Consider the following 54,382-nt stretch of genomic DNA (forward strand, 5'->3'; position numbering starts at 1 on the left):
GGAAGATGCAAGGATTAAATTATCCAGACTTTATCCGACTCTTGAGAGCTGACGTGACACTAGATACTAACGCTAATCTATGTTTAAAAACAGTTAAGTTTAAATGGCTAACTTATGAATTGGGAATCACCTATATAAATTAAAATTATTGAGAGATGATATATTTTAAGTAGAAAGAAGAATGATATTAAATGGGAGTGATTACAACTATGGCAAGAAATACAGCGGTGATAGGAATCTATTCCAATAAATCTGGAGTTGAAACCGCGGTTGATGCTCTAAAAGCCGCGGGTTTTCGGGGGACGGATATCTCGGTACTCATGCCTGAAGAGGTAGGTACAAGGGAATTCGCATATGAGAAACATACTAAAGCTCCTGAGGGCGCGGCGACAGGTGCCGGTGCTGGAGCGGTTGTCGGCGGTGTACTGGGATGGCTTGTAGGGATTGGATTACTGGCTATTCCAGGTGCGGGTCCATTTCTAGCCGCAGGTCCTATTGTATCAACATTAGCAGGCGTAGGTGCGGGCGGTGCAGTCGGTGGAATCGCAGGAGCTCTTGTCGGTATGGGAGTACCAGAATACGAGGCAAAGAGATATGAAGAGCGTGTTAAAGGAGGCGAAATCCTGCTCTCTGCCCACTCAGATGATCCTGAAATGATAAGGCGCGCCAGGGATATCTTAGAGACAACTGGCGCCAGGGACATCTCAACAGCCGAGGAGGTCAGGGCAGGTTATGCCGGAAGAGAGAGACCTGTGCCTGGTGCTGCTGAAGAGGCTTACGAGCGCTAGTATTAAAATTTTTAGTACAAGAGCTAAATAATGATAATGAGGGGTCAGGTATGGCCTCTCTTATCGTCAACGCAAAGCGTAGCAGCAAATTCCTTTGCGAACTTTGCGGTGAGTTTACGATATGCCGCATAAATACCCCTTTATACCATCACTAATATAAAGTAATGGCGGATGTATGATAAGAATAATAGATATTCCGCAGCTCATAAGGAAATAACATCAGCAGCAAGGCTTTCTATATACTCAAATACTTTTTTGCTCTCCCTTAAACTCATAACAGGCTTTTTCATGGGCTCAATTAGTGTGCTCTCTGAAGCGTTTCATTCAGGTATCGATCTTCTGGCTGCAGTTATTGCCAATTATTCTGTCGGAAAAGCAGGAAAACCTGCTGACGATATACATACATTCGGGCATGGCAAGTTTGAGAATATATCCGGCACTGTCGAGGCCCTGCTGGTCTTTGTGGTATCATTCATAATACTCTTCACGGCCTTTAAAGATTTATTAAAAGGAGGAAGTGTTGAATTCATTGGCGCGGGTCTTGCTATAATGGGCATATCAGCGGTTGTGAACTTTTTTATATCGAGAAAAATCATGAAAGTCGCAAAGAGAACTGAATCTATTGCCCTTGAAGCAGATGCTTACCACCTCTCTACAGATGTGTACACATCAGCAGGTGTCTTTATCGGCCTTGCTCTCATCCAGATAACAGAGAATCCGATCTTTGACCCCATACTGGCAATCATAGTAGCACTCATCATTCTCAGGGCAGCATATAACCTGACAAAGCGCTCTGTTTCTGGATTGATGGATGTAAAACTCTCAGATAGAGAAGAGAATATTATTAAATCCATAATTGATGATCATTACTCCCAGTATGCAGAATACCATGATCTTCGCACCAGAATGTCAGGGGCAGAGCGATTCGTGGATCTACATCTTGTTGTGCCTAAGAACCAGCATGTAGCGGATGCGCATGAGTTCTGCGACCATCTTGAAAAAGATATCCGGGAGAGAATACCCAATCTCTCAATGCTGATACATATAGAACCCTGCGAGATAGACTGCGAAATATGCAGAAAGCTGGATATCTGCAGGATTCGGGATTAGAACATCCTCATCAGTGCCTCTCTAGCAGTCATCCCTATTGTTATGCCAAGTTTCACGGCAGCCCTAGAGACATCAACAGCTCTTGCGTCCAGAACATCCTCAATATTCCTTACACCTGTGACCCTGACAGCAACGTCCCCGAGTTTATCAGCTACTTCCATATTGAGGTACCCGCACATGACAAAGCCTTTATCTGCTCTTATAACAAGTAGCGGGGCATGTTCCATATCCAGCTTAAAACCGAGTGCACTGCCGTTATCAAGCTTAATCTGTTCAACAAGCATGAGTTCTACTAGCTTTACCGATAGAAATATTTTATCAAGGCACAAATCAATTAAATATCAACAGGAAAGATAAACATGGGAGACGTCCAGAAGAACTTAAAAATTGCAATAGCCCTCACATCAACTATCTTCTTCCTGGAGTTTTTTGGGGGGATTATATCCAATAGCCTTGCCCTTCTCTCAGATTCAGCCCATGTCCTTATGGACGTGATAGCACTGCTTCTTGCTTACGGTGCAATAAGAATATCAGCCCGCCCTTCCAGGAGAGACATAACGTTTGGCTACCACAGGTTTGAGATTTTTGCTGCCTTGATTAACGGATTAACGATTATTGTAATTGCGTTCTTCATCTTTTCTGAGGCTTATGAAAGGATACTGGAACCGCCTCAGGTAAGAGGTGCTGAGGTGCTAATAGTCGCTACTATTGGCATGACTGTCAATGTCTGGGCAGCTTTAAAATTGCACGGGCATCATGATATCAATATCAGAGGGGCATACCTGCATGTAATTGGCGATGCGCTCTCATCTGTAGCAGTAATAATCGGAGCTATAATTATCATTCTTACCGGACAGTATATCGTTGACCCGTTACTCAGTGTTTTAATCGGTATGGTACTTATCTACGGCGGGGTAAAACTCATATTCGGCTCTGCTCGCATCCTCCTTGAATTTGCGCCACATCATGTTGATGCCGATAAGCTGGAGGAGATAATGATGCAGGTAGAGGGTGTTAGAGGGGTGCATGATATACATGTATGGAGCATATGCTCGAATATACATGCTATGAGCGCACATGTTCTTGTTGATAGAATCCATGTCCAGCAGACAGATGACCTGATAAGGAAGATCAGCAGGATACTGAGGAGGGAATACCTGATATTGCACACGACACTACAGTTTGAATGCGCTGAATGTGAGCCTGCGGAGATCGTGCATGAGAGCCATCATTGATATTTATCCAGGATAGTTTTTTATAATTATACACACAATAACCATTATAATAATTAAATTTTAACTGATAGATAAATTTAAATAGAGAAAAGAACTAAATTGCTATTAGAAAAATCAAAGCCTGAAACGATCTATTGAGATTATTCAGGCTGTAGAATCAATAATGAGGTGTTACATATGGGAGTATGGGAATGGGTTCAACCTGTAGGCAGAATCTGGAAAGTTGTATCAGATCGCAAGAATGGAAAAATATGTGTGTATAATGAAAAAAACGATTTAATCTTTGAGCAGGAAGGACTTAGCAAAGAAACTGTCTCTCTTATCGAGAGAAATTTTCTCGGGATAGTAGCAACCAGCTTATCAGAGGAAAAACCAGGAGCTCTTCAGAGTGTAGCTAATAAAAAGCAGATCCCTGCGTATGATTATATGTATGCATGAGTGCCATGATAAAATGATATGCTTAAGATATAGTATTTTGCGCAAGTAATTAGATAATATAAGAACTCCAATCACCATACTATATTAACCGCAGATTATATAAAGTTTAAAAGTAATAGTATGCTCCTATTTTTAAATCTGTGCGCCTAATTCTCAGCATTTCAGAAGTTGTTTGGATACCATCGCTTTATGGAAATCGGTAGTGTCCTAAATTTCATGGCCTATATAAAAACAATCGCCACTGAGGCGCAAAGACACAGAGAAATATATCAAAAAGCTCTCCGTGCCTCAGCGTCTCCGTGGCTTCATAAAAAAACTGCCACTAATATCCCGTCTAATTGTTGGATGGGTTCGGTCAATATCCCTCCTTTTCAAAGGAGGGGGATTAGAAGACCTGATTTATCTTAATATCTCTTTGGTCTGTGGTTCTGGTAGCACTCTCTGCAGTATACCGGCCTATCGCCGGATGGCTGAAAAGGTACCTCGGTCTCCTGACCACAGTCCGCACAAGTTGCTTTGTGCATCTCTCTCGGACCGCTCGACCTGAAACCGCCGAAACCGCCTCTTCCACCACGGAAGCCGCCTTTTCTATTATCGCCCATATATTTATCTCCTTGGTATTAATCTCTTGGTGTTAATTCCCTTCTTCAAGGGATGCAATTGCGAATTTTCGCATGACTCGCTCAATCTTGATCTTAACCTGGTCTCCGATTTTTGTACCGGGCACGAATATCACAAAGCCCCGGATACGTGCAATTCCATCTCCTTCTCTGGCAATGCCCTCGATTGTGACATCGTGAACAGCGCCGGCTGAGACAGGAGCGTCCTTATCTTGTTCTGTAAACAATCATATCCCTCTATTTAATTAATCAATCAACCTAAAAGAAGCACACACAGACTGGTTAATCCCTAGCTCTATAAGTTACTCAATAAGCCAACTGATCTAGTAATAAATACAACCTGTAGATATATAAATTCTCTGTCCAGGCCAGGGCTTACTATAAAAATTTAATCTAAAAATAAACAAAGAAATATTCTATTTCCTTGCCAGGTCACAGTAATATTTCAATTTACAGCTATGCTCTATCTGTGTTGTTATGATATAAGCTTCCTCCAGTATTTTTCCAATAGCAAACGTGCCATGGCTGAAAACAATAGCACCCCTGTGGTCGCGCAGGGCATCAGCCGTGTTTTTCGCAAGCTCTGTTGTCCCGATGCCTCCCCTCACAACAGGAATCTCATGCAAAAAGTACTGCCCTTCACTGTCAACAGGAACGATCATATCCCTGTCCGCCAGCAGCGATTCAACAACAGCGAAAGGGGAATGGGCATGAATTATTGCCAGTGCCGAAGTATTCTTATATATCGCCCTGTGTACAATGCTCTCCGATGATGCGATTATATCAAGGCTTGAGGGTTTATCAATATCTACCTCAACAACGCTGTTCTCATCGATCTCATCAAGAGCGAATCCTGTTCTGGTTATAAGCATCCTGCTACCGATGCGGATACTGATGTTACCGAAATGAGATTCTACAAGCCCGTGATCCACGAGTTTTTTTCCGAATTTAGCCATATCCTGCCACATGATCATTTCCTTCTATGGTTTCCTCTTAAAGAGGAGCCAGGAATCCTTTCCTTTGAATTTTGTCTTTATTAAGGCATATCTTCCGATTAATTTTCTCCCTTTAAGGAGAAAGAGCAATCGATCCTCCTTTTCCTCCTCAAGACTGAACTCTCCTTTATCCCATATGCGCACAGCTCCTGCTCCATACATCCCTTCAGGTATCGTACCCTCAAAATCAGCATACTCAAGGGGATGGTCCTCTGTCTGGATAGCCAGGCGCTTGACGCCCTCTTTCTCAGGCGGCTCTTTGGGAACAGCCCATGACCGCAGCACTCCGCCCATCTCTAACCGCAGATCATAGTGTAGATGCGTGGCATGATGCTCATGCACTACGAATATACTGCCAGCACTTTTTTTAGTACTACCTTTTGGTTCAGGTGATTTTGTGAAATCCCTCAATCTCTGGTATTCATCAAGCGACATATCTCACCCGAAAGTAAATGCAGAAGGGCAGAGTTTGTTCAATATGCAGTCATGGCAGCGCGGTTTTTTTGCTGTGCAGATCTCTCTTCCATGCCTTATGAGCAGTAATGTAAAGACCCCCCAGTCTTTATTGGGAACAAGCTTCATCAGGTCTTTCTCTATTTTATCGGGATTGGTATTATCTGTCATGCCAAGCCTTGCAGAAACCCTTTTCACATGGGTATCAACTGCTATTCCCTCGTTCTTCCCAAAAGCATTTGATAGTACGACGTTTGCCGTCTTTCTTGCCACTCCAGGCAGAGTGATAAGATCCTCCATGTTATCAGGAACCTCTCCACTGAAGTTCTCAACCAGGATCTCACACAATCTCTTAATGTTCTTTGCCTTGTTCTTATAGAAACCTGTTGAGTATATATTCTTCTCAAGTTCCTCCTGCGGGACTCTTATGTAATCCGACGGCGTTCTGTATTTTTTGAAGAGATCTTTTGTGACCTCATTTACCTGCCTGTCAGTGCACTGGGCTGAGAGTATGGTGGCGATTAGCAGCTCCAGGGGATTAGAATAATTAAGCGCTATCTTTACGTCAGGGTACTCTTTTTTTAAAATTTCAATGATTTTATTAACTCTTTCATCTGCCATGATTTCTAATATCAATGGTCATCCACATTTATACATTTTGACATGTCGTTAGTCCTTTCCTGCTCTGTTCGACTGCGCTCTGCTGACGTTTCGCCGGGATTTTATGGAAAATCGGTAGCAGGGGTATTTACTTATACCACAGCACCATGCGGAGCTCCCCCATATATCCGAGGTTTCGCTGTTTGTCGATGTGCAGGATTTTATTTACAGTTACAGCTTCATCTGTGGGATAGCCGTTGATTACTGGATTGAATTTGCGGCAATTGAGGAACAGGGGATCATCAGGATTGGACGTACTGACGGAGTTGCCGGTGGGGCTAATTAAATAAAGGTTGTAATTCACATACTGGGGCACGAAGCGGCGCATGTAATCGCTCAACTGCGTGCCGTTGAAACCCGCGCATGAGACGTCTTCGATTAGAAGATCGTTTCTGTCGATGGGCAGTACACGTATAAGTATGGTATTGGTAAATGCTGCTGCTGCTGGGTCGCTTGGTCCCTGACCAACATTCCCATAAAATATATAATAATCTCCTGATGTATTTGCTGTCAAAATTACTTTTAAATCTTGTGCGAATGGTTCGGATATAGATATTTTATTAGGATCGTAATTATTATATTTATCTTGATTTATATTAAACTTGTTAATATCAGTAAACTTTTTTGTTGATCCTCCAGGAATCAATGTTATAGTTACTGAATCTCCTTCATAAATAATATATTTATTAGCATAGATTAATGCATCATTAGAATATACTATTCTATGTTTATTTGAAATATTACCATAAGAATCATTTGCTTGTATATAATACGTTCCAGTACTCCCTCCACCTGAAATAGGCCAGATGAACGAAAATTTTCCAGCACCCGCGATCAAATTATCAAATAAATAATCCTCATTGGCAGTAATATTTGATACTATTATCTTGATTGTATTTATATCAGGCATCGCTGTGATGGCACCTTCAAGTTCAGGGTAGTTAGGATGACAGCATAAGTTTTCGATATCTGTTAGATTGGTCAATTTAAAATTTATTTTATTCCATCCCTTATTATTTACACTAATATTCTCCCAGATAAATTCATTTAAATTGTTTGAGTTATTTGATAATACTATCTTAATTTTTCTTTCATCCGATGTTGGTGAATAAAAGTCAAATGATAGAATATCATAATAGTCCAAGTTATATCCTGTGCTGTTAGTCCTTTGAATCCAAAAACTCGATGTTCCGTTTACAGACAGTGATTTTAACCCTTGCGTAAAATTAGTGGTATTTGATCCTTTATTTGCTCCAGGATCCGAATCCCAATCAGTGGCATTTTCAAAGCCTTCTATAATTCTTCCAGATGTTGTAATAGCATAGGGGGGACAGGAGGAATTTGGATAACAATCAAAATCATATTCTAAAATTTCTATTTCTAAATCAGGAATGCCAAGTCCACTTGAATTATATACCACTCCCTCAACGATTTTTGAACTATTCTCAGAAATTCCACCTACATCGGTATCGAGATAATAATGACCAACATTTATCGTAACATAATTTGACCAGTTATTTTTCGGATTCCCTTTGTTATCAAGTTCATCAACGGCCCTTATATTAAATTCACCTGTTGAAGAAAAATTCGTTGTATTTGTACCATTTATAGTTCCTATACCTACCTCATTACTCAAGCCCAAAGTTGATCGTGTTAGAGTGAGATTTTGATAAAATATCTCAGTCAACCCCAGTCTATAAACAGTAAAAGTAACATTTTCCCCAGGCGCCACGAATTTCTTATCCGCTACCAGCGTATAATTCCTGTATACTATGCCCTCCCAGTAATCTGGGAACACATCACTGATTCGCGTAACTTCTATCATGTCAAGAGTATCCCTTCCTATATTCATCAACTGCACCTTTGAATGCTCCCCTGTTTTCTGCGCTGTGTACGGCATGCCGCCTGTCACGAATACTAAGGTTCCGATGATGAGAAACACGCCGATGATGGCCTCTAACGTATATGTAAAGCCGTGTTCATCCCCGGTGAATTTCTTAAATGGCATTATATAATCCCTTCCCGTTATTTTTTACTCTATTTTTTCTTCTATCTTTATATCTTTATCTAAGTAGATAATTGTGGCATTTGTACCGTCGCGTATGAAATCCACACTGTAACCGTGCAGAAGAGCAAACTCTTTTAGCTCTTTTTCGAAAACAGTTAGATTTCTGGTGTTGTTAATATCTAAATAATTAGATTTCTTGTAGATGTCGGTATATCTCTCCCTGATGTTCTTGTAATAATAGAATGAATCCATGTTCTCGCGGTTGATGGACTTCTCGCCAGTACCTAGAGTTGAATACTCATATACAGCAATCAGTACAATAGCAAGCACTACAGATACACATGCTATCAGTATCAACTGCCCGCTGTCGTTGTTAAATAATTTCTTCATGCTACCATACCCACAGGTTCAGTCTGTAATGAACCGCTTCATTATCAAATTCGAGATAATTTCCCGTAGAATCTTTAATATAAACATACCTGTCCACCACTGAGACAGTATTTAAGTTTATATTCCCCAGAGATTTGCTGATATTTGTCTCAAGAGGTGTTGAATTAAATAAAGCAGGATTCAATCCCACAGGGTGCAACTGCATGTAGAAATTGTATCCTGTGAGCCCGAGCGCCCTTGTGGCATTCTCCCGCTCTGCCGGTGAAGTATCAGGAGCTGAAGAGTTCGGGAATTCCCACCATGTTGTTTTGGTTACATTATCCTCGTAGCCCTGTCCCATCAGAGCCTCCACCTTTGCTATGCTGAGTACCTTCTGCATCGCGCCATCAGAGCCTACGTATATAAAGCCTATCTTCGTAACATTTGAGTAATTTCCCTCTGTCCGGTTCCAGTTCGTCTCCCACGCTCCCCCATCGTCCTGCACAAGATTGTCTGTCGCCCTCGTGGCGGTCATGTACTGTTTGATGCGCCAGTCCCTGTCCTCATGGGACAACGTCGGCATGATCAGAATTGATATTATAACGGCAGCTATGATCAGCGTTAATGCAACCATAAGATCCAGGCCGATCATTGCGCTTTCATCTGTGCTTATTTTATCCACAACCATACCTCTGTGCCGTTCTCTGTACTGTTTTTTACCATACCTATGCTTATCTCTCCCGAACCGCTGTACACGATCCTGCTTGAACTGCTTATGTTGATGTTGGAGTTGAAGTCGATGGAGTTGAGCTTGGTGATGATCTCATACCCTGAAAGGCCAGCCTCTCTAATACCGACAAATGCAACATCCGTCTCAGTTGCATTATTGAGCATGATCCGGTAGCCTTTTCCACCCAGTGTGAGGGGTATATCACGCCTGATGGTGATGTTGATATTCTGCGATTGTGCTGATGTTATGTACATGTTGGTGATATCTCTGGCTATCTGGCTCCCGAGGTCGGTATAGCTGATACGCGCGGCCTGTTCGGATGATGAATCCACGTACAGGTAAAATGCACCTGCGATACCTCCTGTGATAATCATCAGCACAATTAAATTTAGGATATGGCCTGTTACGATGTTCACGGCGTTCTCATCGCGAATTAATGACCGAAGAGCCATACCTACCTTACTCCTATATCAAGCCTCGATTCGTATACAGAGAGGAAAATATCTTTGGCTCCGGTGCTCTCTTTTCCACATATCTGCACTTCCAGTTTACTGTCGGTTCTATTTATATAGTAGCGGTTTTGTGTTGATGATGTGCACGGCTGATTAATATCATTGAGTCCTGCCTCACTCAGTTTTTTATCAAAGAACTTCTTCCACGCCTCGGGATACTTGCTGTATATCGTGATATTCGTAATATTTGAATTCGGAGAGATAGGGTTCGGGATAGTCTGGTTGTAATATTTTGGTCTGGTCTCTACCCATGCCTTCCCATCCCCTCCGGTTGAGGAGAGAGTTCCGTTTATACTTATGACATGGATCGAGATTGTTATATTTTTACCGTCCCCTGTATCGTATATGCTTATCAGCGGATCTGATACCATAAGCGGCGCGCCGGATTCATACTTTCGTATGACCGCCCCGTTCTCGTATACGATCTCCTCCTGGTCCGACGTGTATGTTATGTTGCTGGGAGGGATTATTATCGTAAAGTTGCTCGCGTTCTCAGAGCAGTTTGAGGGTATACATGTGATGTTCGTTGTGTTCGGCAGTACGCTGAGCGTACCTCCCATCAATTCAAACTCCGTTTCCCTGGATGGCCCAAGCTTTACGTTCGTACTTTTGGGATCCCTCACCCATATCGGCCCCCGCACCACTTCCTCTATGTCGTTCTGGAGCGACAGGAACGAGTTCATGGCCACATCCATTTTAGCTCTGCTCTTGGCGGATTCGATCGCCGGCACTCCCACAATCATGATCGATCCTATGACTATTATCATAATAGATAAGACCATTACCATGCCGAGGACCTCGGATACAGCTTTTTCTGATCTTATCATAGCTACACCACTAATCTAAATATGGCATATGCAGCCAGCATCATTATGACAGAGTGCTTGAAACCCAGGCGCGGGTTCCCTCCGCCCAGGACACCTGCCATCATGCCTGAGAAGAATGCCTGTATCAGTGCTGTGTGGTAGAAATATACCTTTGTGAAATCCATATTAAAGTTCCTGATAAATCCCCCGCCTCCTGCCTCGCTGGCTTTTGCCATCTCCGGGAGGAAGGTCGTCGCAAGTGTATATACGATATACAGGAATACGAAGAATGCGATATAGATGATGATCACATAGATCAGCATGTTCGTGAACTTGTCCTTCTTAAGCTGCAGATTGACATTTGCATCATCAGCCGCAAGATCAAGAACCTCACGGATATCTCCGCTTGATTCGCTTGCCTTTGTGACAAGCGCCACCACACGCGAGAGCGTATTTATCCTTATTTTATTTGCAAAGCGTATGAAAGCCTCAGTAGTGCTTGCACCCCACTTGATATCAGTATACATTCTCTCAATATGCGCTCGAAGCGCCCCTTTCTCGGTACGCAGCATGATCCGCAGCGATTCTGAAAGTGAGAGGCCGGTTTCGTTTATGATCGACAGGTGCCTCAGGAACTGTGGTATCGCGTTCTCTATCTTCCATACCTTCCTATAGCGGGATTCAAAGAACACGATGTAAGGCACAAGTGCTATCATGATGCTCAGCAGGATATAGTCGGTAAGGTACTCAGATGCTTCGACATACCCTCCGTAAAGCGGCTGTGGATTTGAGAATATGGGGATCGCAAGTACTATGATCGCAGCAGGAACACTTATATAAAAGCTGAGGGCTGGCTCTTCAAAGAAGGCGCGCAGGGGATTCTTGAGTATATTCTTGATACGTATCAATTTTTTTGATCTCTCGTATTCCTCAAAAAGTTTCTGCTCATGTTCCACCGGCGTCTTTATCCTTCTTAACCCCACAAACTCCCTGACTCTGCGCAGGTTCAGGTTCCCTATGATCTGCTCATCCTTGGGCAGCATGGTATCGATCAGGAATAAGAATCCGATCGAGCCAAACGGTAGAACAACATAGGTCATGCCCATAAGCAGCCATGCCATCGAGGATTTCATTGCGCCCAGCGTCACACCCACGATGATTAAAAAGAGAGGGCCGGCCACAAAGCCTGTGACATAAGCTTCAGCGATCATACCGAGCATGTCAAGGAAGAGAGTATGTTCTGATTTTGTCTTTACCCTGTTATTCTCTATCTGCATTGAGAAGAAATCCGTTATATCACCCCCATTATCGATAAGTGTAATTAGATTACCGAGGAACTGGCTGAAATTTTCAGACGGCGTCTCCTTCTGTATATTCCGAAGTGCGGTCATAAAATCCATCCCCAGAAGTTCCATATCCCGCAGTATCATAGAGAACTCATTTGAGATCTCGCCGTAGACGTTTGGTAACTCCGCGACAGAGCGGATTATTTCTGCAATATTCGTTTCTCCCCGGCTCAGCGCATGCATATACATGATAGCATGTGGAAGCTGTGTATCGATCTTGATTTTTCTAATGCTGGCTTGAAAAGAAGGAATGATCATAAATATTGAGTACACCAGACTCCCAAGGATGATAAAAAATAACCCTCCGACTATCGCAGTCATGGTGTATTTCTTATAAGGTGTAAAGGTACTGAGGAAATCCGCAACATTTGGGTCATATACCATCAGCGACGGTAGAGATACCCTGGTTGAGACCACGAACCCGATTAGAAGACCTATGATCAGGCCTGAGATAGCGACAGTAAGTGATGTCGCAATCGCTGAAGAAACGTACTCCTCATACGGCCTGAAGATATGAGCGCTTCTGAGTTTTCTTCTCATTTCGAGGTATCTATCATGCCGTTTTACAAAGTTCCCGAACACTGAGTATGCGTGATGGTTGAAGCTCATCCTGTGGGCTCCTCGAGATTTAATTTTCTCATAAGTCCTTCCTGGTTGATCTGGAACTCTTTGATGATATTGACGACTGAATTATAGTCCCTTATATTATGATCTACCATGTACTGAAGAACCCGCCTTCGCCTGTTTAATGCCTGTTCCAGTTGTCTCTTGCTCCATCCCCGCTTCTCTCTTATAGCTTCCATGACCTGGGAATCCCTGAGACTGTTATAACTATCGTTGATCGGGTTCCATGTGAACGCTTCAAGTGTGTTAAGACCCCTGGTCTCAGGATCAAGATCTAAAACCTCGATGACGTTAAGTATGCGCCGGATTCTTTTCCCTTTGATATAGATAGCCCCCTGCACACAGAGGATGTCAAGTGCTGTGATCATGACCCTTGGTACATTGATGGGTTCATTCTCAAGCCTGTTAATAGCTGCCTGCACGCTGCCTGCATGCATCGTTGAATAAGTTGTATGCCCTGTGCTCATCGCCTGGAATAGAGTGAGCGCCTCCTTACCCCTCACCTCTCCTACGATAAGGTACTCAGGACGCTGTCTCAGTCCCTGGCGCAGCAGTTCATACATATCGACCGCACCTTTTCCCCCGGCCGTGAACGGTTCCCTGGTTAAGCCAGCAATCCAGTTCTCATGGAAGAGCTGTATCTCCCGTGTATCCTCAAGCGTGACTATCTTTGATTTAAGCGGGATAAAGAGAGAGAACGAATTCAGTGAGGTTGTCTTTCCTGATGCCGTACCACCTGCCATGATGAGACTTTTGTTGTTCTCAATGGCAAGCCACATATATGCCATCATCTCAACATTGAGCGTTCCCCATTTCATGAGATCTACCGGGGTTATAGGCGTTTCCTTGAACTTCCTGATTGTAAATGAGCTTCCGCGTGTAGTGATCTCTCTTCCCAGTGTCTCCTGGAGACGGGAGCCGTCCGAGAGTGTGGAGTCCAAATAAGGTTTTGCAATCGAGATATTCTTCCCGCTTCGCTGTGCCAGAAGAAAAACGAACGAGTTTAGCTCCTCCTCTTCAAAGATGATATTGGTTTTGATGTTCTCGTAGCTTCTATGGTAGAGATAAACAGGAGTACCTGGCCCACTGCATGAGATATCCTCTATATCCGCATCCTTCATTAGAGGATCAATGCGGCCGAACCCAATATTATTCCGTGTTACATAATAAACAATTTTATGAAAAGATCTGATATCAAAATCTTTGATATATGTATCTATTATTTCCTTTATCTTTCTTGTCAGGATATCTCTTCTGTCAACTCCATCGAGCAGATCTTTATACGATAGTAGATCGCGAGATCTCTCGTAGACATCACTTAAAAGTGTAGCCTCAAATGGCGTCAGTTCCGGCTCGACTACATAATATATGTAATCATTGCTGAGCTCATTGAACTGTATCGATATGAAAGAGAAGGGTTCATTTACCCAATAGCGTTCCACTTCCACATATCCAGGAATCCCACCGAAATTCACAATGTTACCATAAACACCTGCGTCGTATGGTGGGATTTCAGTATCCTTTTTTTTATCGATCAGAGAATAGCTGTTTTTAAGATTCTCAAAAAAATCATATTTTTTAAGATGCAGTTGAGGAAATTTAATATTCCCCAGCATGTTTTTAATATTTTCATACATATACTATACCCCTTTTTAATTACTATTACCATCACTTATTGTATATATTCCTTACTGTCATAATTGTAATAATGAGGTTTACCGTGATGATGACTTTTCCAGTTTCTAAGATCAACCCTGCCTGCTTATATAAGAATTTGTGAAAAAAAGTGTGAAAATTGGTTTAATTAATATCTATGAGCATTACTAATAATACCCTTCCCATCCTCGTGATAGACCACGTCGGTCGAATATACGATTATTCCACTTTCGGTTATCTCATAAGGCCTATATAACCGATCATGCATGGCCCTTCTCATTTTTATGATCCGCATTATCAATTTTATATTCTTTGCAATCTCATTTTGCTGTAAAAACAGTATACCATCGGCAGAATACTCGATTATCCCGTCTTTTGAGTGAATATGATCTCCCGTACTTATCTCGGAGGTATATAGAGCTGTGATCCCCGCCTTTTTGATGGTCTTATTTAAATCAACCAATCGTATGCGCCTCTCTATAGGATCATCGAACATCATGCTGAAAAGTGTGATCGAGTCTATCACAAGCCGATTTGCTCCGAATGATTTTATAAGCTCGGGCAGGTCTATTTTCATCCGTCTGGCTGTGGTTTTTATATCAGACAGGTCAAGCTTTAAAATTTCAAGCTTTCTGTCCTCTATGGATTTCTTCAGGTCATAGCCATAGGAAGCGGCAGTGGATATTATTGATTCTCTCTCTTCTTCAATGCTAATATAAATACATGATTCTCCCCTGCACAGCCCATCATGGATATACTGGATCGCAAGAGTGGTCTTTCCTGTACCAGCATCTCCGATAACAACAACAATGTGCCCCGGTGGAATACCACCGCCGAGCATTTCATCAAGCCCGGTTATGCCAGAAGATACACGCTTGTTTAAACTCATTTTATACAATTTTCCTTATATTTGAAACTTCAAATCCATCATAGTATGTTATCTTTGTCTCAAATTTCTCAATATTATTCTGCTCAAGCCGCGGCAGGAGCCCCCTGAATTTTGTTATATAGAGGCTACGCTGAAGCTTTACCGATTTCCTGTCTGACCATTCAAATGTGAGTACGCCATCAACCAGATCGGTAATGGTCTCCTGTATTTGCTTATCAAGGATATTAGCGCTTAGAATAAGGTATATTATGCCATTCCACATTTTAGAGACCCTGACCATGCCTTTTAAAAACATTATGATATCGTTCTTGCTCAGGTAATCTCCCTCATACATTATAAGCTCTGTTATTGAATCAAGAATCACCATGTTGTTTGCAGCATGCTTATCGAGGAACTCAGATATTTCCTCCAGGATATTTTTATCAGAGCCATGATTGTAGTCCATATTCCTCTTTTTATCCGAAACCCAGAAGTTCTGTACTATACTCTGGCGGAAATAGATATCAGAGAGTTCTTTAAAGATTAACCCGCCTTTTATAGTATTATAAAAATCCTTGTGGAAAGCATATGCATTCTCATTTAAGATATCTTCCTTGGATTTTGAAACAGAGATATAGCATACCTCATTTGGAAGCATGAGTGTTGTCATAATCTCATCTGCCTTGCTTAAGTCGTTATGCTTCTTATTCATAAGGTCGAAATCATAGTGATTGGTCTTTAGATCGATGAGATTAAAAGCAGATGTGTATATGAACTCCCGTGCTCCAGCACCTACATCCTCGAGCAGGAGTATCACAGAACCTGCTGGAAAACCATCATCGATATTCGCATCAAACGTTTTTATGCCGGTGGGTACCTTTCTGAATGCCATGCTGACCGATCCCTAATTACCTGTAGTATGGTAATTCCATATCGCCATTAGTTTTCTCCTCTGGTTGCACATATAACTATACATGCAAGTATATATATTTCTGCTAGCAGGTATATGGATATTGCTTCATGCTTTAAAATTCCTATAACCTCATCTTATTTAACGGCAGGATTTCAGCCAGTTCCTTCAATCTTCTCAACAGATCCTTTCCTTTTTCTGTAAGTACATAGCTTCTTTCTTCTGTATTATGCATTGCTATAAAATCTTCCTCTACCAGCAGGTCAAAATATTTATTGAAGCTTTTACAATTAAGATATGTCCTCCGCATGATCCGTGTCTTTTTTGGTTTCTTCTCCTCCAGTGTCACGCTCAACATATCGCAGATTATTTCACCACTACTTCTTTCTTTTCTCAACCCAACACTTCCTCATTTACCCTCAACAAGGTAATCTTCAGCATCACCAAGCTTCCTATCTTATGCATTTCGGAAACTATAGGCTTTTTCATGCAACCTCAGCAAACTCTATATTCTTTTAATGATATATTCTTTACCTATCCCCTGAATGCGACCTCAGCAATCGTTTTTTGGGGATAGGTATTATGATCGCAAGGGGGTAATATGAGAATAGTTAATGAATCATTAATAATAGGGTTTATTGTATGGCTGGCATTCAGCACAGGTGCTGGAGCTGCTGATAATCCTACAGATATATCAACAGTACCAGATAGTATCGGACTTGAGTTGAAGGCCGAAGGCTTCACAGCGCCGCTGGCTCTTGTCTCTCCTGGGGATGGGACCGGGCGACTGTTCATCGTAGATCAGACCGGCGTTATCATGATCCTGATGGCTGATGGAGAGGTGCTGGGCGAGCCTTTCCTGGATATTCGAGATAAAATCGTGGCACTAAATACAATATTCGACGAGCGAGGGCTTCTTGGCCTGGCGTTTCATCCTGATTTTAAGAATAACGGGCGCTTTTTCGTATATTACAGCGCGCCATTGCGGGAAGATGCGCCAGATGGCTGGGACCATACCAGTCACATATCCGAGTTCAAAGTTGCACAGGATAACCCGGACAAAGCTGATCGCAACTCTGAGTGGATATTACTGCAGGTTGATCAGCCCCAGTCCACCCATAATGCCGGCCAGATTACCTTCGGTCCTGATGGATACCTCTACATTCCACTGGGCGACGGCGGTGGAGCCCACGATGTCGGAACTGGTCACCCGCCCCTTGGCAACGGACAGGACACTTCAACACTTCTGGGAAGTATCCTCCGTATCGATGTGGACAGCGATGATCTCTACAGCATTCCTCAGGATAACCCCTTTGTAGGAGAGGAAGGGCTTGATGAGATCTTCGCTTATGGATTCCGAAATCCCTTCAACATAGCCTTTGATGCTGGCGGGGACCGCTCTCTGTTTGCCAGTGATGCAGGACAGTATCTCTGGGAGGAGGTTAATATTGTTACTAAGGGCAGCAATTATGGGTGGAATATCAAGGAAGGCACACACTGCTTTGATCCCAACAACCCTACTGAACCCCCTGCAGAGTGCCCTGATACTGGTGCCAGAGGTGAGCCCTTGATTGATCCGATTATTGAGTTTGCAAATCTAGTACAGCCTGGCGGCCTCTCACAGGTGGTCATAGGCGGATTCGTCTACCGGGGCAGCGCGCTGCCTGAGTTTAATGGATCTTACATATTTGGAGGTTTTACCTCAAGTCCAGGCCGACCTGATGGCAGTGTGTTCGTGGCCACACCTCCACCGCACGGGGAAAAGATGTGGCCAATGAAAGAACTGCGGATCGCTACGAGAGAGAATGGGCGCATCGGTACTTTCGTACGTTCCTTTGGACAGGATGCTGATAATGAACTGTATATTCTGACCTCGGAAACCCTGGGGCCAGAGGGTAACACAGGCAGGGTCTTTAAGATTGTACCAGCTCAAGCAGATACATCGAACCTAATGGTTACTCCAACACCAACACCTACTCTAGATTTTCCTACGATCGTTCTTCCTATAGCAGTTGTAATAGGTCTGCTGCTCTATAGAAGCAGGGACAAATAGGTAATCCTGTCCTACTTCTTGATTTTTCGAGTGGTTTTCCTTTCCATATAAATAAGATCATCAACAATTTATAAGATAAAAGCTAAGTACATATCAAACATTGTTATTCAGAATGCTCGCACTAACATTAACAGGATTAAAACTCAGGAATCCGCTGATGCTTGCCGCAGGTATCATGGGTACCACAGGTGGCTCATTAAAAAGAGTAGCAGAGGGTGGAGCAGGTGCTGTCGTCACAAAATCCATTGGAAAAGAGCCAAGAAGAGGCCACAGTAATCCAAGTATGATAGAAGTGGATAGTGGTTACTTGAATGCAATGGGTCTTCCCAATCCCTCTTATAGAGATTTCCAGGGCGAGATAGAGAGAGCAAGAGAAGCGGGAGTGCCTGTGATTGCAAGTATTTTTGGTGGGTCTACGGAAGAGTTCCTGGAGATCGCAGGCGCACTTCGTGCCGATGCTTTTGAGCTAAACCTTAGCTGTCCGCATGCCTGCGGCTACGGTGCAGAGATTGGAACCCGGCCCGATCTTGTGGAAGAGATTGCACGTGCTGTCAAAAGCACCGCTCGTTCACCGGTCTGGGTAAAGCTCACACCCAATGTTACGGATATAAAGAGCATCGGACTGGCGGCTCAACGGGGCGGGGCTGATGCCGTTGTGGCAATCAATACTGTAAGGGGCATGGCTATTGATATCGAAAGTGGCTATCCGATACTGGGTAATAGATTCGGGGGTCTCTCAGGCCGTGCTATTAAACCTGTGGCAATAAGATGTGTCTACGACCTCTATGAAGCCCTTGATATACCTGTTATCGGTGTGGGCGGTATCTCAGACTGGAGGGATGCTATCGAGTTTATAATGGCAGGTGCCAGAGCTGTAGAGATCGGCTCTGCTGTGGGTAACAATATTAACATTTTCAGCGATATCTCCTCATGTATGAGGGAGTTCTTAGTTGAGAAGGAATGGACACTGAACGACATATACGGAATGGCGCATGAGCTATGAGACCTGTTAATGCAATTATAACAAAGGTAGTGGATGAGACCCCTACCATCAGGACTTTTTTCCTTGATACCTCCTTTGAATTAATCCCGGGACAATTCGTGATGGTCTGGGTCCGCGGGGTGGATGAGATCCCGATGGCGCTTTCATATGATAATGCAATAACCGTCCAGAAAGTGGGGCCTGCTACATCGGCTTTATTTGAACTTGATGTATGCGATTCTGTCGGCATCCGCGGGCCTTTTGGTAACGGGTTTGATATTAAGAAAGGGTACATTCTATTGGTCGCAGGCGGGGTCGGGGCTGCTCCCCTGGCGCCTCTGGCTGAGAGGGCAGACTCAATGGGTATCAGGGTCGTAACGCTGCTGGGCGCAAGAACAAAAGATGAACTATTATTCAGGGAGCGTTTTGAAGCTGCAGGAGAAGTGCGGATCGCAACAGACGACGGCTCGGCAGGTAAACACGGGTATGTGACCCAAATGTTAGATAATCCTGAGAGCTTTGATCAGATCTACTGCTGCGGGCCTGAGATCATGATGAAAAGAGTCCTCGATACGGTTGCTCCCTCAAAAGCCCAGTTCAGCCTGCACCGCTATATCAAATGCGGCATAGGGATATGCGGCGCATGCTGTGTTGATGGGCTGCGCGTGTGCAGGGACGGGCCCGTGTTCCCGGGAGAGGTTTTGAAGAAGACGGAGTTCGGGGTTTACGGAAGGAATGAGTGCGGGGAGAGAGTTAAGATTTGAAGAACCGCATATAAATGCAGATTTAATTCATCTGCAGTTAATTGGTGGAGTTAGGGTTTGATTCTCTTTATCTGCGTCTACCTGTATTCATCCCGGTTAATATACTCTTAGAAAAAATCATCTCCCCTTTCTCAGCTTCCTCACCGCAAAATCTGCAGCTTTGTTCAGCACATCATAACTTTCAGCAAGCATAGGGCAGTAAGCAGTCTCCGTCTGGCTGAGAGAATAAACATCCATGCCATTTCTTACTGCAAGGGATATCATATTGATACGCGCTGCTGCGCCCTCTCCTATTGCCTGGCCCCCGAGGACTCTTCCAGTTCTTGCATCGGCTATTACTTTAATAATGATATCTTTAGCCCCTGGATAGTATGCGGGTTTATTTTTCCCCTGGGCTTTACCTGATATTGTTTCAAACCCGGCAGATTCTGCAAAGTACTCGCTTAAACCCGCAGATGCAACCTCAAGTTTTCCGATAAGCGAAACATAGGTGGAGAGCGCCCCTTCATACATATCATACCCGCCTGCTGCATTTGTACCTGCCACTGTTCCCTGCCTGAAAGCCGCTGATGCCAGTTGCATGGTAGTGGGTCTGTGGGTGATCAGGCTTACGGTCTCAATGCAATCCCCCACGGCATAGATACCTTTAATATTGGTCTCCATACTTGCATTTGTTTTAATGCCCCATCTCCCGACCTCAATTCCTGCATTCTTTGCTATATCAACATTTGCTCTCACACCCGCAGCGAGAATAACCATATCGGTTCTGATAATTTCGTTATCTATTGAAACAGATTCAACAGGAGTACCGTTTATACTGCCCACCGTTTTGTTTAAGAGTAATCTTATCTGTCTTTCCTCAAGTGACCGCTCGACCACTTTTGCCATATCCCTGTCTAACGCCCGCGGCAGGGCAGAGGAGAGCATTTCAACAACGAAAACATCAAGCCCCTTTTCTTTCAGGGCTACTGCAATCTCAAGCCCGATCGGCCCGGCTCCAACCACGATAGCTCTTTTTGAGCTTTTAGCATTCTCTATAATATCTTGCGCGCTCTCAATATCATGCAGGACAAAAACACCTCTGCCAATACTCTCTTTTGCGCCTTTTACAGGAGGGATGAAGGGCTGTGCACCGAGGGCAATAATAAGAGAATCATAGGGAATAGATACAATCTCCCCGGTTCTCAGGTTCTTTACCACTACATTTCTCTCAGCAGGGTTTATAGCCTGGGCTTCATGTTCAAGTAATTTTGTTAGATGCTCATCAGGAGGCAGTGAAAATTTGAGGTCATCAAGACTTACGATGCCTTCTATAGCAAAAGGCATACCGCACGGAGAGAACATATCGTATGTCCTTTTCTCTATGATTGTAACAGAGGCTTCAGGATCGTTCCTCCGTATAGCCAGTGAAGCTGCAAAACCCCCGCTTCCAAGACCTAAAATTATTATTTTTGCCATACTTATTCATTTTGCATCAAACTTATTATAACCTTTCGATGCCAGAAGATTATAAAAGGTTATAGGCCAATGTAGTATAAGGGTTAATGCGTAATTTTAATGGGGGATAAATTTAATTGAGGATCGCTCAACTGGCTCCTGTATGGGAGCGTGTGCCTCCGGAAAAGTATGGCGGCACTGAGGTTGTTGTTTCCCTTCTTACAGAGGAGCTTATAAGAAGAGGGCATGAGGTTACCTTATTTGCTACGGGTGATTCAATTACTGATGCTAATCTGGTATCCTGTTATGATACATCACCACCGCGAAGTATGCTGGCACAGGGTAATCCGATACCTGATTTGATTCATACTGGCCATGCCCTCAGGTTTGCTGAGCAGTTCGATATCATCCATGATCATACTGGATATATCGGAGTTGCTATGGGAAGTCTGGTTAATAAGCCAGTTCTAAATACACTGCATGGAATATTCGCGGAAGATAACCTTCCCTTTTATGAGAAGTACAAGGATGCGATTTTTTATAACTCTATAAGTCTGGAGCAGCGCAGATCAGGGCCTGATTTAAAATATGTAGGTAATGTTTACAACGCAATCGATGTAGACAGCTACCAGTTCAGCCAGGATAAGGAGGATTATTTTGTTTATATAAGCAGGATATGCCAGGATAAGGGTACTGATATAGCAATAGATGTTTCCCTGAGGGCTAATGTAAAGCTTATAATAGCAGGCAAAGTTAATCCAGGAAAGGATACTCTTTTCTACGAGGAAAAGATCGTCCCCAGGATTGATGGCAAGCAAATTATTTATAAGGGCGAGGTCCCTGAGGATGAGAAGAGAAGTTTGTTAAGGGATGCTAAAGGTTTTATCTTTCCGCTACAATGGGCTGAACCTTTCGGTCTGGTTATGGTTGAGGCAATGGCATCTGGTACTCCTGTTATTGCCTTTCCCTATGGATCGGTTCCCGAAATCGTGAAGAATGGCCAAACAGGCTTTGTTGTCGATAATATTGAGCAAATGGTGGAGGCGGTTAATAGTATAGAGCGCATAGATCCATCTGATTGCCGCAGGTGGGTTCTGGAGAAATTCACAGTCAGTAGAATGGTTGATGAATATGAGGAGATCTATAAAAGGATTATTGAATTAAAGGCTGATGAAAAAGTGGCTAAGATAGACATCAGCAAGCCTCATGCATTGCATCCTTTAGAGATTCCAGATAGTTCCCCAGGTACAGAGACCATTTCAGTTGACACCGGGTACATACGTTTATAATCCTCCAGCAGAATTAACCTGCTCTTATGAGGCTCATTGCATTTGTAGGAATGCCAGCATCCGGGAAGTCAGAAGCATCAGCAGTAGCACATAGATTGAACATACCTGTTGTCAGCATGGGTGATATTGTAAGGGAGGAAACTGCAAAGCGTGGCCTATCTCCTACAGATGAGAATATTGGCGGCATGGGAACAAAGCTTCGCAGGGAGGAAGGCATGGATGCTATCGCAAGGCGCTGTACTTCCAAAATCCGTTCACTTGATTCCCCTGTTGTGGTTATTGACGGCACGAGGAATATAGAAGAGGTGGATTATTTCAAAAGACAGTTCGGAAGTGATTTTAAACTTATAGCAATCAAAACACCGTTTGACATCAGGTTTGCGCGGATGAAAAAACGTTGCCGCTCTGATGATATGTGTAACAGCGGGGAATTAGAAAGACGGGATGAGCGTGAAAGGGGCTGGGGAGTGGATAAAGCAATGGAAATGGCAGATATAACCATCGAGAATACAGGATCTATTGAGAAATTTCATAAAGAAATAGAAAAAATACTTCAAGATCTATGAACATAACCGTAAGAATCTCTGCACTCATCTATCCTACCGAGGTCGAGGAGAGAGTCAGAACCGCTATCACAAACCTATTCCCGATTGAACTGCATCTCCAGGATTTTGGCGTCCCGCGGCTATATAGTGAGGGGAATCTTGAGAGCCTGAGAAAGCTGCATATGCTCTTAAGAGAAGTGCGTATCCTTGATACTGCGCGCAGTGTACTCTTAGCCGGGATCAGGGGGAGCACGACTCAATTTAGTTTAAATAAACAGGTCGCATTCATAGGAGGAGTGAATTTTCCTGCTGTAGAAGAGAGTCTGGGTTCTATATATGTTGATATCTCTGCTGAGAGTAAAGAGGATCTCCTCAAAATCATCGACTGGCTTGCACCGCAAACTATAGATGGCAAGCCGATTGAGGAGATAGAGCTATAGTCTGAGCTGAGAGGGGGCATCTGCAGTATATAACATAATACTATAAATATCTGAATAGATAATTATTATTCCTATGCAGAATACTCTGGAATTCGGGACAAAGAGTGTTAAGCCTGGTATTAGAATGCTATTTGATATGAAGGAGGTCATTTACGATCAAGAATGGTTGCTCAGCGCAACTGATCTTGAACTGTATTATATGTACCGTGATCTATCGCTCAGCAGAAATGATGCCCTTACCATTAAAGAACATGGCTTAAGATATGATGTTACTGTCATCCCGCCACGTATGCTGGGGTGTGAGTTCGTGAAGACAGCAGGACACTACCATCCCATGGTACCAGGAACTGATATTACATATCCTGAGATATACGAGGTCTTAAGCGGTGAGGCGCACTACATCATGCAGAAATCAGATAATGATAAGATACAAGATACAATACTGGTAAAGGCTGAGCAGGGGGACAAGGTGATAATTCCCCCGGGATACGGGCATATCACTATTAATGTATCTAATAAGGTACTTAAAATGGCGAACTGGGTAGCACGGGACTTTGAATCTGTATATGCACCAATAAAGGAAAAGGGAGGAGGCGCCTATTTTATTCTGGATAATGGGATTGTGAAAAACCCGGGTTATGGTTATATACCAGAGATAAGAATACTTGATCCAGCCAGTATCAGGGGACTGCAGAAAAACAGGGAGATGTATGGGCTGGTGAGGGATATCAGAAAACTGGAGTTTTTGACAAGACCACAAGAGTATGGATGGTTATTCGAAGAGATTTTTGTATAAACCACTGTAGTATGAAAAGCTATATTACGCCTCATGACTACATGAAGCCACTAGACCATAGGCGAAGTGACGATAATGAAATTGATAATACCGCATCCAGGCCATTCTTTAGCACTGGAAGAGATATGTAAAGAGGCAACAGAGGAAGTAGATGAGATTTATATGGCAGGTACGCCAGAGGTACTTGGAAGCGGAAGAGTTACCTTACATGCGCCATTGCTGGATGAAATTACAGAGCAGACACAGTACATCCACGATAAAAAGTTTAAAATAGGCATAGTCATGAATCCTTCCTGCATGGGAGGTCAGCATCTGACTTCGCAGGGTTATAATATGTTCAGGTGGTATTTTGGCAAGCTAAGCGAGATAGGGGTGGATTCTGTAACTGTTGCAGAACCTTATCTGGTGGAGATGCTTACAAAAGAATTTCCTGATATTAAGGTGGTAGTATCTGTCATATCGCATGTGGATTCACCTGAAAGAGCAAGGTTTTTTGAGGAACTTGGTGCAGATGCCATAACGCTGGATACTAATATAAATAGAGACTTCGAAATTCTGGAGGGTATAAGAGAAGTCGTTGATTGCGAGCTCAGGCTGCTGGCGAATGAGGCATGTCTATATAAATGCCCGTTCAGGTACTCTCACTTCAATCTGTTCTCTCATATGACCGCGCTTGGAAACAGGCCCAATATTTTCAGTGACTATTATTATGAAAAATGCATTTCATTCAGGGTAAGGTATCCAGAATTAATCATTAAATCTCCCTGGATAAGACCGGAGGATCTTGGGGCATACGAAGCTCTAGGTATAGATTGTTTTAAAACATCCGGTCGTGCTAACACCATACGCTGGATAACAGATTGCATGAGGGCTTATTCAGATCGATCGTATGATGGAAACCTGATGGATATACTGGATTGCCCGAGTGAATTGCGCGATATGTTCTATATTCCGAACAAGGAGTTAGACGGAGTTATAAAACAGTGGATGACTTGCAAAAAGTTCTGTCATAAATGCGGATTCTGTAAGGCCACTGCACAAAGAATTATCAGGATTTTTGAATTTACGGACATGCAAAGAAAGACTCTGCCTTTAAGAGAGGTTCAGGTGGTCTGATGCGCGATCTCCTGGATAAAATCCCACAGAGCCGTGGAAAGCTTGAGAGCACTATAAGGAAATTCAAGGGAGCACCTGTTTATATAATAGAATTAAAAGTGTTTGGAACTGCATGCGGGTGTATTGGCATGCTTGCGGATGTGAGAGGCCTGCAGATTGAGGATATAGAGGTCTATCAAGAGCACTTTGTAGCCATTCTATCTGAAATAAGCAGGTATATTGGATTAAAGCCTGATTTGATGTATGCCCGTACTTTACCTGGATCATTCGAGGTAGTGGCATTTACTGCTAGAGAACTCTGCAGTAGATGTAAGAATGATCTTGCCAGCTTTGAGAAGCCAAGACCGGATTTAATAATACTTAATAAAGCATAAGTGAGAGATTCAATTATGCAAAATCAAAATGATAGGGCCAGGTTTGCGGCTAAGATAAAGAATAAAAAATATATCGATAACTATATCGAGAAATGGCTTGAGCTAAAGACACTTGATAGGCCATATGTGGAATGCGAGATCTGCGGGTACAGGAGCAATGCCTCTATTCACCAGCACCTTTTGATACCAGAGGAGTTTGGTCTGGATTCATCAAGTGATAATCGTATAATCCACATGTGCGCAAACTGCCATTATGAGCTTCGCGCCCTTATAGATAGGCAGCATATCGGGATGGTGCCGGAAAGACTGCTGCAGGTATGTGAGGGGGCTTTTGAAAACTTAAAGGATAAGAAAAAACATTATATGGCAGCAAATCAGAGTCTAGAGGGGATAGAGGTCTGATGTTTACTCTTCTTCTCGACAGAGTAGGAGAGATTGTTGATGAACCGACCGATATAAATGAGAAGCTTCTATCCATCTGCAGATTGCTCAAGAACAATGTTCCTCACTATAATTGGGTCGGATTCTATCTTGTGTACCAACCAGGAGAACTCGCCCTTGGACCTTTTATCGGAGAGCTTACCGAACACACGAGAATACCTTTCGGGAAGGGCATATGTGGTCAGGCAGCAGAGAAGGGGGTAACATTCATCATCCAGGATGTCTCAAAGGAGGTAAACTATCTCTCATGCAGTCCAAAAGTGCAGTCTGAGATAGTAGTTCCAATCTTTAAGAATAGAGAAATCGTAGGGGAACTCGATATAGATTCGCATAACCTCTCATCCTTCACAGAAGAAGATGTTAAATTCCTTGAAAATGTATGTCGGGTTGTATCCAGGCTGTTTTAGAGCGCAAAGAACGCAAAGCGTTCTTTGCAGTGATTTTACTAGACGTATAGGAAAGTATAAACGCATTTCTTCCTCCTCATCTTGAAATCTGATAGTCTAAAAACAACGAACATAAACGAACTGGAACGAACTCCAAGAGTTCGTTTTGAGTTAGTATAAGTTCGTTGTTAATAATTTTGCCCCCGCAGGGGCTTTCTTGATGCTGCAACTGATCACGCAAACTAAAGCTAAACTTTGGGGCTACCTTGACCTCATAGATAAACCGCAAGTATTAAAAGGTATTATTGCTATATGGACGATTGCTATATGAGCGATGATCTGAGTGAAACAAATATATTTGATTCGATAGGTAACCCTTTAAGTGTAGGGAGTTCTGTACTCTACGGGGCAACAGGTACAAAAGGCTATGTAACCGAAATTATATCTGATGAGGAAGGTACATGGGCGCTTGTCGATAAGACCAATCTCTACTATAAGACAGAAGTTCTTACAGTGATAAAGGACGTTGAGGAGAAAGAGGTTGTAGAAAAAATATTCACTCGTGAGGAAATGGACAAAGCGTTAGAAAAAGAGAAGGAATCCGCTCCAAAAGAAATGAGTGATATCAGTGTGGAGAGCGGTGGATAAAAATATATTTTTGTTTTATAAAAATATGTGCATGCTGGGCTCCGCTACGGATATTTTGCAGGCTATTTTATAACGGATTATCATGAATAATTCGTAAGATTTAAGTACTATAAGTGAATGGGTTGGGGTGTACAAGGGATTGTAATGGTAGATCGATACAATAAAAAACAATATTCAAGAGAAATCAGGACATAGGTATCTTTTCTTGGGTTCTGTACTCCAGAATGTTGTATATCGCTCTTATTGTATCATCGCCAGGTGATCAGTCTCTTGGAAAAATAAAACATAGGAGGTAAATAAACGTGGCTGACTCAATAGACCTATATAGCGACAGAGGAGCAAAACTCAAATCAGGCGTGGATCTAAATGCCATAAGCCCGATGAAAAATGCCGCTATTAAGAAAATAGTCACCGGTATAAAGCGAACAGCAGCCGTTGACTTAGCTGGAATCGAGAAGACCTTAGCAACTTCATCCATAGGCGGTAAGGGTAGAAAGATTCCAGGAAGAGAGATGAAACTGGACATTGTAAAGAATGCAGACAAGATCCGCAGTAAGGTTGCAGATCTGGTAAAAGTGGAGAACGGCGACGACACCAATGTTGAATCCTTAAACGGTGGCAAGCAGTTGCTGGTTCAGGTTCCATCCCCCAGAATCGATGTTGCAGCAGAATATGTATCATCATTAACCTGCGCGGCACAGGCAACCACACTGGCAATAATCGACCAGTTCAATATCGGAATGTTCGATGGGCCAACCATCAAGTCCGCAGTCTGGGGACAGTACCCACAGACACTTGATATGGTAGGCGGCAATGTAAAATCAATCGTCGAAATCCCGCAGAAGGACGAGGGCTTTGGCTATACATTAAGAAACGTCATGGCAAACCACCTTGCAGCAACCTGCAGGTTCAATGCTATGAACACCGCAGCACTGTGCTCAACCCTTGAGACAGTCGGTGTCTTTGAAATGGGCGATGCACTTGGCATACAGGAGAGGCACAGGCTTCTCGCATACTCACATCAGGGCTTGAACGCAAACAACCTTGTCTATGGAACAGTAAAGGAACAGGGCAAGACAGGTACAATCGGTACAGTTGTCCATGCAATTGTCGGAAAGGCACTCGATGACAAGATAATCAGTGCAGATAAGAAGTTTGCATCTGGCTATACAACATACAAGACATCTGATGTAGGCAGATGGAATGCATACTGCGCAGCAGGCACAATGGCAGCAACCATGGTGAACTGCGGTGCAATGAGAGCACCACAGTCAGTATCAGCAGTACTGCTGTACTTCAATGATATCGTTGAGAAAGAGACCTCACTACCAGGATGCGACTTTGGTAAGGTACAGGGAGTTGCAGTCGGATTCTCCTTCTTCAGTCACTCTATCTATGGCGGCGGAGGACCAGGCACATTCAACGGTAACCACGTAACTACCAGACACTCAAAGGGACTTGGAGTGCCATGCGTAGCAGCAGCAGTTGCTCTTGATGCAGGTGTACAGATCTACAGCCCGGCAAAGACCTCTCAGCTTGTAGGAGATGTCTTCAGCGCAGTAGATGAATTCAGGGAGCCTATAAAGGCTATAGCGGAGGCCGTATAAATTCGGAGAATTGAATGGTAAATACTGCTTCAGTCACGGATAAGCCCATCCAGATACGAGTATTTCCGAAGCGATTATTACAACCTGAGACCGCTGAGAAACTCTTAAACGAGATTGATCAGACCAAAGGTGTAATAAGAATGCTCCTCAACGGGAAAAATCTACCCAGAAAGGTCACATGCGGACCTGGAACAGGTGCAGATGTGAACCATCCTGACCGGATGATCATCAATGTTGGAGGATGTGCATTCGAGTTGCATATCATAGTGGGAGAAGTAATAGTTGAAGTGGAGAATGAAAGTGCTATGGAAGACGTCAAAAAAGCGTGTGAGCGAGCGCTCCCTTTCCCGTTTGAGTTCAAACGAGGGCACTTTATAAAGAGAAGACCCACACTGACTGATTACGGCAAGTATGGGTTCAGAAGCAAGACTGATGAGAGAATCAATCTTGAAGATGAACGAATACTCGGCCTGATAGATCCACATGCAAAAGCGGAAACAAACCTCTGTGTAATTGATACAGAGAAAAAGTAATGAGTTTATCCTGGAAGCGGAAGAAACCGATTCAAATAAAATAAGGAGGAAAAAAATATGGCTTATAAACCACAATACTACCCTGGCAATACCTCAGTTGCCAAGAATAGAAGAAAACACATGTCAGATGACTTAGAGAAACTGCGCGATATTGCAGATGAGGACTTAACCGCAATTCTGGGTCACAGAGCACCAGGTTCGGATTATCCAAGTACACACCCGCCACTCTCAGAGATGGGAGAACCAGATGATCCGATAAGAGAGATCGTAGAACCAACACCGGGCGCAGCAGCAGGCGACAGAGTCAGATATGTACAGTATGCTGATTCAATGTACAATGCTCCAGCAACACCATACTTCAGATCGTACCACGCAGCAATCAACTTCAGAGGTGTTGATCCAGGCACACTGTCAGGCAGACAGGTTAACGAGATGAGAGAGAGAGACCTTGAAGAGTACACCAAGAGACAGTCAGAGACCGAGATAACTGACTGGGGTCTTGCAGGAATGAGAGGCTGTACAGTTCACGGACACTCCCTCAGATTACAGGAAGATGGCGTAATGTTCGATATGCTGGACAGGCGCAGACTCGAAGGCGGCAACATTGTAATGGACAAGGACCAGGTCGGCGTACCAATCGACAGAAAGGTCAACCTTGGCAAACCAATAAGCGAGGCAGAAGCTGCCAAGAGAACATCCATATACAGGGTGGATAACATATCCTTCAGAAGCGACAAGGAAGTAGTCGAACATGTACAGAGAGTCTGGGAGTTAAGAACCAGATATGGCTTCCAGCCAAAGGCGTAAGAGGTGAGTCAAATGGCAGAACCAAGATTTAAGAAAGCAATGGAAACAAAGTACGCAAAAGAATGGGGAACCAACAAATGCGGCTCCACAGCCAAGAGCAAAATAACCGATAAGAAGACCAAATACCTCAGACTTGGATATACCCAGAACCCAAGAAAGGTAGAGATGACAAAGTGCGGAGCAGCAATCACCAAGAAGAGAGGATTGCAGGCGTATGATCCAAAGCTGCACCTTGCCGGTATCCCGATGGGTCAGAGGCAGTTGACCCCATACACAATATCCGGAACAGATATCGTGTGCGATGGTGACGATCTCCACTTCGTCAACAATGCTGCAATGCAGCAGGAATGGGACGATATAAGGAGAACATGCATTGTAGGACTTGACCTGGCACATGAGACTCTTGAGAAGAGATTGGGCAAGGAAGTTACTCCTGAGACCATCAACTACTATCTTGAAGTCTTAAACCATGCAATGCCCGGTGCAGCTATCGTTCAGGAGCACATGGTCGAGACACACCCTGCATTAGTAGATGACTGCTATGTGAAGGTATTCACAGGCGATGAAACACTGCAGGATGAAATCGACAAGCAGTTCGTTATCAATATCGACAACGAATTCCCGGCAGAGCAGGCAAAGCAGATCAAAGCAGGCATAGGCAAGACCTCATGGCAGGCAGTGCATATCCCGACCATAGTCACAAGGACTGAGGACGGACCAGGCACAAGCCGCTGGATGGCAATGCAGGTCGGTATGACCTTTATCAGCGCATACCACATGTGCGCAGGTGAAGCAGCAGTCGGTGAACTTGCATTCACAGCCAAACACGCAGGACTTGTAGAGATGAGCGATATGATCCCTGCACGCCGTGCAAGAGGACCAAATGAGCCAGGAGGATTATCCTTCGGCCACATGGCAGATATCGTCCAGACAAGCAGAAAGACCCCGGATGATCCAGTCAATGTAGCATTACAGACAGCAAGTGCAGCAAGCATGCTGTACGACCAGATATGGCTCGGTGGCTACATGTCAGGCGGTGTGGGATTCACAATGTATGCAACACCAGCATACACCAATGATATCCTTGACGACTACGTGTACTGGGGCGCAGACTATGCACAGAAGAAGTACGGCAAGTTCGGAAGCGCAAAGGCAACCATCGAGACCGTGAAAGATATCGGCACAGAGGTAACCCTGTACGGTATTGAAGCATACGAGAAGTACCCAACAACACTTGAGGACCACTTCGGCGGCTCACAGAGAGCTACAGTGCTCGCAATTGCAGCAGGTGCCTCAACAGCAATGGCAACCGGACACAGCAATGCCGGTCTATCAGCATGGTATCTATCCATGTACCTCCACAAAGAGGCATGGGGCAGACTCGGATTCTATGGATACGATCTGCAGGATCAGTGCGGTGCAACCAACGTCTTCTCACTCGGCTCTGATGAAGGTGCCATTGGAGAGGTCAGAGGTGCTAACTACCCGAACTACGCAATGAACGTAGGTCACCAGGGTGGATACACCACGGTAGTCTCAGCAGCACATGCTGGCAAGAAGGATGCATTCTGCGTGAACCCGCTGGTCAAGAGCTGCTTCGCAGATGACCTGGTCAACTTTGACTTCGCGGATCCAAGAGGAGCATTCGGCAAGGCAGCACTCAGAGAATGGGATCGCTGCGCCGGTGAGAGAGCATTCGTTATCCCAGCAAAGTAGATCTATAAGTAGGCTTCATGCCTACTTTTCTTATTTTTTGGGATAACTGGATGGAAAAAGATATATTATAGTTTGATGTTCATAGCGATGTGATTTAAAATGGCAGAAGTTAAAAGACAGCCCAAGGTACCTGGTGATGTAAAATGTATGTTCTGTGATGGGACAGGGAAACACCAGGATGAGACATGTATTGTCTGTGATGGAAAAGGAACAGTGTATGTTGTTGACTCAACAAGAAAGTGTCAATGGTGCAAAGGCAGAGGTTATCTGATGCCTAAAATTCCATGCACCACTTGCGGCGGAACCGGTTACACAAGACCTGTTAATAAACAGCGCCTGTTTTAAAGAGGGGGGTCGAAGAATCCCCTACACCCTTATCAGAACTATTTTTATAAAAAATTTAAAGATACTTTAATATCTGCTATTTTCTGTAACTGTACTTCTCACTTAGCTTCTGATAGATATAGTCGTGTGCACTGTTCACTGCCTCTAATTCTCCGCGCAGCACCAGGAGATTATCAGATTCTAGATCTATGGTTTTAATAGCACATTTCCGGGTGGTTACTTCCAGATTAAATTTGTCTACTGCCTCCATTATTATTTTATGGGGTAATCCAGGCGGTAGAACTAAGTCGTATATACCTGCAAGTGCTTTCTCTCTCTCATCAACAACATCTCCAGCATCTTCAACAAATTCATCTCCTATATATTTATTTTCCTTATCAATCATAGAAATCACTTTTTGATATGAAATCTTTATTAGGTCACATAAAGCTTATGGTAACCTATGCTTACAAAATTACTATTCCCGCCCCAATGGATCCCAACCCAGCCTTATTTAAGTCTCCCGTCTCTCTTCGCCTTCCTGAAGGCCAATTATTGCGATGTAGAGCAGATGGATATCAACGTATCCTTTTATGATGATCTGTTAAGTAAACAGGGACTCTCTGCCTTCTATGAGAAAGTTTATTCGAAATTCCAGGATCTTGAGTCCCAGAAAGAGCTGTCACCCCACCTTCAGAAACAGTACACGGCACTGAGCAGTTCTGTTCTTTTTGGCGAATACATTATTGATGAAACAGATAATGCAAAAAAGATTTTAAGGGATAAGAAGGGTTTCTATAATGTTAAAGAACTATTTAGAGCTTTTAAAATACTTGAGCTTGGGCTTAAGCTTGTCTCCTCGGCTTATTATCCTACAAACCTGACTTTTCATTCATATGATATGCGCTACTCATGCCGCTCAAGTAAAGCTATTCTTGCTTCGATTAATGATCGGGAAGAGAATCTCTTTATTGATTATTTCGAGAAAGAGACAGTCCCTAAAATCCTTGAAAACAGGCCTGACCTGATAGGTATCTCTATAATCAATACCAGTCAATTAATTCCAGGGCTAACGCTTGCAAGTCTTATTAAAAGAGCAGATGAGAATATACATATAAATATAGGGGGCAGTGTTTTCACGCGTCTGATCAATGAGATAAGCAAAAATAATGAGCTTTTCTCTATATTTGATAGTGTGATCGTACATGAGGGTGAGACCGCTTTATTGAATCTTACAAAACATCTGAGCAATGGACTTGACATTGAAGATATTCCCAACCTCATTTATAAAAAGGGATCCGGGATCAGGATCAACAAGCTCAGTTCTGAGGGAGAGGATATTAATTCTTTACCCTCTCCATGCTTTGATGGTCTTCCATTCTCATTATATTTCTCACCTGAGCTCATCCTTCCTGTGCTTTCATCAAGGGGATGCTACTGGAAACGCTGTACCTTTTGTGACCATAGTTATGGTTACTCAGGGAATTACAGGCCCAGGAATGTTGATCTGTTATATAATGATATCAAGACACTAAAAGATAGATATAAAACAAGCTTTTTCACGTTTCAGGATGAAGGCGTCTCTCCAAGATTGATAAGTGCATTATCTGATAAGATAATAGAGAATAACCTTGATATATCATGGTTAGCAGATTCGAGATTTGATCCAGTATTTTCTGAGGAGTTTGGCAACAGGATTGCTGATGCGGGATGTAAGATGCTGTATTTTGGACTGGAATCTGCTAATAACAGAATCCTGTCATGCATGGATAAAGGTATAAAGAAAGATAATGTATTAAATATCTGTAGATACTGCGCTGATGCGGGAATCTGGACACATCTTTTTTTAATATTCGGATTTCCTACAGAGACCCGCCATGAGGCAAGAGAGACAGTAGATTTTATCCTGCATAATAATAAAATAATCCGCTCAATGTCGTTTGGCAGTTTCCAGCTTACAAAGCACTCAAAAGTGTATGAGAACCCGCCATTATTTGATGTTAAGACAATAATTCGAAATGAGAATATAGATCTGTCGCTCTGGTATGATTATGAAACCACCCGTGGAATGTCAAAGAAAGAGACGGATGAGTTGATACAGGAATTCTATAATGAGCTTTCTTTGCAGTACAGGGATTTCTCTATCTGGAGCAATCTTGATAGGGAACATCTTTTTCTTTATATCTCTCACTATAAGGGATCTAAGGATGAGCGGGGTTTATCTGAACTGATTGATAGGATACAGAAAGAACAGATAAAGAAATACACAACAACTGATACCAGAAATAATGGAATATATCCGGTTCTCAATGAAGGAGTTTTTATAAGAACGTTTAATTTCAATCTCGCGCAAATAATTCATACCATGCTGGCAGGGGACTCACTGGAGAACAGGCTGCAGAAAGATAGAACAAATGTGCTGTTTGATACCAATAATAACAGGGTATTTACTATAACCGATTTTGCAAAGGACGTGCTGGACAGGAGTAGTGGAGAATTGGATATATCAGAAATAATTGAGGTAATCAGAGAGAAGTATCAGATGCCTTATACTGAGGCCGAGTCTAAGTGTAAGAGCTTTTTGAAAGGATTATTCGAAAAAAATATAGTTTATTATTGAGATTTCGTTATCTCTATATACTCATAAATTAATTTAAAATTGGGTATTCGAATGAAGACATGTATAATGTGCGGCGGCGAGGGCACAAGGCTCAGGCCGCTTACTTTTGACAGGCCAAAACCGACGATTCCTCTATTAAATAAACCATCGTTAGTACATCTGGTTGAACATCTGGCTATGGAAGGTTTTAATGATATCGTGCTTACACTGGGATATCTTGGTGGCGAAATAGAGGCAGCGCTCGGCGATGGCAGTATGTATGGTGTGCATATCGAATATGTACATGAGAAAGAAAAAATGGGGACTGCAGGAGGAGTAAAAAATGCAGAAGAGTTATTCGAAGGTGAGCCATTCCTGGTCGTGGGAGGAGACCATGTCATGAACCTCAGGCTCAGGGAATTCTTCCGTTTTCATGAGAAAAACGATGCTCCTGTGACTATAGGCTTAATCCCGATCGATGATCCGCGCGAGTATGGTATCGCTGATCTGGATGTCAATAACAGGATAACCCGCTTCTTTGAGAAACCGGGCCCGGGTGAGATATTCAGTAACCTTGCAAGTACGGGCATATACGTATGCGACCCGAAGGTCCTGAAATGGATACCAGGGGAGAAATATGATTTTGCAAAAGACCTTTTTCCGCAGATCATGAAAAAGGGCGAGAATATCAATGGCTTCCTTGTACACGGGAGATGGACAGATATAGGTAACCCGCAGGCTTACAGGGAAGCATGCAGATGGATGCTTGAGCAGATGCCGGGCACAAAGATATCAGGGCGCCTTAATGTTAAGGATGCAAAGGTGACAGGTCCAATCGATCTTGGACATGATGTATATCTGGGTTCAAATTCTGCTATCGTCGGTCCGATAGTAATTGGAGAGAACACCACGATCGGAGATAATGTATTGGTCGGCCCATATACATCCATCGGCTCAAACTGCAAGATCGGCAACAACTCAAGAATTCTCTCTTCTTATATCTTTGATAACATTGAGATAGGCTCTAACACCATGGTCTCAGGTGCAATTATCGATAATGCCACTAAAATAAAAGATTCGTGTATCCTTGAGACAGGCACGGTCATTGGCCCCAGGGTCATAATCGGGGATGAGGTAACGGTTAATTCACCCGTAAGGATATGGCCTGAGGTCAGAGTAAAAAGTGGAACCAGGGTCAGTGAGAACCTAGGAAATGAGGACTTCGACAACGAGATAAAGGGCTCCTAGGATTCAAGTCCCAGGGGATTCCAGTATCTCTACAGAGCCGTCTTTTTTTCCTATATAAATAACATCAACACCTGTGAATATTCCATGCTCAACAACGCCGATACATTTTGAAATAGCCTCATCAAGATAAACAGGATCGTCTATTGCTCCAAAATCAGCATCCATAATGAGATTCCCGTTATCCGAGATAACAGGTCCGTCTTTATTTATGCCCATACGCAGCTCTGCCCTTCCTCCGAGTTCTGCTATCTGCTTTACTACGAGTATTCTTGCAGAGGGTATGACCTCAAGCGGAACAGGGTGGCTCAGAATATCTGTGCATTTTGAATCATCCACTACAACAACAAACCGCCGGGAGGATAGAGCCACTATTTTTTCCCGCGTATGCGCGCCTCCTCCGCCTTTGATTGCAGTGAAACTGGCTATCTGATCAGCGCCGTCAATATCAATATCAAGAATGGGGTGCTCATCCAGGGTGGTAAGGGGAATGCCGTGTTCTGCTGCTAAATATGCTGACTGGTAGGATGTGGGTACACCCATGATCCTGAGGCCTGAAGCGACACGTTTTCCAAGTTCTTTTATTGCATAGGCAGTAGTTGAGCCTGTGCCAAGTCCGACGACCATTCCGTTTTTTACAAGCTGGGCGGCCTGCTCTCCTGCAGCCTGCTTTGGATTATTACGATGGGTCATAGTGCGCATCTATGTCTGAGATGATAAAAATACTTGTGGATGATGTCGCCAGAAAGACTGAGTTAAATTTAAATACTATTAATAGTTTGAGGAAGGTTAAAACAAGGTGTTATATGGCTTATCACGTGATGCTGATCCCTACTCTGGGCTGTCCATCTAAGTGTAGTTATTGCTGGAGTTCAGAGGAAGGATCTCCGGTAATGAGCATTGAAACCATCAAAGAAGTGGTTAAATGGCTTAAGAATTTTCGGAGTGAACCGGTTACCTTTACTTTCCATGGTGGGGAACCGCTTCTTGCAGGTGCTGATTTTTACCGAAAAGCGCTACCTCTGCTGGCTGAGGGTTTAAGTCATCTGAAGCCGGCTTTTGCCCTGCAGACCAATCTCTGGAAAATCACCCCGGAACTGGCACAGATCCTGGCTGAATATAATATTCCCATTGGTTCCAGTTTAGATGGACCGCAGGAGCTTACTGACCTGCAGAGAGGAAAAGGTTACTACGAGAAGACCATGCGGGGCTATGAAATTGCTAAAGCTTCCGGTCTTAAGGTGAGTTTTATCTGCACCTTTACATCCTATTCTGTAAAGTTCAGGGAGGATATTTTTAATTTTTTCCTTGAAAATGGTTTAAATCTTAAATTGCATCCCGCACTGCCATCATTACGTTCCGAAGATCCTGGAAAATGGGCGCTTGATCCGGAAGAGTATGGGGAATTGTTAGTTTATCTTCTGGATAAATACCTGGAGAACATGAGCAGGATTGAACTTATGAATATTGACCACCTGTGTAAATGCGTGTTCACCAACCGGGGCACTGTCTGTACCTTCGTGGATTGTATGGGGGATACGTTTGCAGTGGGACCTGATGGGAGCATATATCCCTGCTATCGCTTTGTGGGGATGCCGGATTATGTTATGGGCAATGTTCATGACCATCCGAACATGGAAGATCTGGCTCAATCTCCCGCATGGAAGCTCATGTTCCAGTTCAAGGAATATGTAGACCAGAACTGCGGGGAATGCAACTATATCAAATTCTGCCGGGGAGGATGTCCCTATAATGCCATAGCACCTACTGAGGGTGAAGTAAAGGGCGTCGATCCCCACTGTACTGCCTATAAGAGGATATTCAAAGAAATAACAGAGCGGTGGGAGAAGGAGTTTTTAGGAGGCTCTGGTATGCCAATGTTTGGGTTTCCATCTGAACCTGCGAGGGATGCCAGGCCGGGTGTGATGGCGATAATGCTTAAGCGGCTCTGATGTTTTCAAATGGAGCTGATAGAGTTTGTTAGAATTTGTAAAAAAGATTTTTCTAATGCGCTGGCTCTGGAGTATATTCGCGGGTTTTTATCTTGTAGCGTTCGTTAAGTTAGAAGTAAGACGGTTAAAAGAGCATGTATCATGGTATGAGCAGAAGGCTACTATCAATAGACCTGCTGTTAACAACTATTTGAGGGCAAATGCGTAAGTCCTAGAATCATAGAAAAAATTTCTGAAAATACAGGGCATAGAGCCGTTATTTGCACATCCCTATTATCCGCAGGATAAAGGCAAGGTAGAGAGGACGATAAGGAACGTTGCAGAGGAATTTGTGAACCTGCAGAGCTACGCTCCACTTCGTGAGCAAGAAATTCCCACAATGGCTGGGTGGGCAGATAAAGGAGTATAAGGTATGGTACAACGAGGAAAGACTACACAGAGGAATAGGGATATAACCGACAAAGCTATATGGGGAGGTGTAACGTTGGAAAGTTGACTTAACATACAGGCATTAACGGCTTATGAAATATTATTTTCAAATGGTGAATAAAACTTTTCATCCAATGCTACTATACATTTAAGAGACTCTGCATTGGTAATTTCACCGTTCGTAAATTTTTTTACAACCTCTTTTAAATCATTTTCATTTCCGAATTTTATAATCGTCTTGTATGCCTCATTCCTAACATCTGGTGAAGAATCCCTCAGCAGATCTGTTGTTGCTGCAAGATCATCATAAGTGGTTAATTTTTCAAACACTCTTACGGCCGCTGCTTTTATATTTGGTTCAGGACTTCTCAGCATATCTATTACTGTTGTAAGATCATCATGAGTAACTAATTTTTCAAATGCTTTGATAGCCACATCTCTTATTTCATGTTCTGAATCCCGGAGTATATTGATTATAGTATAAAGGTCATCATGAGTAACTAATTTTTCAAATGCTTTAATAGCTGCTCTTCTAGCATACCAACTTCTCTCCCTTAGCAAGCCTATTATCTTCGGTAAATCATCATGTGTTACCAATTTTTCAAAAGCAAAAAAAGCAGCATAACTTACATGTCCACCCCGGTTTCTCATATAATAGCCACCTTTAAGTATATCTATTATTCTTGGTAGGTCATCATGTGTTACAAATTTTTCAAATTCTTTGGAAGCGTTTTCCATTTCATCTACACTAAAAATCCTTTGGTATCTCGTTTTGAAGAAATCCTCAAGTGTTGTTATTGTATAATTATCCATAGAATCAAATTCTTCGGCAGTTTTATCTCGCTCTCTAAGAATCATATTGTATCTCTTCTTTAAGAAGTGCTCAAGCTCCATTAATCTAAAATTATCTTCCGAATCTAATTCTTTAGGTTTATTTTTCATCTCTTCCTTCTCGTCCAGATACACTTTAAAAAAATCATCATAGAAATAATCTATGTTCTTATATTTAAAGATCATACATATTATTGGAGTAAGATCATCATGAGTGACTAATTTCTCAAACATTGTAAACGCAGTTCTTCTCACAGTTATATCATGGCTATTGATCATATCCATTATTGTTTCGAAGTCGTTGTAAGCTGTTAATTTTTCATACACTGCATCAACTGTATCTTTGGTATTTTTATCATAATCCATACGCATATATACTATACTTTTAATTTTATCATGAGTAACTAATTTTCTTAATGCCTCCGTCATTACTTTTCGTATATATGGATTTGTGTCATTAAGCATATCTATTATTATCGGAATATCACTATGAATCACTAATCTATCAAATGCTCCTGTAGCAACTCTTTTTATGGTTGTATCAGCATCTTTGAGCATGCCCATTATTATCGGAATATCACTATGAATCACTAATCTATCAAATGCCTCGATCATAGTTCTCCTCACATTTATATCAGAGTCTTTTAGCATATCGATTATTGTTATTAGATTGCTATGAGTCGCGAATTTATCAAATGCTCCTGTAGCCGCTCCTCTCATTTTTAGAGTAGGATCCATTACAATATCTGTTCTACCTAATCTCTCAAGTGCAACGGTTGCAGCTTCTCTGACTTTCGAAGATCTACCAGCTAATGCTTTCTTAACAATCGTTATATACACACCTTTATCTTCTCTGAACCACCACCATGCAGGCCCGTTCCCTATAAGATAACTGAAAATTAGTAATTCTTTTTCATCAAAATCAGGAATAATCGATTCTTTCATAGAATACAATAAAGCCATCTCATTGGGCTCAAGAAGTGTAGGAATAAATGTATAATGTTTTGCCTTTGTTCGAAGTATGTCCCTGACACCCCTTAACGGACGCTCACTATCTTTTATCATCTCCTCCACTTTTGATGCTAGGAAGTCATGAATAATTTCATAATTTTCGTCATCTAAATGCCTAATCAATCTCTTTTTCACTAATAGATCAAGTAATTCTTGAAGTTCGTTGTCGATAATTTTTAAATATCGTTTAAGGTCAGATTTATTTTTCTGCTCTTTTGCTCTATCTCTAATAAGTTCTTTTAAAATCTCCTCTACGTTTCTTCTTTTTTCTGAATTAGCATCTCCGAACTCGTTTAATTGATAGATAAGATAATTACCAATGATATTTTCGACATTTACTGCTTTATTATTATAAAGTTCTTCTGTTATAACACCATTGTTCGATTTTGCTAAATTGATCAAGCTACTTGCTACTATTTGAATAAACGGTGGATAAAATCTTCCATTTTCTGATTTTTTATCTATTTCTTCAATAATCTTTTCAAGCAGTTCATCGGTAATACTGACATTACCTGTAGAAAATATAGTTCTTAAGACCTCAAATGCAACTGATTTATCAAGACCAAGGAGATGAAATCTTTTTGGATGGGTTATTCCTGATTTATCAAGAAAGGAACCAATTTCAGCTTCGTAATCGCCTCTGTAGGAAAGCAAGGTATGAACATTTCTAAAAGATTTTCCATATATACGCAATAAAGTTCGTCCAATTTTTTCTTTTTCAGGTGGAGGAGAACGAAGTATATCCTCAAATTGATCAATAGCTATAATTATATCGGAATCGCATTGCTCAGATAACTTCTTGATACTAGAGGTAATATCGCTCGATTCATATCCAACTGAAACTTTAGCATTTATATCATTTAAAATACTTTTAACTGGATCAGGGTTAATAGGTCTTGTCCATATGCACTTCCATCCCATACTTCTAAATTTTGGAAAGAGACCCGCTCTTATAAGCGAAGTTTTCCCAACTCCTGAATTTCCAATCAACAAAGAGGTATTTGATCCTATTACTTTAGTCAGAAGTTCTCTGGATTCTCTGTCACGTCCTTTAAAAATTCTCGCCTCATCTTCTGTATAAAAATCCATCTCAATAAGAGTACGTTCATTCTCTTTCTCAGCGTCCCATTTTATTTTTCTTTGGTCAATAAAAGATTTTATTCTATGAGGATATCCATGAGCTTGCAAAACCGGAGCAATGCGTTCTATTTGATTTTGCGTCATTGAAACACCCTTTTCGATAATACTAATATCTTTGGAATTTTCAGGAGCAGCAGTCATTTTAATTTGAGATTCTGCATCAAAATCCCAGCCCTGTATGAGTTTTCTGAATCTTGTTTTATCTTCTTCTTTTTTAGTATCGCCCACATTAATATGAGCAATCCTTGAATTGTCTGTATGCAGGACATCAGCAAGTTTGAACAGTGCCGAGAGAAGTCTAACATGGATATCGTCATTTCCTATCGGATATGTCTCAGGTGTATCATCAAAGACTTCATCAATATCATGAGAACCTATAATATAACTCAAAACCTTACCTTCGGGATCACTGACATGATATTTTTCTGGATTGGAGTAAATATCCTTCATTGCAACTGTTGCATGTCCTTCATCAAAATCATCTGATTTTCCTGCATCGTGATAACATGCCGCCGCTGAAATCAAGAATAATTCCAGTGGCGAAAAACGAGTATCTTTTTCATCATCAGAGATTATTTTTCCAAGATTATTCTCAACAGTTATACAATGAAGCGATCCCTGTTGATGGTTTTCTTTAGAACGCTGCCTTTCTTGAAGTTCTTGAGCTTCTGTCCACAGTGTTTCTATTCTATGATAAAGATAAACATCCCTTTTCTCTAATATTTTCCTGATTGGAATTTTTCCCTTCTCACGACCGATCATTAATTGCTAATTCTTTATATAGTGCAATAAATGTTACTATTCAATCTTTAGTTTCTAGTTTTTAATATTTATTTGAATGCAGATTTATCTCTTAGCAATTAAACTCTTGGAAGTTTAGGGTATTAGAAGCTACAAATCTTTTATATAAAAACTATGAATAGGCTTCATTCCCGTGATGTACCTCATTATAAATTTTATCCGTGCCCTCATTTTTAGCGCTACTATTATCCTACAGGCTCAAGATATTCTAAGCATGCACACAATCCCTATAGAGAGCAGTCACTATACCCCGTACTTGAACAGTAGTTGGCAAGGTAAAGTTTATCATCACACTATACTTATCTTTTCAATATGTTATCGTCCACTGAGATGAGGTTATACCAAACCCTCAAGAAGAAGTTCTATCCGATGTTTGAATTCAAGCAGAGACATAATGTCACTACAGGCAGACAAGATAATCTTTTAGACTGCATTGTTCATGCAGCCATAACTGATGATTTTATAGAGAACAGTACGCAAATCCTAAAATCGAGAGAAAAGGATGTACCTGCTCCGAGAACAATAAGATATCACTTAGAAAAGCTTGAAATCGATGAAATTCTCAGGCAAGAGAGCAAAATTTCTGAAGAACTGTATCGAATGGTAGAGAAACAGAGATGGTTTGTGAATAAGGTGGACCTCTCAATTGATACACATGACTGGATGTACTACGGCGATACAGATGATGAGATGGTTCTTGGCACACAAGCAAAAAATGGTACCTCCTACGCATACAAGTTTGCAACTATAAACGTTGTTGAGAGAGGGATCAGGTTTACACTGAAAGCACTTCCAATCAGGAATTACTCAGAGATTTGCAATGTAGTGGAGGAGCTTATCAAATACGCTATGCAAAAAGTGAAGATTAAAAGGATTTACCTCGATCGTGGATTCTATGAAGTTCCAATTGTTAGAATGCTCAAGAGATTGGGCGTACATTTTGTAATCCAGGCAAAGAAAAGTACAGGGATAATGAAGGTTATCGAGAAGAATAAAGATAAAAAGGTAATTGCAGTGGACTATAAAATGAAGAGGAAGCGAAAAGCACCTTCAGGGAAAGAAGATGTTAAACTGTTTATCATTCCGCACAGACGAAAGAAAAATGAGCGTGTATGCTTTGTAACAAACCTGGATGTAAATGAGAAAAATGCTAAGAAGTATGCTGAGGGTTACAGGAAGAGATGGGGCATAGAAACAAGCTACAGGGTGAAGAAGGAAGCTTTCAGACCAAAGACGACATCGAAGAACTATGCTATCAGATTATTTTTCTTCCTTTTCTCCGTATGCCTCTATAACCTGTGGATTTTGATTAATATCGGTCTGGGACTAGCACTCGACAGGAGAAAGCCAGAAAAACCATTAGTCACGGCGAAAATGTTCGGAAATTTGTTTATCGCTGCTTATGATATTGGGGGATTAACTTAGCTCGTCCAATAGTCCTTATTTCTTCGATACTTGCTCTATGGGATATCATCGTGAAAATGATTATATTTGTCTACATTGCCAACTACTGTTGAAGGGTACAGCTCTTGTTAGCGTTTTTTGCCTGTAAAGCTTTTTCGCCGCTTGTACAGTTCTGGGTGGAAATGTATTTTTCAACCACTTCCCGGCCCTGCCCAACCGAGCCATGATAGCAACCAGGAGCCTGGAGATGATCTTCACATCTTTAAAAGTCGGTGCAGGGCTCCAATGTGGGGCGACTGTAAAGGCGCGCTGCAAGCTCGTCGTTGCTCAGGTCAGTGATCTTAGCAACATACCTTAAAACCATTAAATATAGAGAAGTAAAAGATATAGAAAAACAAAAGAATGGTAGCAACTGAGAAATTGAAAATCATGATGCTTAGAGCTTTTTTAGATTATAGACACAGAGCAAAAACCATAACTCTCTGTGCTCTGGTATGAAAAAGTTCAACTATATCGCATCTTAGATTCCGATGTGGTTCAGCTAATATAAAACAACGAACTGGTACGAACTCGATACGAACTCGGGCTTATGAGTTCGTTTAAGTTCGTTTTGAGTTCGTTGTTAATCGTCTTTTTCATGTTAATTTATGAACAGCGTTCATAGCAGACTCTGTGGTTGATTATCCTGTCTCAGCCATTTTAATAAATTACGGATCATATCACGAACCCGGTCTCGGATCTGGGCAGTGCCTTGATCAGAATAAAGTCCCTCATCTTTGATGGAAGCACCCGCGCCACTTCCTTCATAGTTACACCTTCTACGAACTTGATATTCTCTATCTGCTCATGGTACTCCTTATACGGAAGCTTGACACGCGCACCGTTCATCTGTAAAGTGATGGGAAGGGGATGCAGGCTGTCGATGATCTCCTGTACCTGCTCTTCGATCTCTTTCTTGATTCGCGGCGGTGCTACAGCCAGCGGGTCCTTTGCGATCTCCATTCGCGTATTATCCAGGACATTACCGATCACATCCGCAAGTTTATCCAGCGTTCGCAGCTCCTCGGAATGGCGCATATGGTGCAGGATACGGCCAAAATTCCCCACATAAGCAGTGGCATTGGGGACATCCTCGGTCTTAAGTTCAGGCGCTCCTGTGACTATGATCGGTATCTCTATCCCTTCGTAGAATCTCTTTGATTTCTCGATGATACAGTGCTCGTAATTCCCAAGTACGAACACAGCAACATCGTGCTCGTTAATAAGATCGCGCTCATAAGCAGTAATCTGGCATATCCTTTTTCCCACACCCCTTGCCAGGCCGATCATGTTGGTCTTGGCTCCCTTTTTCCTCAGGAATTCAGCCACATCGCAATCAAGATGTGGAAGATGATGATATGCAAGAGTGGGTGCCACAGTTGCGATCTCAGTCCCTGTAAGGGGTGCGCGTGTGACCTTGCCAAGAAGATCTCTTGCTTTATTCTCCACGATTTCCATATCGTTTATCGGGACAAGCATCAGCAGCACAACGCCGGTCTGCAGCACATTCTTCTGGAGGATATAACCTCCCAGGTCTTCCACAAGCTCCACCATGTGGTTGTGCTTATATACGCCGCCCTCATACATCACAGGTTCAAGCATTTTCTTCTCTCCGCAGGGTATCCATCATATCTTTTCCCTTCTTTATCCACTCGGGTTTGAGTGTATCCTCTGAGGCAACAAACAGAACATGTGAAGTTGAGAGCTCATGTTTGCGCACCCTGAAGCCTTCAGGTATAATGCGAAGCGCAATAGCATCGATCAGGCGGTCAAGGATCTCCTGCTGGCGCTCTTCGATTACAAGTTCACGCAGGGCATCCACTTCCTTTACGGGATCGGTCTTTACAACTATTACTTTCTTATCAGGCTGTTCGACATTCTCCTTGCCGTATCTTTCCCAGAGCTTATTAAGCAGTTTTACAGTATAGACCTCCCTCTCCAGTTCTATCCTCACCTCATCCCTGCCAAGAGACCCCATCTCTACTCTGGCAAAATCCTTAAGTTTAATAGCAGGCGTTCCGAGGCGAAGTGTGGCAGCGAATATAAAAACCGATTCAACCGGGTCCATAAAAACTTTTAACCTCCCTATGGCCCTGTTCAGAGAAAGATCCGCCAGATTATCCTGTATCAGAATGCGGGTGGCTTTTGCTCCAACAGCATCCGCGCATTCAACAGTTATTGTATCAAGCTGCTCCATCATATCCTCTTATCTTGAAATGAATCCTGATACCAGTAAAGCCGCCCCGACCGCTCCTATGTACTGTGCATTGTCGGGAACAATGACTTTCACTTTAAGCAGTTCCTCAACTGCCCTTGGTAATCCTTCAATAAGAGATGTGCCGCCCACCATTATCACAGGTTCTTTAACATCAACCTCCTGTAGCTGCTGTTCGAATAATTGCTCTGCAACGCTGTGGCATGCCGCTGCTGCCACATCCTCCGGGTTACCTCCCGCGGCCAGTGAATTAACAAGAGACTGGATACCGAAGACAATGCAGTAGCTGTTCATTTTAATATTCTGGGCTCTTCCTTTTATTGCAAGGGCGCCAAGCTCTGTTATGCTCACTCCGAGCCTTTTTGCAGTCATCTCAAGGAACCTTCCTGATGCACCTGCGCATATCCCGCCCATTGTGAACATTCCGGGAATGCCATCGAGGACAGAGATCGCTTTATTATCCATACCGCCAATATCAAGAACAGTGGCAACCCCTTTTTGCATATCTGCAAGATAAACCGCGCCTTTTGAGTTGACTGTGATCTCCTCCTGGATGAGGTCTGCCTTAAAATGCTCACCTACAAGGAAGCGGCCATACCCTGTCGTACCGAGTGCCTGTACTTCTTCGCGTTTAATACCTGCCTCTTTTAATGCATCGTTATAAGCTTCTTCAGCACTATCAAGCACTTTTACTGTGGGTACCCATCCTTTGCCGATTATTTCATTATCCCGCATTATAACTGCTTTTGTCGTTGTTGAGCCAGAGTCTATGCCTGCTGTGAGGCCACTCTGTTTCTCTCTTGCAAGGAGACTCTTTCTGCGCGCGGTCGTGGTAAGTGCTTCCATCCTTGTAAGAAGGGTTCCTGCAGTCGTTCTTTCTGTGAATGAATAGCTTATGACCGGAATACCTGTTTTCTCGTGGATATATCTGCGTACCTCACTCCTGACAAGAGCTGCTTCTGCACATCTGAAGCATGTTGCAACAAAAACAGCGTCAACATGCACTTTCCCTGTCACGATAGCTTTTGCCCTTGCCATCATGAGTTTGAGATCAGGGCTTGCAACTTTAAGTCCGAAATCTTCTTCGATTGCTTCTATATCCAGAATATCTATTTCAGGATAGACCATTACTGCATTGACCTGCTCTACAGCGGAATCTATTTCTTTCTGTATACCGCTGTACTCTGCGCCGCATGAGAGCTGGGCTATCCTTACAGGATTTTCAGTGTTGCTCATTTTTTTTCTCCGTGAGGGATTTCAGGAATTCTGAGATCTTATATACAAACTCTTTCGCCTCATCCTCGGTTGATGGATAATCCAGTTCAAGTAAAGGGATTTTTTTTGCCCGTATCAGGAAATTGACTAATTCATTTGTCCTTGCACATCCCATACAGCCAAATGGTATCACAGGATCTCTGATTATGATAGCCGCTTCTGCGCTCTGGATAAGCGGACCAAATAGCGACATCCTTCCTCTTACACCGGACGGCACCTCCACAGCAGCATACTTCAGGCCGATCTTGGGGTCCTCAGGCGTGATATTAAGGGGCGGCGAATCAAGTCCCTGCGCCCTGACTTTTTTTCCGATCTCCTGCATTAGAGCAAGGGGTTCATGCCCGAACCGCTCAACTAAGTCTGAGAGAATAAGACTGTTTGTCGGGTAGATAAATACCTTCATTGCGATACCTCTGATTCAATTATTTCCTTAAGCTTCTCCACATCAAGTTTTTTAATTCGCTGCTTATGTCCTGGAACCTCACCTCTATCCAGTGCTCTCAGAGCCGATGCTATATGAGGTAGCATCCTGTCTTCTGTCTCAAGATTATGGAATCCGGGTCTTGCGCCACCGCGTCTTGTTGCTCTGCAGCGGTAGGGCTCACCAGGTGCAAGGCCCCGCTCTTTAATGAAGATGCCGTAGGGATCAATCTTACGAATATCGTTCAATAGCGAATTCACCACTGAGCGTTCTCCTGATACCATAGCTCCAAAGCAGGTCTCCTTTATCATCACATCTGCATTTGATTCATATAGCTTTATAACAATATCGCTTGGCAGTACCTTTGTGGAATTGATTACAATCATCTTTGTTATGGTGTCCATTATTAGACCTCTCTAATGTAAACTACATCTCCGGCCTTTACCCCTCTTAGCCTATCGGGATCAATTACCTTTCCTATAATGTTCGTACATTCGAATTTTTCACCTGTTGGACCGTACCTGTCATCATCAGTAAGCCTGACACCTATCATGCCGTAACGTTTGGCCGCCTGGTTTGTAACCCCGATATCTCCTGCTCTGGCTGTGGTCTTCGGGATATTCTCTGGATTTATCTCCTTATATGCTTCAGCTTCTTTTTCAGACCTGAACAGGTATGTGTTCTCGTATGTATAGAATACAGGCAGAGGCCCCAGCGGCCGATCTTTAAGACGCAGAGAATGCCTGAAGAAATCAAGTGTCTTGGGTGCGAGATCATAATAGAAACTGACATCAATTATTTTATCAGATCTTACACCAAGTCCTGTCACAATGCCCTCACCTATGATCTCGATTGTGGTATCCGGGTCCTGCTCAACTATGATCGCATCCTCACCAGTGTATCCTCTTTTCTCCAGTCTCAATCCCCTTGCACTTAGCATCTCTTCTGCCTGCTCAAAGCTCATTCCAAGGATCATGACCTGCTCAGGATTGGATAGAGCTGTAAGCCTGCTGCCATGTTCTGCTATCCTTATGAGTTCAATCCCCGCAGATACATGCCCTACCACGCTGTGTACAGCACTTGATGTCCTGTCCTCTTTATAGATATATGCTCGACCGTTTCCCAGGCCATCGGTGCGAACTGCTACTGAGCCCTCAGAACGGGCCTCCCAGTGCTCATAAGGACATCCCTCACCTTTTAGTGCATCATCAGAGATGAACGAGTTTGAGAACGTATCAATATTGAATATTTTCTTCCTGATAACTGCAAGAAAATGCTCTGCGCCTTCAGGTGCCTCGTTGACAAGGTCCACCTTAAAATAAGTGAATATCCTCATCCCATCCTCAAGCATGGTGCTCAGATCATGGGTTGAAACCTTATCAAGAAGAGTTTCCCATCGTACGACAGGCTCTATTTTTATTAACGTATCCCCCTGTTTGAGCTTTGCGATAATATCCTTACCGCTTATAACCTTCCCGACCAGAGCATCCTGTGGGCTGCCGTAATCCGAGATATGCCTGTTTTTTGAGAACATAAGATATGTATTCTTTGCATCATATCCCCCTGTCCCAAAGAAAATATCATAGCGATTATATTTTTTTTCTGCTCTCTCTGGAAGTATATCTGTTTCAACAGGTCCAAACGCAACAGAGTTATTGGTCTCCCAGTGCGCTTTTATATTTAAAAAATTATGACTGAACCTGTTCCATATCATTGAGTCGCCGATCAGTTCAATCCTGAATTCCCCTTTTGTGGTGAATACCCTGTATTCGGATGTCGCTTCTTCTTTCTGGGTACCGGATTTTAAGATCCCTGCTGTAGTGCCTGGAATATAGAATGTTTTACTGAGTTCTATGGCATCTCTCAGGTTTGAACCGTTTTTTAATTCTAGTCTTTGCCCATTAATCTCTATTGTGATCACGTGTCACCTTTGGTTGCCAGTTCTATTTTAACTCTTTGACTATTCCTTCCAGGGCTTCCTCTCGCTCTTTCTGTGAGAGTTTTGATAAAACAGAGTCTGAGTCTCCGATATCGACAATCTTACCAAGCCGCATTAATGCAGCCCTGTCGCATATCTGACCAACAAAATCCATATCATGGGACACTATGACAAAAGTCTCACCCAGTTCTTTCCTGGCATGGAGAATAGATTTTGCAATTTCTATCTTGGTTACCGGGTCCATCGTTCCCGTAGGTTCATCAAAAACAAGTATTCTTGGCTCTTTTATAAGTACCTGGGCCATAGCCACTCTGTGTCTTTCTCCCTCGCTCAATTCATCAGGCATCTTGGTGAGAATCTCTTTTGCCTTTTTCTCTGTGAAACCTGCTGTCATCAATGTCTGGATTGCCTTTCTCTCACCTAATTCAAAGGGCAGATCAAGGCCGATAGATTCGGTCAGGTTATCGATAACATTTCTATGTGGATAAAGACTGTACTCCTGATGGAGCACGCCAATATATTTAGTAGCCCTTCCTTTCTTATCAGGACCGAACTGTGTAAGATCGATCCACTCATCCCCTATCCTGACTTCAATTGAGCCAGAGGTGGGTCGCAGCAATCCTGATATGATCTTGGAGGTTGTTGTTTTACCTGCTCCGCTTACGCCTATTAATCCGAATATCTCACTCTCATTTACATCGAGATTGATATCATTGACTGCCCTGACAATGCCTCTATCAAGAGAGAAGTATGTCATCTTCAGGTCACGTGCGCGGATAATGGGTTTTCCGATCTCCACTTCATCCTGGTTACCTATCTCACCGACTTCTTTCATGAACTCAGATGCTACATCCTGTGGATCGCCGATTTTTATTATCTTTCCCTCATCAAGCCACAGCGCTCTGTGTGATAGTTCCTCGATAACCTTGGGCCAGTGAGAGGTGATAATAAGTGACATCTTAAAATCCCTTGTTGCACTCAGGATAGTCTCATGAACAAGTTCTGCGGTTTTGGGATCAAGAGTTCCGGTGGGCTCATCCGCAAGTAACAGTATCGGGTTCTTAACAAGCTGCCTTGCAAGAACAACACGCTGCTTCTCACCGCCGGATAATTCTCTTGCTATGTGCATCATCCTGTTGGAGAGATTGACATGATCCAGCAGATCAGCCGCCCTGTTTATTGCATCAGGTCCAAGCTGGCCGATCTCCTGAAGTGCGTTCATGACGTTCACAATAACCCTCTCGTCACCATACAATGCGAAAGTCCTCTGAAGCATGATAGCAATTCTTCGGGTCACATCCCTCCTGATCGGGTCGTGAATGGGTAGTTTTACGAAATCTACCTCAAATTTCTCAAGTTTTGATTTGCATTTAGGACAGGGCGTCCCTGCTTTGCTGGGACGTTCAATTAACCCGCATTCATTGCATTTAGAGAGGTGGTATATCACACTTCCTGAGATATCATCAAAAGCCTCTACTCCTCTTAATACATGCATGAGAATAGATTTCCCGGCACTGCTTTTTCCCAGTATCCCGAGAATCTCTCCCTCTTTGATCTCAATATCTATATCCTTTAGAACATCAACTCCATCGAAGCCAACACGAAGGTCTTTAATTTCGATAAATAGCGTCATGTTTTTATTCACCACTGGTAAGTCATATGACCTCATTAATCCGCTTTATTATAAATATTTGCATTTAACGTGAAAAACCGTTATAGATCATCGATCTTTACGGCGATTTAAGATAGATTAAGCAGTACATAAATATAACGATAATACGTTACATTATGGATCACATATCCATATTTTTTAGTAATATTTATCCCATCTCCTTCTAACTAGATTCCTATGTCTTTGCTTTCACATGATGAATTAGTCTTTCTGCTCAATGAGAAACCCCTTCTCATCGAGCACATGATAGATCCAGAGGTACAGATCCAGCCAAACGGCATAGAATTGACCCTGCAGCGCGTAGAGGCTTATGAAGGCCCTGGCGCTATCGGATATGACAACTCTGATAGAGAGATCCCGCCGACTAAAAAAATCGATTTTGATGACGAGGGGTGGGTTCATCTACCAGAGGGCAGCTACAAGATCATATTCAATGAGATCGTGAATATTCCGAAAAATATCGCTGCGATAGCAAAACCGCGCTCAAGCCTGCTGCGGTGCGGGGTGACTATCCAGACCGCTGTCTGGGATGCTGGCTACGGGGGGAGGAGCGAGAGCCTTCTTGTAGTATATAATGAAAACGGCTTCAGGATCAGGAAAAATGCGCGCATTATTCAATTGCTATTTTTCAGGCTCGGTAAGGAGGTACGTGAAGGATATTCAGGCGCATATCAGAACGAGAATATCTGATCTCCGCTATGATGCACTCAGGATTGGTGATTTTAGAGCACATGATTCCCCTTCATATCTATCATGCCAAGCAGTGCGATCCTAAGAAATGCACAGGTAAAAAGCTCTCAAGATTCAACCTGGCAATACTGCATGATAATCCAAGAAAACTCCCCAGGGAAGCTATACTCCTTGATCCTTTAGCAGAGCAGGCGCTCTCACCTTCTGATAATGCAAAATTCGGTCTTGTGGTGCTTGATTGCTCGTGGGAGGAGGTGGAGTGTGTTTTCCCGATACTGAAAAGGCTCAGGTTCAAGCACCGCGCCTTACCATTCTTACTCGCAGCCAACCCTGTGAACTTTGGCAGGCCTTTCAAGCTCAGCACAGTTGAGGCTTTTGCTGCCGCACTCTACATCCTGGGTGAGAAAGAACAGGCAGAGCAGATCTTGAATAAGTTCAAGTGGGGGCAGACGTTCCTGGAACTGAACCGTGAACCTCTTGAGAGGTACTCAAAGGCAAAGGACAGCACCGAGGTTGTGAGGATACAGGGGGAATATTTATGAATCTAGTGCTTTGCGTTCTCTGCGTCCTGGTATGAAAAAGTTCAATATATATCGCATCTTAGACTCGGATGTGGTTGAGCTAATATAAACAACGAACTTGTACGAACTTTATCCCGGCCATTTGACCTCTACCTTAAATAAAAATAAGTTGTTCTATTGTAGGGTGATGGTAGTGCATTCAGAAGAATTGGATAGAATGGAGAAGAAAACTCCAGAACAGATGCTTAGGGTTGAATTAGAGAACGAGTTTGGTTTTTCGCCTATAGTTGCCAGGGCATTACTTAATAAAATTGCCTCATATAATAACTCTAACAACCCCTCTAACCAGTCAGTAGGTACGATTTTTTACTGGGCAGCCTCATCAAAAGAACCTGCTGGTAAACCAATAGAAGAGATAAATCTCGTTCAGGTCAGACTTACCCTGAATGCCAGTACAGATATTTCAGTTCTTCGAAAATCTGGGATGCAAGCTTTACGTGAGGTAAAAATTGCAAGAATTACACAGGAGGCACAGGATCAGGGTGCATATCTCACTCAGGAAGATATTGCAGTACTTCTCTGTTCAAGTGTAAGAACCGTGAGGCGGGATATTGAGCGGTTGAGAAAAAATGGTATCGATATTCCAACTCGTGGACAAAAAATGGACATTGGAAAGGGAGTATCTCATAAAGCCCAGATTGTCGAGCTGTATCTTAAGAATTATCAATACACAGATATTGAGCGACATACTAAACATTCTACAGCAAGCATCGAACGTTATATACAGGATTTCTCAAGAGTGGTTATGCTTCTTAATCAGGATCTAAACATTGCAGATATAAGACCGGCTGCAAACATGTCTGAGAGGCTTATTTATGAATACAAAGCTCTTTATGAAAAATATAACTCGGAGAATAATTCAAGGCTTAATGAGATAAAATCAAAGGCAATTATAGTTAAAAAAGGGGGGATACATGCATGAAATACAATACAGTAGCAATTGAATACGTTCCCCAGCTTAATAAAGGTATGAAAACCGTGTTGTGTTCAAGATTTGTGTCTGAATATGGTTTTTTGGGAGGTAGAGAAGTTATCGAGCTTATTGTGAATGATCTCCTAAAGATAGTACATGACCATGAACTTCCTTTTAGTAATGTCAAGAAGGGGCAGATAGTCTGGCAGGCTGTTGCAAAAGACGAGACCGCTTCCTATGCAAAATCGATGAGCAAAACAAAAACAGTTCCTGTTGTTCTCACCCTGGTCAGCGATGATGATATCAAGATGCGAATAAACGGAACTCCAATAAACAAGATAAGAAAGGTAGTAATAGAACGAATTTTGAAAGAAGCGTATGAACAGGGAGGTGTTTTGAATCAGCCGGATGTAGCTATACTCCTGTCTGTAACAAGACCTGCCGTTGGAAAATTAATTTCCGAAATTCAAAAAGAGAGTGGGGCCATGCTACCATACAGGGGAACTATCCATGATCTTGGACCTACTATTACCCATAAACGAGAGATCGTCAGACTGAGATTGCAAAAGATGTCTACACCTGAAATTTCAAGAAGAACGTATCATAGCGAGGATGCTGTAGACCATTATATTAATGATTTTGAACGAGTGGCAAGAATTGCAGATATATTTGAACCCATAGATGTTGCATTTATAACCAATTTAAGCTTGTCGCTGGTTAATGAATATCTTGATTTAAAAAAGGAATTTATTGATGGAGCGAAAGAATTATGAATAATGTAACTACTCACCTTTTTTAAGCTAAAGCTTTGAGTATGTGCTCTTTTCCAGAGCTGAGAA

The 54,382-nt window shown here is 42.7% G+C and carries 58 protein-coding genes; 31 read left to right on the forward strand and 27 right to left on the reverse strand.

Going from position 1 to position 54,382, the window contains the following annotated elements:
* The first annotated feature begins 209 nt into the window (after positions 1 to 209).
* On the forward strand, positions 210 to 788 hold the full coding sequence (locus tag ANME2D_RS05165; RefSeq protein WP_048089982.1) for a quinol:electron acceptor oxidoreductase subunit ActD: 579 nt from the start codon (positions 210 to 212) through the stop codon (positions 786 to 788).
* A gap of 171 nt (positions 789 to 959) precedes the next feature.
* Positions 960 to 1,898 (forward strand): cation diffusion facilitator family transporter, encoded by a 939-nt coding sequence (locus tag ANME2D_RS05170; protein WP_048089550.1) that lies wholly within the window; start codon positions 960 to 962, stop codon positions 1,896 to 1,898.
* Here ANME2D_RS05170 and ANME2D_RS05175 read toward each other — a convergent pair.
* The gene (locus ANME2D_RS05175) at positions 1,895 to 2,182 is read right to left on the reverse strand and encodes a YunC family protein (protein ID WP_048089552.1); all 288 of its coding nucleotides are present in this window, start codon (positions 2,180 to 2,182) and stop codon (positions 1,895 to 1,897) included. The two genes, ANME2D_RS05170 and ANME2D_RS05175, sit on opposite strands and share 4 nt — an antisense overlap.
* 75 nt (positions 2,183 to 2,257) lie before the next feature.
* Between ANME2D_RS05175 and ANME2D_RS05180 the strand changes: the two genes are divergently transcribed.
* The gene (locus ANME2D_RS05180; RefSeq protein ID WP_048089553.1) at positions 2,258 to 3,133 is read left to right on the forward strand and encodes a cation diffusion facilitator family transporter; all 876 of its coding nucleotides are present in this window, start codon (positions 2,258 to 2,260) and stop codon (positions 3,131 to 3,133) included.
* 177 nt (positions 3,134 to 3,310) lie between these two features.
* Positions 3,311 to 3,571, forward strand: coding sequence for a hypothetical protein (locus ANME2D_RS05185; RefSeq protein WP_048089556.1), 261 nt, complete (start codon positions 3,311 to 3,313; stop codon positions 3,569 to 3,571).
* Between the two features lie 404 nt (positions 3,572 to 3,975).
* On the opposite strand, the gene ANME2D_RS05195 is transcribed toward ANME2D_RS05185, so the two are convergent.
* The 15 genes from ANME2D_RS05195 to ANME2D_RS05265 all read right to left on the reverse strand — a co-directional run bounded on the left by ANME2D_RS05195 (position 3,976) and on the right by ANME2D_RS05265 (position 16,525).
* On the reverse strand, positions 3,976 to 4,173 hold the full coding sequence (locus ANME2D_RS05195) for a CxxC-x17-CxxC domain-containing protein (protein ID WP_048089560.1): 198 nt from the start codon (positions 4,171 to 4,173) through the stop codon (positions 3,976 to 3,978).
* A 32-nt stretch (positions 4,174 to 4,205) separates the two neighbouring features.
* Entirely contained in the window at positions 4,206 to 4,418 is a 213-nt protein-coding gene (locus ANME2D_RS05200; protein WP_048089563.1) for a TRAM domain-containing protein, read from the reverse strand.
* Positions 4,419 to 4,607: 189 nt separating this feature from the next.
* A complete protein-coding gene (locus ANME2D_RS05205) occupies positions 4,608 to 5,147 on the reverse strand; it encodes an aldolase (RefSeq protein ID WP_320408806.1) in 540 nt (179 codons plus the stop codon).
* Positions 5,148 to 5,171: 24 nt separating this feature from the next.
* Positions 5,172 to 5,621 (reverse strand): DNA polymerase ligase N-terminal domain-containing protein, encoded by a 450-nt coding sequence (locus ANME2D_RS05210; protein WP_048089564.1) that lies wholly within the window; start codon positions 5,619 to 5,621, stop codon positions 5,172 to 5,174.
* Positions 5,622 to 5,624: 3 nt separating this feature from the next.
* Positions 5,625 to 6,260, reverse strand: a complete 636-nt coding sequence (gene nth, locus ANME2D_RS05215) for an endonuclease III (RefSeq protein ID WP_048089566.1) — start codon at positions 6,258 to 6,260, stop codon at positions 5,625 to 5,627.
* 127 nt (positions 6,261 to 6,387) lie between these two features.
* Positions 6,388 to 8,307, reverse strand: a complete 1,920-nt coding sequence (locus ANME2D_RS05220; RefSeq protein ID WP_048089568.1) for a hypothetical protein — start codon at positions 8,305 to 8,307, stop codon at positions 6,388 to 6,390.
* Positions 8,308 to 8,331: 24 nt separating this feature from the next.
* Complete coding sequence (locus tag ANME2D_RS05225) at positions 8,332 to 8,697, reverse strand: hypothetical protein (protein WP_048089569.1); 366 nt, start codon at positions 8,695 to 8,697, stop codon at positions 8,332 to 8,334.
* Between the two features lies 1 nt (position 8,698).
* On the reverse strand, positions 8,699 to 9,358 hold the full coding sequence (locus tag ANME2D_RS05230; RefSeq protein ID WP_157833972.1) for a hypothetical protein: 660 nt from the start codon (positions 9,356 to 9,358) through the stop codon (positions 8,699 to 8,701).
* Positions 9,346 to 9,858: a DUF7266 family protein gene (locus ANME2D_RS05235; RefSeq protein WP_048089571.1), complete on the reverse strand. Its 513-nt coding sequence runs from the start codon at positions 9,856 to 9,858 to the stop codon at positions 9,346 to 9,348. The genes ANME2D_RS05230 and ANME2D_RS05235 overlap by 13 nt, the downstream gene beginning before the upstream one ends.
* 2 nt (positions 9,859 to 9,860) lie before the next feature.
* The gene (locus ANME2D_RS05240) at positions 9,861 to 10,745 is read right to left on the reverse strand and encodes a DUF7289 family protein (protein ID WP_048089573.1); all 885 of its coding nucleotides are present in this window, start codon (positions 10,743 to 10,745) and stop codon (positions 9,861 to 9,863) included.
* Positions 10,746 to 10,747: 2 nt separating this feature from the next.
* Positions 10,748 to 12,679: a type II secretion system F family protein gene (locus tag ANME2D_RS05245; protein WP_048089575.1), complete on the reverse strand. Its 1,932-nt coding sequence runs from the start codon at positions 12,677 to 12,679 to the stop codon at positions 10,748 to 10,750.
* A complete protein-coding gene (locus tag ANME2D_RS05250) occupies positions 12,676 to 14,331 on the reverse strand; it encodes a type II/IV secretion system ATPase subunit (protein ID WP_048089577.1) in 1,656 nt (551 codons plus the stop codon). The genes ANME2D_RS05245 and ANME2D_RS05250 overlap by 4 nt, the downstream gene beginning before the upstream one ends.
* A 167-nt stretch (positions 14,332 to 14,498) precedes the next feature.
* Entirely contained in the window at positions 14,499 to 15,239 is a 741-nt protein-coding gene (locus ANME2D_RS05255; protein WP_048089580.1) for an ATPase domain-containing protein, read from the reverse strand.
* Position 15,240: 1 nt separating this feature from the next.
* Positions 15,241 to 16,110, reverse strand: a complete 870-nt coding sequence (locus tag ANME2D_RS05260; protein WP_048089581.1) for an RAD55 family ATPase — start codon at positions 16,108 to 16,110, stop codon at positions 15,241 to 15,243.
* Between the two features lie 142 nt (positions 16,111 to 16,252).
* Positions 16,253 to 16,525, reverse strand: coding sequence for a winged helix-turn-helix domain-containing protein (locus tag ANME2D_RS05265; RefSeq protein ID WP_048089582.1), 273 nt, complete (start codon positions 16,523 to 16,525; stop codon positions 16,253 to 16,255).
* A 204-nt stretch (positions 16,526 to 16,729) separates the two neighbouring features.
* Here ANME2D_RS05265 and ANME2D_RS05270 point away from each other — a divergent pair, with 204 nt between their 5' ends.
* The 3 genes from ANME2D_RS05270 to ANME2D_RS05280 all read left to right on the forward strand — a co-directional run bounded on the left by ANME2D_RS05270 (position 16,730) and on the right by ANME2D_RS05280 (position 19,927).
* Positions 16,730 to 18,181 (forward strand): PQQ-dependent sugar dehydrogenase, encoded by a 1,452-nt coding sequence (locus ANME2D_RS05270; protein ID WP_081810146.1) that lies wholly within the window; start codon positions 16,730 to 16,732, stop codon positions 18,179 to 18,181.
* A 112-nt stretch (positions 18,182 to 18,293) separates the two neighbouring features.
* On the forward strand, positions 18,294 to 19,184 hold the full coding sequence (locus ANME2D_RS05275) for a dihydroorotate dehydrogenase (protein ID WP_048089584.1): 891 nt from the start codon (positions 18,294 to 18,296) through the stop codon (positions 19,182 to 19,184).
* Positions 19,181 to 19,927, forward strand: coding sequence for a dihydroorotate dehydrogenase electron transfer subunit (locus ANME2D_RS05280; protein ID WP_048089586.1), 747 nt, complete (start codon positions 19,181 to 19,183; stop codon positions 19,925 to 19,927). The genes ANME2D_RS05275 and ANME2D_RS05280 overlap by 4 nt, the downstream gene beginning before the upstream one ends.
* 117 nt (positions 19,928 to 20,044) lie before the next feature.
* Here the strand turns inward: ANME2D_RS05280 and ANME2D_RS05285 are convergent, their stop codons facing one another.
* Positions 20,045 to 21,385, reverse strand: a complete 1,341-nt coding sequence (locus ANME2D_RS05285) for an FAD-dependent oxidoreductase (RefSeq protein WP_048089588.1) — start codon at positions 21,383 to 21,385, stop codon at positions 20,045 to 20,047.
* Between the two features lie 116 nt (positions 21,386 to 21,501).
* Between ANME2D_RS05285 and ANME2D_RS05290 the strand changes: the two genes are divergently transcribed.
* From ANME2D_RS05290 to ANME2D_RS05355, 14 genes are all read left to right on the forward strand, one after another.
* The gene (locus ANME2D_RS05290) at positions 21,502 to 22,653 is read left to right on the forward strand and encodes a glycosyltransferase family 4 protein (RefSeq protein WP_052368580.1); all 1,152 of its coding nucleotides are present in this window, start codon (positions 21,502 to 21,504) and stop codon (positions 22,651 to 22,653) included.
* A gap of 26 nt (positions 22,654 to 22,679) precedes the next feature.
* Entirely contained in the window at positions 22,680 to 23,219 is a 540-nt protein-coding gene (locus tag ANME2D_RS05295) for an AAA family ATPase (protein ID WP_048089589.1), read from the forward strand.
* A complete protein-coding gene (locus tag ANME2D_RS05300) occupies positions 23,216 to 23,638 on the forward strand; it encodes an RNA-binding domain-containing protein (protein WP_048089591.1) in 423 nt (140 codons plus the stop codon). Before ANME2D_RS05295 ends, ANME2D_RS05300 begins: the two co-directional genes overlap by 4 nt.
* Positions 23,639 to 23,711: 73 nt before the next feature.
* A complete protein-coding gene (locus ANME2D_RS05305) occupies positions 23,712 to 24,434 on the forward strand; it encodes a glucose-6-phosphate isomerase family protein (protein ID WP_048089594.1) in 723 nt (240 codons plus the stop codon).
* 75 nt (positions 24,435 to 24,509) lie between these two features.
* A complete protein-coding gene (locus ANME2D_RS05310) occupies positions 24,510 to 25,550 on the forward strand; it encodes a peptidase U32 family protein (protein WP_048089597.1) in 1,041 nt (346 codons plus the stop codon).
* Positions 25,550 to 25,924 carry a DUF5402 family protein gene (locus tag ANME2D_RS05315; protein ID WP_048089598.1) on the forward strand — a complete coding sequence of 125 codons (375 nt, stop codon included), beginning with the start codon at positions 25,550 to 25,552 and terminating at the stop codon, positions 25,922 to 25,924. The genes ANME2D_RS05310 and ANME2D_RS05315 overlap by 1 nt, the downstream gene beginning before the upstream one ends.
* 15 nt (positions 25,925 to 25,939) lie before the next feature.
* Positions 25,940 to 26,326 (forward strand): hypothetical protein, encoded by a 387-nt coding sequence (locus tag ANME2D_RS05320; RefSeq protein WP_048089603.1) that lies wholly within the window; start codon positions 25,940 to 25,942, stop codon positions 26,324 to 26,326.
* Positions 26,326 to 26,772, forward strand: a complete 447-nt coding sequence (locus ANME2D_RS05325) for a GAF domain-containing protein (protein WP_052368581.1) — start codon at positions 26,326 to 26,328, stop codon at positions 26,770 to 26,772. Before ANME2D_RS05320 ends, ANME2D_RS05325 begins: the two co-directional genes overlap by 1 nt.
* A 306-nt stretch (positions 26,773 to 27,078) precedes the next feature.
* A complete protein-coding gene (locus tag ANME2D_RS05330; protein ID WP_048089605.1) occupies positions 27,079 to 27,399 on the forward strand; it encodes a DUF2098 family protein in 321 nt (106 codons plus the stop codon).
* 302 nt (positions 27,400 to 27,701) lie between these two features.
* Positions 27,702 to 29,006 (forward strand): coenzyme-B sulfoethylthiotransferase subunit beta, encoded by a 1,305-nt coding sequence (mcrB, locus tag ANME2D_RS05335; protein WP_048089608.1) that lies wholly within the window; start codon positions 27,702 to 27,704, stop codon positions 29,004 to 29,006.
* Positions 29,007 to 29,020: 14 nt separating this feature from the next.
* Positions 29,021 to 29,539, forward strand: a complete 519-nt coding sequence (mcrD, locus tag ANME2D_RS05340; protein ID WP_048089611.1) for a methyl-coenzyme M reductase operon protein D — start codon at positions 29,021 to 29,023, stop codon at positions 29,537 to 29,539.
* 57 nt (positions 29,540 to 29,596) lie between these two features.
* Positions 29,597 to 30,346, forward strand: a complete 750-nt coding sequence (gene mcrG / locus ANME2D_RS05345) for a coenzyme-B sulfoethylthiotransferase subunit gamma (RefSeq protein WP_048089613.1) — start codon at positions 29,597 to 29,599, stop codon at positions 30,344 to 30,346.
* 12 nt (positions 30,347 to 30,358) lie between these two features.
* On the forward strand, positions 30,359 to 32,062 hold the full coding sequence (mcrA, locus tag ANME2D_RS05350) for a coenzyme-B sulfoethylthiotransferase subunit alpha (RefSeq protein ID WP_048089615.1): 1,704 nt from the start codon (positions 30,359 to 30,361) through the stop codon (positions 32,060 to 32,062).
* Between the two features lie 99 nt (positions 32,063 to 32,161).
* Positions 32,162 to 32,407, forward strand: a complete 246-nt coding sequence (locus ANME2D_RS05355; RefSeq protein WP_048089617.1) for a hypothetical protein — start codon at positions 32,162 to 32,164, stop codon at positions 32,405 to 32,407.
* Positions 32,408 to 32,483: 76 nt separating this feature from the next.
* On the opposite strand, the gene ANME2D_RS05360 is transcribed toward ANME2D_RS05355, so the two are convergent.
* The gene (locus ANME2D_RS05360; RefSeq protein WP_052368582.1) at positions 32,484 to 32,792 is read right to left on the reverse strand and encodes a hypothetical protein; all 309 of its coding nucleotides are present in this window, start codon (positions 32,790 to 32,792) and stop codon (positions 32,484 to 32,486) included.
* Positions 32,793 to 32,849: 57 nt separating this feature from the next.
* Between ANME2D_RS05360 and ANME2D_RS05365 the strand changes: the two genes are divergently transcribed.
* Both ANME2D_RS05365 and ANME2D_RS05370 read left to right on the forward strand, forming a co-directional pair.
* Entirely contained in the window at positions 32,850 to 35,006 is a 2,157-nt protein-coding gene (locus tag ANME2D_RS05365) for a PqqD family peptide modification chaperone (RefSeq protein WP_081810148.1), read from the forward strand.
* A 51-nt stretch (positions 35,007 to 35,057) separates the two neighbouring features.
* The gene (locus tag ANME2D_RS05370) at positions 35,058 to 36,233 is read left to right on the forward strand and encodes a sugar phosphate nucleotidyltransferase (protein ID WP_048089619.1); all 1,176 of its coding nucleotides are present in this window, start codon (positions 35,058 to 35,060) and stop codon (positions 36,231 to 36,233) included.
* 3 nt (positions 36,234 to 36,236) lie between these two features.
* Here ANME2D_RS05370 and rpiA read toward each other — a convergent pair whose 3' ends face one another.
* Entirely contained in the window at positions 36,237 to 36,923 is a 687-nt protein-coding gene (gene rpiA, locus ANME2D_RS05375; RefSeq protein ID WP_048089989.1) for a ribose-5-phosphate isomerase RpiA, read from the reverse strand.
* A 128-nt stretch (positions 36,924 to 37,051) separates the two neighbouring features.
* Here rpiA and ANME2D_RS05380 point away from each other — a divergent pair, with 128 nt between their 5' ends.
* Together ANME2D_RS05380 and ANME2D_RS05385 are read left to right on the forward strand one after the other, a co-directional pair.
* Positions 37,052 to 38,182 carry a TIGR04083 family peptide-modifying radical SAM enzyme gene (locus ANME2D_RS05380; protein ID WP_241763319.1) on the forward strand — a complete coding sequence of 377 codons (1,131 nt, stop codon included), beginning with the start codon at positions 37,052 to 37,054 and terminating at the stop codon, positions 38,180 to 38,182.
* A gap of 25 nt (positions 38,183 to 38,207) precedes the next feature.
* The gene (locus ANME2D_RS05385) at positions 38,208 to 38,390 is read left to right on the forward strand and encodes a hypothetical protein (RefSeq protein ID WP_048089621.1); all 183 of its coding nucleotides are present in this window, start codon (positions 38,208 to 38,210) and stop codon (positions 38,388 to 38,390) included.
* A gap of 311 nt (positions 38,391 to 38,701) precedes the next feature.
* Here ANME2D_RS05385 and ANME2D_RS05390 read toward each other — a convergent pair whose 3' ends face one another.
* A complete protein-coding gene (locus ANME2D_RS05390; protein WP_048089622.1) occupies positions 38,702 to 42,355 on the reverse strand; it encodes an nSTAND1 domain-containing NTPase in 3,654 nt (1,217 codons plus the stop codon).
* 351 nt (positions 42,356 to 42,706) lie between these two features.
* Between ANME2D_RS05390 and ANME2D_RS05395 the strand changes: the two genes are divergently transcribed.
* Positions 42,707 to 43,819, forward strand: coding sequence for a transposase (locus ANME2D_RS05395; protein WP_081810149.1), 1,113 nt, complete (start codon positions 42,707 to 42,709; stop codon positions 43,817 to 43,819).
* Between the two features lie 202 nt (positions 43,820 to 44,021).
* Positions 44,022 to 44,156, forward strand: coding sequence for a hypothetical protein (locus ANME2D_RS18800; protein ID WP_277812908.1), 135 nt, complete (start codon positions 44,022 to 44,024; stop codon positions 44,154 to 44,156).
* A gap of 356 nt (positions 44,157 to 44,512) precedes the next feature.
* On the opposite strand, the gene ANME2D_RS05400 is transcribed toward ANME2D_RS18800, so the two are convergent.
* The 7 genes from ANME2D_RS05400 to atwA are packed head-to-tail and all read right to left on the reverse strand — an operon-like array spanning position 44,513 to position 51,320.
* On the reverse strand, positions 44,513 to 45,439 hold the full coding sequence (locus ANME2D_RS05400; RefSeq protein WP_048089624.1) for a methanogenesis marker 7 protein: 927 nt from the start codon (positions 45,437 to 45,439) through the stop codon (positions 44,513 to 44,515).
* A complete protein-coding gene (locus ANME2D_RS05405; protein ID WP_081810150.1) occupies positions 45,432 to 46,037 on the reverse strand; it encodes a methanogenesis marker 17 protein in 606 nt (201 codons plus the stop codon). Before ANME2D_RS05405 ends, ANME2D_RS05400 begins: the two co-directional genes overlap by 8 nt.
* 6 nt (positions 46,038 to 46,043) lie before the next feature.
* On the reverse strand, positions 46,044 to 47,288 hold the full coding sequence (locus ANME2D_RS05410) for a methanogenesis marker 15 protein (protein ID WP_048089628.1): 1,245 nt from the start codon (positions 47,286 to 47,288) through the stop codon (positions 46,044 to 46,046).
* Positions 47,275 to 47,730, reverse strand: a complete 456-nt coding sequence (locus tag ANME2D_RS05415; RefSeq protein ID WP_048089630.1) for a methanogenesis marker 5 protein — start codon at positions 47,728 to 47,730, stop codon at positions 47,275 to 47,277. The genes ANME2D_RS05410 and ANME2D_RS05415 overlap by 14 nt, the downstream gene beginning before the upstream one ends.
* On the reverse strand, positions 47,727 to 48,152 hold the full coding sequence (locus tag ANME2D_RS05420) for a methanogenesis marker 6 protein (protein ID WP_048089633.1): 426 nt from the start codon (positions 48,150 to 48,152) through the stop codon (positions 47,727 to 47,729). The genes ANME2D_RS05415 and ANME2D_RS05420 overlap by 4 nt, the downstream gene beginning before the upstream one ends.
* A gap of 2 nt (positions 48,153 to 48,154) precedes the next feature.
* A complete protein-coding gene (mmp3, locus tag ANME2D_RS05425; protein ID WP_052368585.1) occupies positions 48,155 to 49,669 on the reverse strand; it encodes a methyl-coenzyme M reductase-associated protein Mmp3 in 1,515 nt (504 codons plus the stop codon).
* Between the two features lie 22 nt (positions 49,670 to 49,691).
* A complete protein-coding gene (atwA, locus tag ANME2D_RS05430) occupies positions 49,692 to 51,320 on the reverse strand; it encodes a methyl coenzyme M reductase system, component A2 (RefSeq protein WP_048089635.1) in 1,629 nt (542 codons plus the stop codon).
* Positions 51,321 to 51,536: 216 nt separating this feature from the next.
* On the opposite strand from atwA, the gene ANME2D_RS05435 reads away from it, so the two are divergent.
* From ANME2D_RS05435 to ANME2D_RS05450, 4 genes are all read left to right on the forward strand, one after another.
* Positions 51,537 to 52,049: a deoxyuridine 5'-triphosphate nucleotidohydrolase gene (locus ANME2D_RS05435; protein ID WP_048089637.1), complete on the forward strand. Its 513-nt coding sequence runs from the start codon at positions 51,537 to 51,539 to the stop codon at positions 52,047 to 52,049.
* Positions 52,050 to 52,090: 41 nt separating this feature from the next.
* Positions 52,091 to 52,591 carry a DUF367 family protein gene (locus ANME2D_RS05440; RefSeq protein ID WP_048089640.1) on the forward strand — a complete coding sequence of 167 codons (501 nt, stop codon included), beginning with the start codon at positions 52,091 to 52,093 and terminating at the stop codon, positions 52,589 to 52,591.
* A 172-nt stretch (positions 52,592 to 52,763) separates the two neighbouring features.
* The gene (locus tag ANME2D_RS05445; protein ID WP_157833973.1) at positions 52,764 to 53,552 is read left to right on the forward strand and encodes a DUF1670 domain-containing protein; all 789 of its coding nucleotides are present in this window, start codon (positions 52,764 to 52,766) and stop codon (positions 53,550 to 53,552) included.
* Positions 53,549 to 54,316: a DUF1670 domain-containing protein gene (locus ANME2D_RS05450; protein ID WP_048089641.1), complete on the forward strand. Its 768-nt coding sequence runs from the start codon at positions 53,549 to 53,551 to the stop codon at positions 54,314 to 54,316. The genes ANME2D_RS05445 and ANME2D_RS05450 overlap by 4 nt, the downstream gene beginning before the upstream one ends.
* The last annotated feature ends 66 nt before the right edge of the window (positions 54,317 to 54,382 follow it).

The organism is Candidatus Methanoperedens nitratireducens (genome assembly GCF_000685155.1).
Lineage (GTDB): Archaea > Halobacteriota > Methanosarcinia > Methanosarcinales > Methanoperedenaceae > Methanoperedens > Methanoperedens nitratireducens.

Bases quoted from the DNA above. Each gene is read 5' to 3' on its own strand.
- ANME2D_RS05305 (WP_048089594.1), top strand. From the start codon at position 23,712: ATGCAGAATACTCTGGAATTCGGGACAAAGAGTGTTAAGCCTGGTATT.
- ANME2D_RS05175 (WP_048089552.1), bottom strand. From the start codon at position 2,182: ATGCTTGTTGAACAGATTAAGCTTGATAACGGCAGTGCACTCGGTTTT.
- ANME2D_RS05420 (WP_048089633.1), bottom strand. From the start codon at position 48,152: ATGGACACCATAACAAAGATGATTGTAATCAATTCCACAAAGGTACTG.
- ANME2D_RS05210 (WP_048089564.1), bottom strand. From the start codon at position 5,621: ATGTCGCTTGATGAATACCAGAGATTGAGGGATTTCACAAAATCACCT.
- ANME2D_RS05435 (WP_048089637.1), top strand. From the start codon at position 51,537: ATGTCTTTGCTTTCACATGATGAATTAGTCTTTCTGCTCAATGAGAAA.
- ANME2D_RS05310 (WP_048089597.1), top strand. From the start codon at position 24,510: ATGAAATTGATAATACCGCATCCAGGCCATTCTTTAGCACTGGAAGAG.
- ANME2D_RS05410 (WP_048089628.1), bottom strand. From the start codon at position 47,288: ATGAGCAACACTGAAAATCCTGTAAGGATAGCCCAGCTCTCATGCGGC.
- ANME2D_RS05270 (WP_081810146.1), top strand. From the start codon at position 16,730: ATGAGAATAGTTAATGAATCATTAATAATAGGGTTTATTGTATGGCTG.
- ANME2D_RS05240 (WP_048089573.1), bottom strand. From the start codon at position 10,745: ATGATAAGATCAGAAAAAGCTGTATCCGAGGTCCTCGGCATGGTAATG.
- ANME2D_RS05250 (WP_048089577.1), bottom strand. From the start codon at position 14,331: ATGTATGAAAATATTAAAAACATGCTGGGGAATATTAAATTTCCTCAA.
- ANME2D_RS05205 (WP_320408806.1), bottom strand. From the start codon at position 5,147: ATGGCTAAATTCGGAAAAAAACTCGTGGATCACGGGCTTGTAGAATCT.
- ANME2D_RS05255 (WP_048089580.1), bottom strand. From the start codon at position 15,239: ATGAGTTTAAACAAGCGTGTATCTTCTGGCATAACCGGGCTTGATGAA.
- ANME2D_RS05170 (WP_048089550.1), top strand. From the start codon at position 960: ATGTATGATAAGAATAATAGATATTCCGCAGCTCATAAGGAAATAACA.
- ANME2D_RS05365 (WP_081810148.1), top strand. From the start codon at position 32,850: ATGCTTACAAAATTACTATTCCCGCCCCAATGGATCCCAACCCAGCCT.
- ANME2D_RS05295 (WP_048089589.1), top strand. From the start codon at position 22,680: ATGAGGCTCATTGCATTTGTAGGAATGCCAGCATCCGGGAAGTCAGAA.
- mcrD (WP_048089611.1), top strand. From the start codon at position 29,021: ATGGTAAATACTGCTTCAGTCACGGATAAGCCCATCCAGATACGAGTA.
- ANME2D_RS05380 (WP_241763319.1), top strand. From the start codon at position 37,052: ATGCTGATCCCTACTCTGGGCTGTCCATCTAAGTGTAGTTATTGCTGG.
- ANME2D_RS05195 (WP_048089560.1), bottom strand. From the start codon at position 4,173: ATGGGCGATAATAGAAAAGGCGGCTTCCGTGGTGGAAGAGGCGGTTTC.
- ANME2D_RS05370 (WP_048089619.1), top strand. From the start codon at position 35,058: ATGAAGACATGTATAATGTGCGGCGGCGAGGGCACAAGGCTCAGGCCG.
- ANME2D_RS05285 (WP_048089588.1), bottom strand. From the start codon at position 21,385: ATGGCAAAAATAATAATTTTAGGTCTTGGAAGCGGGGGTTTTGCAGCT.
- ANME2D_RS05360 (WP_052368582.1), bottom strand. From the start codon at position 32,792: ATGATTGATAAGGAAAATAAATATATAGGAGATGAATTTGTTGAAGAT.
- ANME2D_RS05440 (WP_048089640.1), top strand. From the start codon at position 52,091: ATGATTCCCCTTCATATCTATCATGCCAAGCAGTGCGATCCTAAGAAA.
- ANME2D_RS05180 (WP_048089553.1), top strand. From the start codon at position 2,258: ATGGGAGACGTCCAGAAGAACTTAAAAATTGCAATAGCCCTCACATCA.
- ANME2D_RS05260 (WP_048089581.1), bottom strand. From the start codon at position 16,110: ATGGCATTCAGAAAGGTACCCACCGGCATAAAAACGTTTGATGCGAAT.
- ANME2D_RS05320 (WP_048089603.1), top strand. From the start codon at position 25,940: ATGCAAAATCAAAATGATAGGGCCAGGTTTGCGGCTAAGATAAAGAAT.
- ANME2D_RS05355 (WP_048089617.1), top strand. From the start codon at position 32,162: ATGGCAGAAGTTAAAAGACAGCCCAAGGTACCTGGTGATGTAAAATGT.
- ANME2D_RS05330 (WP_048089605.1), top strand. From the start codon at position 27,079: ATGAGCGATGATCTGAGTGAAACAAATATATTTGATTCGATAGGTAAC.
- ANME2D_RS05280 (WP_048089586.1), top strand. From the start codon at position 19,181: ATGAGACCTGTTAATGCAATTATAACAAAGGTAGTGGATGAGACCCCT.
- ANME2D_RS05225 (WP_048089569.1), bottom strand. From the start codon at position 8,697: ATGAAGAAATTATTTAACAACGACAGCGGGCAGTTGATACTGATAGCA.
- ANME2D_RS05235 (WP_048089571.1), bottom strand. From the start codon at position 9,858: ATGGCTCTTCGGTCATTAATTCGCGATGAGAACGCCGTGAACATCGTA.
- ANME2D_RS05300 (WP_048089591.1), top strand. From the start codon at position 23,216: ATGAACATAACCGTAAGAATCTCTGCACTCATCTATCCTACCGAGGTC.
- atwA (WP_048089635.1), bottom strand. From the start codon at position 51,320: ATGACGCTATTTATCGAAATTAAAGACCTTCGTGTTGGCTTCGATGGA.
- ANME2D_RS05450 (WP_048089641.1), top strand. From the start codon at position 53,549: ATGAAATACAATACAGTAGCAATTGAATACGTTCCCCAGCTTAATAAA.
- ANME2D_RS18800 (WP_277812908.1), top strand. From the start codon at position 44,022: ATGATAGCAACCAGGAGCCTGGAGATGATCTTCACATCTTTAAAAGTC.
- nth (WP_048089566.1), bottom strand. From the start codon at position 6,260: ATGGCAGATGAAAGAGTTAATAAAATCATTGAAATTTTAAAAAAAGAG.
- ANME2D_RS05390 (WP_048089622.1), bottom strand. From the start codon at position 42,355: ATGATCGGTCGTGAGAAGGGAAAAATTCCAATCAGGAAAATATTAGAG.
- ANME2D_RS05245 (WP_048089575.1), bottom strand. From the start codon at position 12,679: ATGAGCTTCAACCATCACGCATACTCAGTGTTCGGGAACTTTGTAAAA.
- ANME2D_RS05395 (WP_081810149.1), top strand. From the start codon at position 42,707: ATGTTATCGTCCACTGAGATGAGGTTATACCAAACCCTCAAGAAGAAG.
- ANME2D_RS05220 (WP_048089568.1), bottom strand. From the start codon at position 8,307: ATGCCATTTAAGAAATTCACCGGGGATGAACACGGCTTTACATATACG.
- ANME2D_RS05415 (WP_048089630.1), bottom strand. From the start codon at position 47,730: ATGAAGGTATTTATCTACCCGACAAACAGTCTTATTCTCTCAGACTTA.
- mcrG (WP_048089613.1), top strand. From the start codon at position 29,597: ATGGCTTATAAACCACAATACTACCCTGGCAATACCTCAGTTGCCAAG.
- ANME2D_RS05185 (WP_048089556.1), top strand. From the start codon at position 3,311: ATGGGAGTATGGGAATGGGTTCAACCTGTAGGCAGAATCTGGAAAGTT.
- ANME2D_RS05400 (WP_048089624.1), bottom strand. From the start codon at position 45,439: ATGCTTGAACCTGTGATGTATGAGGGCGGCGTATATAAGCACAACCAC.
- ANME2D_RS05165 (WP_048089982.1), top strand. From the start codon at position 210: ATGGCAAGAAATACAGCGGTGATAGGAATCTATTCCAATAAATCTGGA.
- rpiA (WP_048089989.1), bottom strand. From the start codon at position 36,923: ATGACCCATCGTAATAATCCAAAGCAGGCTGCAGGAGAGCAGGCCGCC.
- ANME2D_RS05275 (WP_048089584.1), top strand. From the start codon at position 18,294: ATGCTCGCACTAACATTAACAGGATTAAAACTCAGGAATCCGCTGATG.
- ANME2D_RS05405 (WP_081810150.1), bottom strand. From the start codon at position 46,037: ATGATGGAGCAGCTTGATACAATAACTGTTGAATGCGCGGATGCTGTT.
- ANME2D_RS05325 (WP_052368581.1), top strand. From the start codon at position 26,326: ATGTTTACTCTTCTTCTCGACAGAGTAGGAGAGATTGTTGATGAACCG.
- mcrA (WP_048089615.1), top strand. From the start codon at position 30,359: ATGGCAGAACCAAGATTTAAGAAAGCAATGGAAACAAAGTACGCAAAA.
- ANME2D_RS05315 (WP_048089598.1), top strand. From the start codon at position 25,550: ATGCGCGATCTCCTGGATAAAATCCCACAGAGCCGTGGAAAGCTTGAG.